The sequence below is a fragment of the Legionella cincinnatiensis genome, assembly GCF_900452415.1.
Lineage (GTDB): Bacteria > Pseudomonadota > Gammaproteobacteria > Legionellales > Legionellaceae > Legionella > Legionella cincinnatiensis.
In genome coordinates, this window is record NZ_UGNX01000001.1 from 1 (window position 1) to 57,671 (window position 57,671).

Genomic DNA, 57,671 nt, shown 5'->3' on the forward strand with positions numbered 1-57,671 from the left:
GTGTCAGCATCCGTTTGGCAAAAATGTTTAGGTCTATTGCAAGATGAGTATTCTGCTCAACAATTCAATACTTGGTTGCGCCCTTTACAAGCTCACACTGATGAGCAACGTTTGATTTTGTTTGCACCTAATCGATTTGTAGTCGATTGGGTTAAAAAACATTTCTTTTCTCGAATCGAAGAATTAATTAATCAGCTTTGTGGTGATGAAATTAAATCAGTTTCTATTGAAATTGGAAGTAAAACTTCGAATACTGATTCTGATTCGAGCTCCTCAGGATCATTTAGATCGCAAGTGAATGTCTCTGCTAATTCTGCTGAAATTAAAGCGACCCCAAAAAAGACCGTTGATTACAAGAGCAGTCATTTAAATAAGAAATTTGTTTTTGAAAGTTTTGTTGAGGGTAACTCCAACCAATTGGCTCGTGCTGCATCCATGCAAGTTGCTGAGCGACCCGGGGATGCATACAATCCTCTATTTATCTATGGTGGGGTGGGCTTAGGAAAAACACATTTGATGCACGCTATTGGTAACTCCATATTAAAAAATAATCCTGATGCTAAGATATTATATTTACATTCAGAACGTTTTGTTGCCGATATGGTTAAAGCGATTCAGACAAATTCAATCAATGAGTTTAAGCGTTTTTATCGTTCATTAAATGCTTTACTTATTGATGATATTCAGTTTTTTGCAGGTAAAGATCGATCTCAAGAAGAGTTTTTTCATACTTTTAATGCATTGTTGGAGGGGCAACAACAAATTATTTTAACAAGTGATCGATACCCTAAAGAAATTGAAGGTATGGAGGAGCGCTTGAAGTCTCGATTTGGTTGGGGGTTAACTGTTGCTGTAGAACCTCCTGAACTTGAAACTCGAGTCGCTATTTTGATCAGTAAGGCAGAGCAGTCAAATATAGAGTTGCCTTATGAAGTGGCTTTTTTTATAGCCAAGCGCATCCGTTCCAATGTTAGGGAGTTAGAGGGCGCATTACGTCGAGTGATTGCCAATGCTCATTTTACTGGAAAGCCAATTACTATTGAATTTGTACATGAAGCGTTACGTGATCTTCTCGCCTTACAAGATAAGTTAGTGACAATAGAGAATATTCAAAAAACTGTTGCTGAGTATTACAAGGTCAAGGTGGCTGATTTATTATCAAAGCGTCGTAGCCGTTCTATTGCGAGGCCTCGGCAAATGGCTATGGCTTTGAGTAAGGAATTAACAAACCATAGTTTGCCTGAAATAGGCGATCATTTTGGCGGTAGAGATCATACTACTGTGATTCATGCTTGTAGAAAAGTTAAGGAGTTAATTCAAGATGATAGTGATTTTGCTGAAGATTATAAAAATTTAATGCGTATTCTATCTTCTTAATACACAGCGTGTAGCATGTAATAAGCACTCTATATTTAGAGATTTTAATCTTTTCCTGAAGTTAATTAGGAGTTCTATCTTGTTTGAGTTCACTATCAAAAAAGAGGATTTACTTCCCCCGCTACTTGCTGTTGCTGGGGCTGTAGACAAAAAGCAATCTTTAGCTATATTGTCTAATTTTTTTCTTAAATTGTCTGATGGTTTATTAAATATCACTGCTACAGATTTAGAGATTGAAATTTCAGCTCAAGTCGCTTGTGAGTCGAAACAAAATTCAGGAAGTATCACGGTTCCAGCAAAGAAATTTATTGATATTATTCGTTCTCTTGATGATGAAACAAGTCCTGATGTGCTTGTTAATAATGCTCTTTTAACCATTAAACAAGGGCGTAGCTCTTTTAAACTTACAACCTTGTCTGCAGAAGGCTATCCTCTTAGTGAAGATGAATGTAATGAAGTCGAGTTAACACTTCCGCGTTTGGTTTTATTGAAATTACTGCAAGCAACCCATTTTGCAATGGCGCAACAAGACGTCCGTGTTTTTCTCAATGGTTTGTTTCTTGATTTTGAACCTAACCTTATTTCTGCTGTGGCTACAGATGGGCATAGAATGGCTATTTGTCGTTACCCATGTTCTAATATTAGTGATAAAAAACTGCTGTTACCCAAAAAAGGAGTTCAAGAATTATTGCGGATTCTTAATTACATTGATGATGAAGAAATTTTATTAGCAGCAGGGAAATCTCATTTTAAATTAGTAACGCGGCAGTTTGTATTTTTATCTAAACTGATCGAAGCGCGTTTTCCTCCTTACACTAAAGCAATCCCAAGGAATCAAGATAAGCATATTCTTATAGACTGTTCTGTTCTTAAGCGTTCATTAGCACGCATCGTTATTTTAGCACATGAAAAATCAAAAGCTGTTATGCTCCATTTGCAACCAGGTATGCTCACTTTAATTGCTAATAATAATGAACAGGAAGAAGCTGTAGAGTCGCTAAGTGCTGAAACACAGGGAGATGAATTAAAAATTGGGTTGAACGCCACTTATTTATTAGATGTTCTTTCGCATTTTGGCGAAGGTCAAATTCGTTTGTCTTTATCAAATACGGAAAGTAGTATTTTAATAGAGTCATTAAATGATGAGCATTATCAATATATTATCATGCCAATGAAAATATGATTCTTACTGAATTAAAAATCCATCAATTACGGAATATTATCTCAGCACATCTCGAATTAAATTCTCGATTTAATTTTATTTTTGGACCTAACGGAAGTGGAAAGACCTCTGTTCTTGAAGCATTTTACCTCTTAAGTTGTGGTCATTCTTTTCGAACTCGAGAAATTTCCCCGATTATCTCATATGATCAACCCTCTATGACTGTATTTGCCAGAGGGAACAATGAAGAAACAATTAGTATTCAAAAATCTTATTCGGGAGTTACTCAAGTTAAGTTGAACAATCAATTTTGCTCTACTACCAGCCAATTAGCTTATACGTTACCTTGTCAGATTTTTTACTCTGATCTGTTTCAAATTATCGATGCAGGTCCTGCTGTAAGAAGAAATTTATTGGACTGGGGATTGTTTCACGTGAAACATAATTACTTTGCTCTATGGAAAGAATACAGACGAGTTCTAAAGCAACGAAACGCACTTTTAAAAATACGAGCACCTTTCGCTCAATATATTCCTTGGGACAAACAGTTAAATCAACTGGCTTATCAGCTGCATCTATTAAGAGAAGAGTATTTTATTCAATGGGAACATGAGTTTGTTTCCGTACTCAATGAGCTTAGTGACCTTAAATGTACTCTAAAGTATTATAAAGGTTGGGATAAAAAAAATTCGGGCAAAAATTTAGAAGAAATATTGGCTGAGAACTTTGAGAGTGACAAGCAGAAATTATATACACAGCATGGCGCTCATCAAGCGGATTTTAGTATTGAAGTAAATAATAATAAGGCTAAGCATTTCATATCAAGAGGTCAGCAAAAAATTATTTTAATCTCATTGAAACTGGCCCAAGGAAATCTTATTACAGAAGACTGTTTGTATTTAATTGATGATCTTGCTTCGGAACTGGATGAAATCCATCAACGGAAAATAGTTTCTCATTTGTTAACCAGAAAAGGACAATATGTTATTACTTCAACTTCCAATTCAAATTCTCTATTGGAAAATCTACCTAGCAATGCCTGTTCACGATATCAAATTAATGAAGGCATACTTAATCAAGTGAAGGAAGCTATCTATTAATATAATAAATGCCCCCCTCTAAGAGCTTGCTCGCTGCGTTCTGCATGCCATCAGAAGTTATCTAAATTTTTATAGTGACTGACACTTAATGAAATGAATAATGTTTCACGTGAAACAAAAAGGACTATAATCTTTTCACCCGAGAAGAATAAAAAGAATGTTTAAGTAATCTTTAAAAAACAGAGGAGTACAGCTGTCAAAGTTCCTAAATCACATATAAACACGTTACAAATTATGCTATGATAAGGTATTTGAGAAACCATAAACAGGGTTAAGAGGACCACTTAATGAGCGTTGATGCCAGTTACGATTCAAATAATATTAAAGTTCTAAAGGGGTTAGATGCTGTAAGAAAAAGACCAGGCATGTATATTGGAGATACTGATGATGGCACAGGCCTACATCATATGGTTTTTGAAGTTGTGGACAACTCTATAGATGAAGCACTGGCGGGATATTGCAAAGAGATTTTTGTTACTATCCACTCTGATGAGTCAATTACTGTTAAAGATGATGGTCGTGGCATCCCTGTTGATATTCATAAAGAAGAAGGACGCTCTGCTGCTGAAGTAATTATGACAATCTTGCATGCAGGAGGGAAGTTTGATGATAATTCCTATAAAGTATCTGGTGGTCTCCATGGCGTAGGTGTGTCAGTAGTTAACGCTTTATCTGAAGAGTTACATTTGACTGTGCGGCGTCATGGCAAAATCTATGAACAACGTTATCGAAATGGAGTTCCAGATGCTCCAATGGCTGAAACTGGGGATGCAACAACGACAGGAACCCAAATTTGGTTTAAACCAAGTGACGAAACTTTTTCAAATATAGAGTTCCACTATGATATTCTCGCGAAACGTTTAAGAGAACTCTCTTATCTAAACTCGGGTGTTTGCATTCATTTGTTTGATGAGCGCTCGCAAAGACAGGATACCTTTCACTATGAAGGTGGTATAAAAGCTTTTGTTGAGCATCTCAATAAGAATAAAAATGTGATTATGCCCATAGTATTCTCTATGACTGCTGAAAAAGATAATATTGTCGTTGAGCTTTCAATGCAGTGGAATGATTCATATCAAGAAACGCTTTATTGTTTTACTAATAACATACCACAGCGTGATGGTGGAACACATATGGCAGGATTCAGAGCTGCATTGACTCGAACTTTAAATAACTATATTGAAAGTGAAGGATATGCTAAGAAAGCTAAAGTATCGCCAACAGGGGACGATGCACGTGAAGGATTGACCGCGATACTTTCTGTAAAAGTACCTGATCCAAAATTCTCTTCTCAAACAAAAGATAAACTCGTTTCCTCAGAAGTAAAGTCAGTAGTTGAGTCCAGTGTTTCAGAAAAATTTAATGATTTTCTTTTAGAAAATCCCTCCAGTGCAAAAGCGATTGTTGCTAAAATTATTGATGCAGCTCGAGCTAGAGAAGCGGCTCGGCGTGCTCGAGAAATGACTCGACGTAAAGGTGCATTGGATATTGCAGGATTGCCAGGGAAATTAGCTGATTGTCAGGAAAAAGATCCAGCCTTATCTGAGCTTTATTTGGTAGAGGGTGATTCAGCAGGTGGCTCAGCGAAACAGGGTCGGGATAGAAAATTTCAGGCAATTTTGCCACTTAAAGGAAAAATACTTAATGTTGAAAAGGCTCGCTTTGATAAGATGCTTTCTTCTCAAGAGGTAGCGACACTCATTACAGCTTTAGGGTGTGGGATAGGCCCTGATGAATATGATCCCGATAAAGTAAGATATCATCGAATTATTATTATGACCGATGCTGATGTTGATGGTTCACACATCAGAACATTGTTACTTACCTTTTTCTACAGACAAACACCTGAGTTAGTAGAACGTGGGTATATTTATATTGCACAGCCGCCATTATATAAAGTTAAACGTGGCAAACAAGAACAATACGTTAAAGATGATGAAGCATTGTTTGAATATTTAACACAAAGTGCATTAGATGGTGCTGCATTCTTTCCCGCAAAAGATGCTCCCCCTATTGCCTCAAAAGCTCTTGAAGAGTTGGTGCATCAGTTTAGACGTGCTGAAAAAATTATCAAACGTTACAAACGAAGATATCCTACCGATATATTGAAACGTATCGCTTATTTACCTATGCTCCATAATGAAGATCTTAATCAGCAAGAAAAAGTATCAGGTTGGTGTAAGAAATTACACCTAAGCTTACAACAATTAGGAAGTAAAACGGAACAGTATGATGTTGATGTTCATATGATACCTGATACGGATCAATTTATACCTAGAATCATTGTGACTCAGCATGGAGCAAAAAATCCTATACCGATAAATGCTGAGTTTTTCAATTCTAAAGATTATAAAGAGTTAGTTGGCCTGGGTTCTAAGTTAGCAAGTTTGATAGAAGAAGGGGCATATATCAAACGAGGAGAGAAAGAACTGGCTGTAGAAAGCTTTGAACAAGCTTTGAATTGGTTAATGGACGAGGCGAAGCGAGGCCAAACGATTCAGCGATATAAAGGTCTTGGCGAGATGAACCCAGAACAACTTTGGGAAACAACAATGGATCCAACAGTGCGGCGTATGCTACAAGTGAGTATTGAGGATGCGGTTGCTGCCGACGCAATATTTACTACACTTATGGGCGATAACGTTGAACCTAGAAGAGAGTTTATTGAGTTTAATGCACTTGAGGCTGAGAATATCGATGTATAATTATTATTTGCGTGAGCGGCGTTTAAATGATCACATACAGTCACTTAAAGGGAGTTATCTTTTTTAATTAATTGAATTAATTAAAAAGCAATGTAAAAGTGAGTATATTGTTTTAATGGATAATCATTTGTTTAGAGGCTCTGGATTCTACGTAGGATGCGATACGTAGAAGTTTCTAATAAAACATTAAAAACATTTCTGGACAAATGATATTACCTATGCCAGGATATAATTCTTTTTAGATGTAATGATAGTATTGTTTAGGTTTTTTAAGTTGATCTAATGTGGGGGCATCATAAAAAGTTGCTCCGACTGCTCTTGTAAATTCTAATACTCTAAAGTTAAGAGGATTAGTTTTAATGAGTTCAAAATACTTTTCTCCACAAAAGTAAAAACTCTTGAGTGTGATTTCTATCGCTCAAGAGTTCATTATGGTGTGCCATCCTTATTAAGTAAAAATCCACAAAAAGATTATAAAGTGTGCCAATTTAGCTTTTCAATCTATCCTCGGTAAAAGGTAGCCTATTATGGGGTTAACGTGATCTAATATAGATTAATATGATCTTATAAGAAATATCCTGCTTTTATTTGCTCCAAATGGTCATCAAATATATAATCCGCATCCCTTATTTTATTTGTTAACGTTATACGAGGCTAGATATGTTTTTTGTAATTATTGGTGGTGCATCTGGATCTGGAAAAACAGGTTTATCCCACCATCTTCTCTCTAAGCTGCGAGATAGTGGAATAAGTGCACAAATATTAAATATGGATGATTATTACCATGAGATACCTGAGGGAATGGATCTCGAATACTTCAGAAAAAATACAAATTTTGATACACCACACATGCTTCACTTGGACTTGTTGCAAAAACATATTGCTGAATTGAATAAGGGAAAATCAATTACCAAACCACTGTTTGATTTCAAGTCAAATCGCAGAAAAGGAGAAGAAACAGTTCATCCATCTGATGTAATTATCATGGAAGGTATATTTGCTCAATATTTTTATAAAAAATATGGATTATCCGATTTGCCTGTAGTGACAGTAAATATCACCACAGAAAACTATCTTGATGTTATTGAGCGACGTATTAAACGTGATATAGAACAACGTGGCCGAGTTCGACTTGAGGGTGTAAAACAAGAAAAAAAATACGTTGGGCCTGGATTCTTAAAATATACAGCAAGTAGTTCTGTTGGGGCAGATGTTTATGTCTGCAATGAACATCGAGAAGGAAGTGAAGAGCAACAATTAATGTTGGATGCTAAAGCCACTGAAATTTTAGCTGAATTAAATAGAAAACGTATAGAAATTGAATCAGGAAAACTCTACTCGAAAAAGGCTAAGCCGAACGTACAAGAAATGGTTGCTAAAAGTCATTTAATGGCAGGAACTTTATTCCACCCTCATAAATTCGAAGGGCATTTCAGTGGAGTGTTTAGTGAGTTTAAAGGAAATTTTGTGAAAGAATTTAGCGAGCAGGAAATAAAAGAAAGTCAGTTAACTCTTTAATCGGCGCTTTCAGTATCTATTATTCTTATATTTAAAAGTTAATTAGGCAACGTTCCTGAATGTTGCCTGGTTATAAACCGCATATTTATCAATCAGAAATTGAACTAATTGTCTCTATTGCTTCAAGATCGAGGTTAATGGATATGCACAGAAAAATAATTCCAGAATCGACGCTTCCGATTAAACAAAAATTTCAATTTAGCCTATTTTGAGATTGATTTTACAAAAGGACCATGATCACGTAAACAGATTATAGGTTGTTGAAAATATACTCAATTCCAGAAAGGAATAACGCACGATAGAAGCTCTTGCCTTAAGAGTTTAATAATATTTCATTGTTAAACTCATCCCGAAATTTTTTCGAAAAATATAATCACTAATAATAAAATTTTTAGAGGCTAAACATGAAGTTTAATGAAATATATATTTCTTATGAATTAAGTATGCTGGTCAAAGATTTCTATATAAAAAAATAACATTGACTCAAGTGCTTATACTCTTGATTTATGATTAGAGAATTGTATTGGAAACCCCGTTGGAATACCTCTAAGTATGATGATCTTTCTCTCACAGAAGCCTATGAGATAAGGAGATAAGATATTGCAAAAAAAAGGATGTCAACCTTCTGATATTATTCATCATAAGCCACAAGCATTTGATTTTTTTTAATATTTATATTAAACATACTAATGCTCCCAAATTTAAATTCTCTTCATTAGCCATTCTCAAGGACTAGAAATGCTAAAAAAATCCCAAATTCTCATTTTATTAATCTCAATGATATTTGTTCCTGCTGTATCAGCAGAAACTTACAGAGTTCCAGCAACAAAAGACACAGTGACTTTAGGTCTTTTTATATTGGATAAACAACCTGTAGTCAAAGTCCATTCTGGAGACTCCGTCTCTTTGGAAACTTGGAATAGTTGTTTGCATGAAATGGTTTTTAATAAGACTACTCCTGCTGATGTTGCACAGTTTTATACAAAATATGACATTCAAAAAAGGCGCGGCATGCATAGTTTAACAGGTCCTGTTTACATTGAAGAGGCTGAGCCGGGGGATGTGCTTGAGATTCGGGTATTAGATATCAAATTGAATGATTTTGGATATAACTTCTTAAGTCCTACTCAAGGGATTTTATCAGAATTTACCCAACCCAGAATTATGTACTTTAAATATAATAAAGAACAAAACACTACAGAATTCACAAAAGGCGTATGCTTACATCTAAAACCGTTCCCAGGCATTATTGCAGTAGCTCCTCCTAAGGATTGGCCTAATGAATGGCCTGTAAATTTAGAAACTCCTATGGGCCAACCTGTTCCTGGGGAATTTAATTCTGTTCCTCCAGGTCCTTTTGGCGGTAATTTAGACCAACCAAGCTTACAGGTTGGCTCTGTTCTTTATTTGCCCGTTTTTCAAAAGGGTGCTTTAGTTTGGACCGGTGATTCACATGCAATGCAAAGTAATGGAGAAATTGATGTCACAGCACTTGAAACTTCTTATGAAGGGATCACTTTGCAATTTGTGGTACGAAAAGATCTGAAAGCTGAAGGCGTATTTGATAAAACAAAACGAAATGGCAATAGCTTATTTACGTGGCCAATTGTTGAAAATTCGAAAGAGTGGATTGTGATAGGGTTGAATGAAGATTTATTTGAAGCCATGCAGCTTGCCTCTAAAAATGCCATTGAATTTTTAGTACGTACTCAAGGATTCTCACCCCAAGAAAGTTATCAATTTTTAAGTATGGTAGGTAATTTCGACATTCCTGAAGCGGTTAATGTGATTAAAAGTGTAGCCGTACATATTCCTAAAGAGGCATTCAAAAATCTTGGTAAGAAAATCACTCTTTCTTCTGAAGGTAAGTTTCCTCTAGCGACGCCAAAGATTAATGAAAATGCAAATTGCGTGCCTCAAGAAGGCAAAATTATTCAATAACTATTAGGTGAAATAATGAAAAAGATCCTAGTTTATTTATGCTTAAATCTCATGGCTTCTGGAGTTTTTGGTAGCAACATTGTACTTGAGAATAAAACGGATTACCCAGAAAAAGGTAAGTTAGGCAAAATTGCAGTGCAATGGGCAGTTTCAGCTAAGGCAATACAAAAGGCCAATAAGAGCATTCTTAATGGCTCAACATTTAATTCAAGCTCTTTGGTGATGCTTTCTCAAAAAGGAAAAATTCAGCTGATCACCCCTAATGACGCTAGATATTTTAGATTAGTGGCGTGGTCAAATGACAACAATGAGCCTGAATTTCTTACGAACTGGGTAGATATTGTCCCCAATAAAACCTATGTAGTGAATCAGAATCAACTTGTACCTAGGGTACTCATGGCTGGAGCAGGATGTTAAATCGGAATTTATCCCACGTCCTGCGACTTGTCCGTGGGATCCAGAAATTTTTGGCCATCATTGGAGCTGTGGAATGCCGATTGAGGGAGCCTCTACTCACAGCACTATTTTTTGCCAATTACTACTCATAGATGGGAAATCATGAGGGTATCAATCAATAAATGAGAGCTCAGTATCGGTGAGTCTAAAAGCATTTTGCAAGGGCTATCTTTGCGGTGATTATTGTCTTGGACACAAGGAAAAATGATAAAACGTATCTTTTTTTTTATTCTAATTGTTACAATTCATGATGTATATGCAGAGGCAATTAAAGCCGGCTCTAAAAAACCAGTGCCTACAGAAAATCCCAAAACTACGAGTATTAGCTCCAACCCCGCAGCAATTAATGTACCTACCGGGACCGGGACAATCCAGCGTTATCTTGAGAAAAAGCTTGGCATTGAAAATAATCATGGAATTATGATCCAAGGTGCTTGGATTGGAGATACTAACGATTTATTTTCTGGCGGTATACCTGATTCAGATCGCGTCACTTCAAACAGTGTACTGGTGGTTGATTTAACTATTGATATGGAACAATTTAATGGATGGAGAGGGGGGATATTTAGCGCCCAATTTTTACAACAAAATGCGCAAAATACTAATGCACAAGCAGGTCTTTTTCAGGGATATAACTCTTTACCTGACGTTGCTCCTTTCGATCGTTCGGAACTTTACGCACTTTGGTACCGACAAGCATTGTTTGACGATAAGCTATTTGTGCGTATTGGAAAAACAATTACTACACTTGATTTTAATAACGTCATCAAACCTGTTCCGCTGAGCGCCGGCGAACCTAACATTCCTGCGGTAACCAGTTTGATTTATACGCCTATTTTTATCAATCCCGCGGTAGATGGAGTTATGCCAGGATATACGAATTCTGCCTATGGAATAACCTTAAATTTTACTCCAGTGAAGCAATGGTATCTCGCTTATGGTATTTATGATGGTAATTTAGCCAGTGGCAAACAAACCGGTTTGTCGGGGCCAACGTTTAATGGCAATTATTTCCAAGTTGCTGAAACAGGCGGGGCTTGGGTTTTAGGAAAAAAACATTTGCCTGGAACCTCTGGAGTCGGCATATGGCATCAGACAGGCCTTATTCGTCAGCATAATCTTACTGAAGCAGCAGCGACAGGTGCTTATTTATTTGGGTCACAACGTTTATGGTACCGTCATCCTGGATATGATATTAGCGGGATTTCAGCTTTTTACCAATTGAGTATTAATAATTCCAGTGCATTACCTATGAACAAATCTATTGGTGCAGGGTTAACTGCATTTGGCCTGATTGCCAATCGAGAAGCTGATTCAATGGGATTTGGTTTTTCTTTAGCATGGCTTAATCAACGCAGTACGAATCGATCTACCGAACTGATGTACCAAGTTTACTATCAGGCAAAAATAATCACTAATATTTATTTAGAGCCAGCCCTTTCTTATATACCTACCCCAGGACAAAACGCGAATTTACCTTCTGCATTTGCAGGTACCATAAGAGCCATTATCTTAGCATGAGGTCAAAATGTACGCATAAGCGGGAATTCTATCTCAGTCTGAAATTAGTTAGTAAAATAAAGGATTATCTTCTCCATTAGGGTGAGTGGAGAACTGATTTATTTTTAGTTTTAGGCATTAAAGATATTCTTGCAATGATAGTTTTCTAGCAAGGTTATTGCCTTTTTAGACCTTCCGCTTTTGCGGAAGGTGAGGTTTGGTAGAGTAATTAATTCACGCTATTACGATACAGAATTTCACATGCTTAAATGGAATAAAGATGCAATATTGGTTTAATATTTGATCGTTATGATTGAAATAAGTAATTAAAATGATGAATTACTTGATAATTGAACTGATGGAGCGTGAAGGAGAATAATGTGAAGCGTAATAAATTAAGTTTTAAAAATTGGTTTGCTAGTATTGCTTGTTTGGGTGTATTGGCATTAGTCAGTCAAAGTGCGGCTGCAGGTGATATGAGCGTAGGAGGTATGGCATCACAAATTACATCGTCATTTACAAACCTAACTAAACTAATAACGGCTGGTTCTTATTTAGCTGGTTCAGCATTTTCTATCGGGGCTATTATGAAATTTAAACAGCATAAAGATAACCCCACCCAAGTTGCTATAGGAACTCCAATTGCGTTAGTTTTTATCGCTGCTGCTTTATTATTCCTGCCTTCGGTTTTAGGAGTTACTGGCACAACAATGTTCGGTTCAAGTGGTGGTATCACTGCTGGTCCTAATGGTATGATTCCTGGTTCTAGTACCTAATTAATATGTTTGACATAAAAGGCAGGAAATGTCTTTTATATTGCTTAAATGATAGCCCTTCACTTAATCTAAAGTGAAGGGCGTAGTGCTTTGTTACGGAGAATAAGATATATTAAGCGGTGCTACATCCTTGCAGCGAAGCACATCCAATGTGCTGGTCCCTTAGTTTGACATCCTGTCAGACAAGTCCGTGTCATCCCTATGAGATACAGTATAGTCTTTTCATGGCTGTTGTCATTGCGTGAATAGAGCAACAGGATGTAAGAAATATCTCAAAGAGTTCAAGGCATTGTCTTAGGTTGCTGTTGGGTTATACAATGAATTCCCCCCCCGCCAGCAAATACATCCAACGCATCTATTTGAGTAATCCCATAATTAGGGAATAACTGAGTGAATAATAGATATGCTGCTTTATCCTGTTTTTCATGCCCAAATGCAGGCATGACTATTCCTTTATTTGCCAAATAAAAATTAATATAGGATAAAGTGAGTCGTTCACCGTTAAGGTATGTAGCTGGTGGTTGTTCTACTGCATAGACCTCAAGCTTACGTCCTTTTGCATCGGTTGTGGATTTAAGAATTTCTAAGTTCTCATGTAGATTTTCATAATTAGGATCTTCTTTGTCATGGGTAATAAGACATAACACCTTTCCCGGTGCGATGAAACAGGCGATTTCATCAATATGACCATCTGTTTCATCTCCTAATAACCCTTTATTGAGCCATATGATTTTTTGTCCTCCAAGAAAATCATACAGATAATTTTCAATTTGTTGTTGGCTCAATTGCGGATTACGATTTTCATTCAGTAAACATTCACGAGAAGTCAGAATAGTTCCCTCTCCATCGACATGAAAAGACCCACCCTCCATAACTAAGGGCGCGCGAAAAGACAAAGCATGGGTTTGCTTTATAATTGCGGAAGCAATTTGATTGTCGAGCTCACAATCTTGGTAGTTCCCTCCCCATGCATTATGAATCCAATCTACTCCTGCTAAGTGCTGTGCTTGATCCAACAAAAAGGTAGGTCCAGTATCTCGAGTCCAAGAATCATTGATAGGAAGAGGCAATAATGTAATATTGTTGCTTCCACATAAATTTTTGGCTGACTCTTCATCTCCAGGATTAACAAGTATAGTAACAGGCTCATATTGTGCTATGGCTTGGGCAACACGTGCATAAGCTATTTGGGCTCTTTGTAAACCGACCTTAGACCATGTTTCTAAATGACAAGGCCATGCCATCCAGCATCGTTCATGCGGATACCATTCAGCGGGCATAAAAAATCCACTCTGCTTTGGGGTCATTTTATTTTCTCCGAATGTTTTCATCTAAATAAGTTAATTGAGAAAAAATACTTCTCAATTCATTTAAATAGAGCAACGTTTTCTCTTCAGGTAATTCTGCCTGAATGAGTTGTTTCTCATAGGATTGAGCCAATTTTTTAGTATCAAAATGAGCAAGATTAAGTACGTTAGTTACCGTGTCCCCACTGACTAAATCATTTAGTTCAAATTGGCCATCGTCAAAAAGTTTGACATCCAATGAATTGGTATCACCAAATAAATTATGAAGATTACCTAATATCTCTTGATAAGCACCTACAAGAAAGAAGCCTAAGGTATAAGGATTGTTATTGTCATAAGGAGGCAGCATTAACGTGGAATTGACGCAAGAACTTCCTAGATACTCTTTTATAGTTCCATCCGAATCACAAGTTAAATCTTGTAATATACTGTGCATAGATGGGGTCTTTGTTAGTTGCGAAATAGGTGCTATGGGGAAAATTTGACCTATAGCCCAAGCATCCGGGATGGATTGAAAAAAGGAAATATTACAAAAAACTTTGACTGCCATATCTTCGTTGATTTTTGCTAATAAGGTCTCTTCAGTAGGAATATCTGGATTCAGCCGTTCTTTAAGTTCCATACAAATATTGGTATAGAATGCCTCAACTTTGGCTTTCTCTTGTAAGCTAATTACGCCATGTTTAAACAAAGAGTGTGCTTCATTGAGCGAGTGTTCCGCATAATTGTAAATTTCTATTGGGGCGCTATTCGTAATGGATTGATAAGTATCGTAAATATCGCGAATCACATGTGAGTCCTCACTCGTAATCTCTGGAAGTGTAGGCTGCTTATGGATCATTTCTATGTCACTAATATCGGCAATTAAAATAGCATGATGTGCTGTTAGGGCCCTACCTGATTCAGAAATAATATTAGGCTCCGGAACATTGTATTCCTGACATAAATACTGAATCGCTAAAAGAATGTGGGTGGCATATTCACGTAAACTGTAGTTCATAGAGCAGCCATGATTAGAATGTGTCCCTTCATAATCCACGCTTAACCCACCACCCACATCAATAGTGTCTATTGGTGCATTTAATTGGCGTAATTCGACATAATAGCGAGAAACCTCTTGCATGCAATGGCGAATATCATGAATATTGGCAATTTGTGAGCCCAGATGACAATGCATGAGTTGAAGACAGTCAAGCATATCATGAGCTTTTAATTGCGTGATCAACTCAAGAACTTGTTTTGCATTGAGGCCAAACTTGGATTTGACTCCTCCTGTATGTTCCCATTTCCCTGCACTTTTACTGATTAAGCGAATACGAACACCAAGAGTTGGTTTAATTTTTAGACGAGCAGATTCTTTTAAAATAATAGCGAGCTCAGAGATCTTTTCGATGACGATAAAAACCTTATGCCCCATTTGTTGCGCAATTAATGCTGTGCGGATGTAGTAGCTGTCCTTATAGCCATTACAGACTATAGTGCTCTTTTGATGATTACTGAGCATACCAATAACAGCCATAAGCTCGGGTTTTGAACCCGCTTCTAGACCTATAGTGTGGCTTGGTGATTTTAATAATTCTCTAACAACACTTTGTTCTTGGTTTACTTTAATGGGGTAAACAAGCTTATAATTCCCTGTATATCCATTTTCTTCTCTGGCTTGGGCAAACGCTTCATAGATACGATGTACGCGATCATGTAAAATATCTGGGCTACGAATGAGCAAAGGTAAATGTAATCCTGCTCTGCTTGCAGCATTGACAATAGCTTGCAATTCGACTCCAGGCTTACCTGGTGCTTTGCTTATTTCCATGTTCCCTTTGGCGTTAATACTGAAGTATCCTTCTCCCCAGTTTTTAATGTTATATAAATTTTCTTCAGATGGTGCGCTGATGTTCATAGTTTCGATATTCCAAAGGGCTTAACGTGATTTTACTAATTCGTGATAGGTTTCAGGTTCGCGTTGTTGCGCAAAAGGAAATAGTCTTCCCCATAATGTACGCTGACTGAAATCTAACTCGGCAACTAATACTGCGGGTTTATCGCGGGGTGCTTGTGCCAAAATGTTACCCATAGGTGTACTAATAAAGCTGCTTCCATAAAATTCTAATTCATCTTCACAACCAATTCGATTTGTTGCGATGACAAATGTATTACTCATAATCCCTTGCGCCACTATTACTTTTTGCCACATAGGTTGAGTATCGACGTCTGGAGCGGTAGGTTCGCCACCGATCGCTGTAGGATAAACTAAAATTTCTGCACCTTTTAAACCATAAATTCGCGATAACTCTGGAAACCATTGATCATAACAAGTGGGTAGTCCCCATTGATGACCTGCGATATGGTGCAGTGGATAATCAGAATCCCCAGGTTTAAAGTAAAAATTTTCGTGGTATTTTTCTCCACTAGGGATATGCTGCTTTCGAGTTATTCCTATAAGCTCCCCCTTATTGTTATAAGCAACAGCTGTATTATAGCCTGCTTTTTCAAAGAGAGAGGCGGTGATGCATACATTGTTTGCCTTTGCCATTGTACTAACGAATTGTGCCGTAGGGCCGTTATGAATATCTTCCATAAATGGAGTAGGATCGACGTCTGATCGGGTACAAAAATAGGGACTTAACGTGAGCTCTTGTAAACAAACAACAGCAGCTCCATGTTGTGCTGCAGTGTGAATCCCAGAGGCCAGTTTGTCTTGATGCTCTTTGGGGTTTTCATGCCATTGTTCTTGCACTAATGCAACTGTGAGTTTTTGGTGTGTCATTAATTTACCTCTTATCATTAAGGATCAAAGAAAAGAGCCCTTACTTTAGTGTAAGGGCAGTGGAGCTTAACATTAGCAACTGAATGAAGATTTTTCATATCCTTCCTCAGATTTTTTATCATCTGTTTCACTACTTACTTTGGGTGTCTCATTCAGATACTTGGGACTGATTGACGCTCTTCGTGAATGGCCAAACATACGACTGGGGTTTGTGCTTTGAGATGAAACTTTCTTTTGTTCCGTTTTTGGTCCCATCGCTTCGGCAATGAGTTTGAAAGGATTTGCTTCATCAAATACTTCAGTGTGAAGTAATGTCAACTGGCGTCTGATAGCATCTTGATTGTCTAGAGTGGATAGTTTTTTGCCAATTTTTTCTTCTTGTCCCTTTAATAATGCTTGAAACATACTTGGGAACATATTGTAAGCATCTTTATTAAAATCACGACTTTCAAAAAATTGTTCTGGAGTTTCTCCTAACAATTTATCTACATTGTGACGTATGGCAAAGGCTGCTTTTGATTTTGTTGCAAAAGAACTATGGGGAAAAGTAATCTCTATATTCCGAGCTAGCTTACTTCGTGATCTTTCAGGGGTGCAAAGAGCAAGTCGTTCTGCAATTGCTTGTTCATTGTCTTTTAATAATCCTTTAGTGAGATCATTAAAATTATTAAAAAGATCAGAGCTAAACTCTTCTAAAAACAAGGTGTGAGGTGTCTTATTTCTAGGATCGAGTAAGGCAAAAATTCGCTGTCTTACTTGATAGGCTCCAGAAATTACCGCATGAAAACTCTCCTCTTCAAAACTCCGCAATGCATTAATGTGTCGACCATATTGTTTAAATTCTGACTGTGGACAAGCTGCAATTATTTTTGTAGCAAGTGTCTTTTGTTCTTCTTCGCTTAGCTGATTAAGTACTTTTGCATTTTCAGCTAATGCATCACCATTGCTAAGTTGCTCATAGGGATTTTCTAGCTCAATGATTTGTTCATAAGTAAATGGCATTTAATCCTCCTTAAATTAAAGATGGGGTACTAAACAACAATACAAAGGAATTCCCCCGTACACATCATTAGTCTCACTTCCTTTGTCCTTTTTTCGGTGCAGATAACCGAAACTCTTTTTACTGCCATGATTTCTTAAAAAACGGTTCTTCATGTATATTTTTTTAGGTTTTCAGCGTTAAATTGCAAATAGTAACGGATTAAAATTGAACTGTCATGAAATTAATCTAAAGTTTTACGAAAAAATGTCGAATTACTGATCAGATGCATGTTTTGCCTTTAAAAAATACAATAACAATAAGGAGTGGGCAATGTCTAAAAATCATTTATTACAAGACCCTTTTTTAAATGAATTACGTAAAGAAAAGGTGCCTGTATCCATTTTTTTGGTAAATGGAATTAAGTTGCATGGTATAGTGGATTCTTTTGATCAATATGTAGTGATGTTAAAGAATTCGATTACTCAAATGGTTTATAAGCATGCGATTTCTACAGTAGTTCCTTCACGTGCTATAAAAATACCTGCTGATGATGAATCTGGTGGAACTGATGGAACTGTGGCAGACTAGCAAAAAAGACGTTCCACCTATGGCTTGGATTTTTGCTTATGCTTTTAGTGATCACACTAAAGAATGCTTCATATAATAGGTTAAGGAGCTCATTTTTAAACATTAGAGTGATGCTTGTCATAAAGTTAAGGAGCAGTAGTTAGTGTTTGAACGTCCTCAAGGTGGTGAGCGCGCCGTGTTGGTGCAATTAGCATTACCAGGAATTGATGCAGGTAAGGCATTGCAAGAGTTTGAAGAGTTAGCTCTATCAGCTAAGGCGGAGGTATTAGAGTGTGTTTTAGGTACTCGTGCCACTCCTGATGCTAAGTATTATATTGGTCAAGGCAAGGCTGAGGAAATTGCGCAACTGGTTAAAACTTGTGATGCAGAATTGGTTCTTGTTAATCATGAATTATCTCCATCACAAGAAAGGAATTTAGAACGTTTGTTTGAATGTCGCGTAGTGGATAGAAGCGGATTAATTCTTGATATTTTTGCACAGCGTGCACGAACTTTTGAAGGAAAGTTGCAAGTTGAACTTGCACAACTGCAGCATTTATCTACTCGCTTGATTCGTGGATGGACCCACTTAGAACGACAAAAGGGTGGAATTGGGCTGCGCGGGCCTGGTGAAACACAATTGGAAACAGACCGTCGTTTATTGCGAGATCGTATTAAATACATTAATAAACGTTTGGAAAAAGTGCGGAGTAGTCGCGATCAAAACCGCCAAGCCCGACGAAAAGCTTCTTTGCGTACTGTCTCTTTAGTAGGGTATACCAATGCAGGTAAATCTACTTTATTTAATGCATTGACTGGAGAGAATATTTATGTGGCGAATCAATTATTTGCTACTTTAGATCCAACGATGCGCCAGCTTAATTTGCCAGGATCTTCCTCTGTGATTTTGACGGATACAGTTGGATTTATTCGCGATTTACCGCATCAATTAGTGGAAGCTTTTCGTGCTACCTTGGAGGAGACGCAACAAGCTGATTTATTACTCCATGTTATTGATATTTCTGATCCTCATTGGCGAGATACCGTTTTTTCAGTTCAGCAAGTTTTGGATGAATTAGAAGTTCATGATGTTCCAATAATACAGGTATTCAACAAAATTGATTTAAAAGAAGGATGGGAACCTAAAATTGATTATCATGAAGAGAAATGTAAAGTTTGGCTCTCTGCTGCATCAAATTTGGGATTGGATTTATTAAAAGAAGCAATTAGTACTCAATTACATGGCGCAATTTCTACTGAAGAAGTAGTACTTAAAGCAACACAGGCAAAATTGCGCGCTCAACTCTACCAATTAGGCTCCGTTCTAAGTGAATCAATTAACGATAAAGGAGATTGGCTATTAAAAATTCGTATTACCAAGGCACAAAAACAACGTTTGTTTGCCAATGAAAGCACGCAGTGAAATTTGCTATCTAGTTGATAAGATTTGCATAGATAATGGAACCACCAATCTTTTTTTGGCAAATATTATCAAGCAAGTCACTATAACCATGATACATCCCGGTAAATAGTTCTTCTCCAAATTGCTTGATAGAGCCATCTCGTTTTTCATCAAACGCTGTTATAAACTGCTCATACCATTTTTTTAATTGATCTGAGATATCCACCTGATTCTGCATACACCATCCAGAGTTTTTTAATTTCAAATCAATAGATGAGAAAAATCTCCTCCTCTTAAGTATGCTTGAGCTAATTTTGATATACTCACACAATATCTCCGTATTTTTATGGCAATCCCTTTTCTTTCATCCAAACATCGTTAAGCTGGTTAAGTTGCCCTTTTTGTAAGTCTGTTTCTATTTTTATTAATTTCAGTTGCTCCTTAAAGTCCAGTACCTTAGTGCTCATTGAGCTATCAGGAATATCAAAAACAGGTTCTTTATTTATGGTAGTGCAAATCCTATTAATCAACCCTTTAAAGCCAGTACTAATAGAGTCGATTTGTGATTTTAACGTTTCTATTGCGATGAGCGATTCTTCGTGAGAGGCAGGGTTGCTGCCAATATTATCCAGTTTGGTGATATAACTATCAATTGTGAGTGATTGTGATGGGTTATGTTCAAAGTTCCTAAATTCTTCTAAGAGACAAGAGGCATATCTCTTTTCACTTTGAAGCAGAGGGATTTTTTGGGTATTGAAAGTTCTTTGTTCATCCAGTTGATTTTTGCAGGATATAGCCGTTTGCAACAGAGTGCATAAAAATAATAGTTCATTTTTATCTTCAGTTGAATCGATCTTAATTTTTGTAAGTACAATTAGCTTTTTTAATTCCTCGATAGGGATATCATTTTCGATAACAAAACCGACTGTTTCGCTTTGAGTCTCTTCTTGTAGTTGGTTAATTCGTTGGAATTGTTGTTCTAGTTCATTGAGCGCTTTCTGTCTAAGATTTAATTCTTCTTTATTTTGTTTTAGTTCTTCTTCATAGCGAAGCTCTTTTATTCTTCCACTCTTTAAAAGTTTTTTTAAACCGATGTTTATCTCATAAGTGGTATCGGCAATGATTTGAGTATTCATTGCAGTTATTCTTTGGAGATCGTCAACTTTTTGTTTCACAACCCTAATGACATCTTCCGGAGACATAATGGCTAAATGAGGCATTTTTAACTCCTGGGTATGCTGAGTGTTTGCTAGGTAAACGAGGGCGCAATGCGGGTTAATCAATCCTATTTTTATTAGGATTTAAGATTCATTATCGCTGAATCCAGGGACGATATATCTTGTCCGCCATAAAGTGTATTAACAAGTTCGCCTTGGGGATTAATAATAAAAGTGACCGGTACGCCCATAATATCTCCTAGGCCTAAAGCAAATGCGGGATTAGATGCGAGCGATGGATAAAGGATATTGAATTTCTTGATGAGCTTTTTTTGTTTATGTAAAGGTAATTCGTCATAATTGACTGCAAATAATGCGACAGAATCTTTTTCGTGTTTTTGATAAAAGCGATTGAGTTCAGGAATTTCATCAATGCAGGTTTTACACCAACTTGCCCAGTAATTAATAAGAATCCATTTTCCTTTTAAAGATGAAAAAGAAATAGTGTTTCCTTGAATGTCTTTAAGCTGCACGTCTGCTTGGCTTATTGTTGATATGGCTACTAAAATTAAAACAGCAAAAAAGGATTTTATTTTTGAATTCATAGCTATCTCATGTGTGCAAAAGATATGTTAACGATAAAAAGATATTTTTTGCACTATACCAGAGAAATGCTATGATGGCTGCAATTTAAAAAAAAATTGAAGTCACTCATGGCAAAACTCTATTTTTATTTTGCAGCAATGAATGCAGGAAAAAGTACGGTACTTTTGCAATCCAGTTACAACTACCGTGAACGAGGCATGCAAACTTTATTATTTACGCCTGCTATAGATAATCGTTATCAACAAGGAGTGGTGCATTCGCGTATTGGATTGTCCGAAGACGCCTTGATTTTTAATACCAATGACGATCTGTATCAGAAAGTGATGAAACAAGGACAAAAATATGCGTGCATTTTGGTTGATGAAGCACAATTTTTAACGAGAGCCCAAGTGCATCAATTAACGGAAATCACCGATCAACTGGGCATTCCTGTGCTTGCTTATGGTTTACGCACCGATTTTCGTGGGGAATTATTTGAGGGCAGTCAGTATCTCTTAGCATGGGCTGATGAGCTTGTGGAGCTTAAAACAATTTGTCATTGTGGTCGAAAAGCAACAATGATCTTACGGCTAAATGCTCAAGGTGTAGTTATTACTGAGGGAGATCAGGTTGTGATCGGCGGTAATGATATGTATTCCTCAACGTGTCGCAAGCATTTCAAAATACGAGATCCGGGTATTACCATGATGAATACCGAGCTTTGTGAGAAATCGATTTTTTAAAAATGAAGACTATTATTCCCAATACGCCCTACAAAATACGGCCATTGTGAGTGAACCTGTACAATATGAATAAGCAATTGCCCTTTTTTAAATGGGGGACTAAATACCTGATTGCCAATGGTTATGCAATAGAATGCACACCGGAACTTGTGCTGTCAACGCCATGGTCTAAGGTGATTCGTTTTTCGACATCAACAGGTGTTTTTTATTTAAAACAAACACCACCCTCTGCATTTTTATCGAGTGAGCCAAAGATCATTCGCTTATTATTCGAGCAATTCCATGCTCGTGTGCCGATAGTGATAGCTGTTAATGAGGATTTACATTGCTTTCTGATGGAAGATGCTGGAACGCCTTTGCGTGAAATGCTTAAAGCTGACTTTCAACCCGAACTATTGTGTCAAGCAGTGCAGCAATATGCCGCGATTCAACGCGCGACGGAAGGTTCTATCACTATATTACTTCAATTAGGCCTACCAGATTGGCGGTTAGATAAATTACCTTTTCTTTATAATCACATGGTCAGCCAAACTGCTTTTTTAAAAGCAGAAGGTTTAACGGATGAAGAATTGCAAAGATTACACGCCTTAAGTACGCCATTTTTAGCCCAATGCAAATTATTATCCAGCTATGGGATTCCTGAAACTATAGGTTATCACGATTTTCATGATAAGAATGTTCTTATTGATCAAAATACTAAAAAGATGACCTTCGTGGATTGGGGTGAAGCTGCTCTTATCCATCCATTTTTTTCGTTACATACCTGTCTTGAACAATCAATTATTCACCACGGTATAAAAGAAGGGGAGGCGATCTACCAGAAACTTCAATATGCATGCTTGGAAAATTGGTTGGAATTAGCGTCCAAAAAACAGTTGTTAGAGGCAGTTCTTTTAGCCAAACAAATACGGCTGATTTGGAGTACATTGGCTTGTTATCAGTTTATGTTAAGTGTCGATCTACGCGCTTATAGGACCTATTATCCCAATAGGCTTAGTCCAATTGCAGATTGTTTTAAAAAATATCTTAAGAGTATGGCGACTTAATAATTGAGCTTTGTGATGTCTCATTGGGGAATGGCTGAATCAGCTATTTTAGGAGTGCATAATGAATCAAGGCATGGATTGGAACCGACATTCCGCACCTAAGTATTTTTATCAAATTTTAGCAAAAAAGACGACGGTGCGGAGCGTCGGTTCTGAAACTGCACTTAAAGTTTAAAGGAATACTTTTCTTCAAATTGATCCTTAATATAATTTCCAGAAACAACATTTTTAAAAAATGAAGAACTACTGCGTTGCTTCAGGACATCTTTTTTCAAAGGAGGCATTAGCTCTCCATCTAAAGCTATCTGTATAAAACGTTCTGAATCTTTTTTAAATTCAGCCTTTCCTTGAGGTATTGGTTGCTGAAGCCAAGCTGATTTAATATAGACTATTTGTTCCGTTAGAGTCTTTCCTATAAGCTCTCCTTGGTGCTTTAAAACAAAACGGTAATAATCCATATATTCAGACTTAGGATTGAAAAGCGCTGGATCTATAGAAAACTGGTTTTTCCATTCTTCCCGATTGAAGCAAAAATGAATCATTAATAGCCACATGGTGTCGTTTGATCCAAATGGCGTAAATAAACCTATAGCTCTGTTTTCCTCTGAAGATATACCCTGGGATAGAATTTGCAAAAGTTCATTACAAATAAATTCAGGCGACTTCTTATCACGTTCTTCTTTGCTCATATGAGGGTATCTTATAAAATCCATGTCAAGCGAATGCCAAATCTCCTTCGACCATTGCATGCCTGTTAACTTTCTTACAACATCGATAGCATGCAAAAAAGAATAAAAGGTATGATTTGGTATACTGGACATTAATACTCTATGTATCTGATCATGTAAAGTTAGGTAGTATACAGAGGCTTCGATTCCATGAAAGGATGAAGGATTGGCAATTCCGGGATAAGAAACAGCCATTGGTCTTATTCTTCTGTGCACAAAGGCATCTATTTCATTAATGGATATGGTCCCAGGAAGCGGAAATTCTTCTTTTGTATGTTCACCATAGAACGTTTTAAGCAGCGCATCACGAGCACCAGCGCTAAAACCATTTATTACTATATTATTAGCAATATCAAGTTTTTCATCTTCAAAGTGAATCAAGCGATGAAAACGAGCGAATTTAAGTAATTGCTTTAAACGTTGATTGTTTTGAGCCGATATATCAAGGGTAATAGAATAAAAATAATGTTCTGAGGATGGTTTTGATTTTAAAAGATCAACGAATACTTCTAGCTCATCCTTGGAAAGGAAATTCGCCAAAAATCTTTGTGATTTTGGAGTTAATTTTTGATTCTCGTCAAAAAAATCAATACATTCATAAAAAGTCCCTTCTTTAATAATAGTACGAAGCTCCAGAAGACTGGAAAATTGCTCCGTAGTAATGCTACTTTTTGAGAAAGCATAAGCTGCACAACGTGCTATTTTGTCTACATCATTATCGAAGAGCCTCATAAGTTGCACTAAACTAACAGATAATGCTTGATTTGAAATAATAGCCATAAATGCATCATACTGCTCTGGGCTGGTTTCTATTTTTAAGCCATGCGAAAACTGGCTAAATAAAGTTGAATTGTCTAATTTTTCATGCATATAAATCCTCGGGTACTAATATTTTAAAATTACGGCGGAATAATCAATGCAAACTGGATGGTAATAATACATTATTATCAAATTATTATCAATAAAGGATGTTATCGTAAAAAATGGTATGATTCTGTGCAAAAAAACAAGTCAGTAATTCAACTATTTCGTAATAAGGGATGGTTCATATACGTTGCAAAAATGAAGCCGTTTACAGAATTTTAAATAAGTTAACGTGAGTTATGGATAAGCGGATTATTTAAAGCTCGAGGTAATTTGGTTGTTTTGATGGAGGGTTTTCGCGGATTAGCCGCATAAGCGGCTAATCCACCGACAAGATTGACTAGAAAATTAAGTGGGCTGCGATGGAGCGAATGTTCAATATGACAAATGGATTTGAGTTGCTCAATGACCGTCTCTATTAAATTTCGTTGAGCCAAAAAGAATTGTTCAAAAGCAGTGCTCATTTTCTTTTTCATATTTTTCTTCAGCTTGGTTATTAAGGTTAATCCTTGTTTTTTAAGCTCATCTTCATGTTTTTTGCTGACATATCCTTTATCGCCAGCCATTAGTCCCGTAATTCCTTTAGTGAGTTTGGATAAAACACTTAAATCACTTGCATTGCCCCTGGTGAGACAAAAACTCACTAATTCTCCTTGATGATTAATTGCCAAATGGAGTTTAAAGCCAAAAAATAACCTACTGAAGAATAACCTCGCGCTGCAATGCCTTTAAACACTCGATGTCCCGATATACGTTTGTTATGACAAGCAACGAGTTTCGTTGAATCCACATAATATAAGTTAGTTTGTTCGCCTGCTTTAGATAAAACATAAGTCGTTAAGGGCTCAAGGACTCGTCCTGTTAGAGCAACGAAATGAGGATAGCTTAACGCTTTAGGAAAATAAGTTGATAAATCTTCTAAAACACACCTCATATAAAAATCTTTGAAGGTCCTGTAATGACTTAAGTGAAAAAGAATCAATATCGTAATTAACTCACTTTCACTCATTCCCGTCGCGCGGTTTAACGTTTTTTTATTCGGTGATGGAAGACATTTTTGGTTTTCTTTTTCTCATAAGTTATGAATTTTTTTGATATGAGATACAAATAAAACTAATTGGATTTTGTGTGGCTTAACTGATGAAATTGTTTTCATTATAAAACCTCGAGTTACATAGGAGAAAGTATGCAAGACACATTTGAGATGTGGGATAGGTTGCCACCAGAACTCAAACTCGAAACGGTTCAAAATTTATCAAACCGTGATTTAGTAAACTTAGCTCAGACATCAAAATATCATTTTGCTTTATTTCAACCGCTGCTTGATGATCGTAAGCTAGCTGCCTTTTTGCAGTGTGTTGTGCAAGGTAAGCATGATAAAGTTAAATTACTATTAAAAGATGATATAAGTTTAATTTTAAAAAAGGGCAAAGTAACGGATTATTCTGGGCGAGAATTTAAGAACGTAAGTGGTTTTGAATATGCACTTTGGGCCCTGGATAAACACATGTGGGTAAATATACTTGCATGCATACCGAGTAATGAGAATGGTAGAAAAGTATTCACATCATTGGTTGCTCAATACGAAAAAGTCAAGACAGATGGGATCACTTATAAGCTTAATGGAAAAATAATCACAGAAAAGCATTTTGATTTTAAAAATACCCTCATTAAAGAACTACAAACACAAGTAGATTTGATCAACGCGCCAGGAGATAAGGATGAGGACGTCATTGATAAGCAGTGGCGAGAAGGTGTTGGCGGTGCACAAAAACTACTACCTATACATATTGTTTATGAGTATTGCTCTTATGCACAATTTTATCCTCCTAAATTTATCTCACAGCCAAAATCATCGCAACAATTCATTAATCGTATTACCAAGAAGTACGAAGATTGGTTTGACGTTAACTCGAAGTTGGGTTTTGAATTTGCTATATATAAAGGTATACAGAATTATATTCAGGTTTTGCGAGACTCAAATGATGGCCGCCGATGGGGCCTGTGCTACGATTTGGATGCCATGACGGAATTATGTAGAATAAGAACAAAAGATTTGCTCGAACTCAAATCAAAATTTGAAGAGCAGATGAGTCCGGATAATCGTTATAGAGTGTTTCAAACAACTCATTGCTAGAGGTAATTTATAGAAATCACTATTCACTCCATTTTAGAGCTTTCTAGTTCTAAATTCATTGCTACAACTGATACTTAGATGAGTTTTTTCTTATTGTTAGTAAGGAGTATAAGAAAATGGAGTGGGATTAAATTTTGTCTCCTCTTGGGCTTTATTCTCGTTTCTTATCTCCTCAATTTTTTCAATAGGTTGATTTGAATTTGTTTCTAGCTCTTGAGATTGATTTATTTTTAGTGTTGGTTTGGGGCTAGGTGGCATTAACTGCAACATTTTTTGAATACTATCAATAGGCTTTATAATTTCTTTCTCAGATTGAGGTAGTTTTGGTGATTGTTCTTGATAATGCATTCCACGTTTGCAGCGTACGTGTTGCAAATCTTCCCAATTTTCTTCCCAGCCAGTGGCAAAGCCATATTTTTCTTTAAACCATTTAATTCCATGATCCAATTGAAAATGAGGTTTTATTAATGATTCAGCGAGAATATGTCCATTCCCATCAGGCTCTGGCCCCTTTGCAAAATAAACAGTTGCCTTTCTTTCTTTTACATCATCACTTAAATCGATTGCAACCCATCCTCTCCATGGTCCCATATCGCCTGTTTTAAACGCAGTAAGAGGTTTACCATATTCATCAACCTCAAGCTGAAATCCTAAACATTCAGCCACATATTTTAAATCGCTTTGATTCGACACCATTTCTTTTGCCCAAGGATCTTGAGTCATACTAATTTGTGGATTAAACGCATATTGTAATTTTTTATCATTCATCCATGCTTGCACAAAAAGCGCGTAATCTTGGGCAGTAGTCATTAAGCTATTAGCCGCACATGGTTTTTCGCCAAAACTGCTGTTGTCCATATGTAAGGGATCGAACACATATTTATGAGCAAGTACTTCAAGGTTTGCAATATGACCTCGTTTTGCTACTTCTTCAAGAATTTTGGCGCGATACGGATTAAGTTCCTGGATATCAGTGAGCTTTTGGAGAGGGTAACCTAGCTCTTTTAAGTTGATAGTACCGGCTTTCTCTACGCCTATAAGATCAACAATTTTATATTTTAGATTCGGTGGGTTAATGGAGACATACAGTTTATTTTTTTCAAAAACATCATTATCTGGCATGAGCGCAAGTTGTGGTTCGTGAAGTTTTTCAATAACTTTTTGCAAATAAAATAGGGGTAACCCTGAATATCTATAATATTCTTGGCCTGGTTCAAACTGATGATTCACTTGATTTGCTCGATTTAAATCAAAGCCAGTTTTATGAGAGAGAATCATAGCTGGTGTAAATGCATTAATTCGCGAAATATCCTCTTCATTAATGTCCTCATCATTTTTCCATCCAAAACCATGTTTTTCGCAAAAAGACTTAAAAGGTAAAATATTATTAAGACCATTCATATCCAAAGAAAGTTTCCCCTCTTCTACAAGTTTTAATACCAGGTAAGTAAATATGGGTTTACTCAGAGATGCAGCGCCAAACGCTGTGTCTTTATCTATGGTTTTATCTCCATAGCCATGTGTTACAGGAGGGTGATCGCCTATCACCGTGGCGACACTTATTTGTGATATCCTGGCTTTTGTTCTAATTTTTTCTACATCATATTGCGGCTTAGAGGTCAAGGAGCTTAAGTCAGCTAATTTGATAATTTTTTCTTTCATGAATTTCCCCTGAGGTGTTACTGGTCAATGCGTTGATAAATTCATTATATCGAAACACAATCCATTGATTGTATATAACTTGTATCAATTGCTCTTATTTTGACATTAAGCTTGATAAAGGAATTAGTGATAAATTCCGGTGAGAGTAATACTCTAAACCTGTTCAAATTGGTTGGAGGAACTACAATAATATTAATCTTCATAGATAATGTAAATAATGAAAGCAAACATCCTATTGGTTGAAGATAATCTCAAATTAGTCAAGTATTTAAAAAAAATGCTTACTGAGGCAGGCTATCATGTGGCTACAGAATCTCGAGGCGATGGTGCTGTTTATCGCATCATTAGAGAGCAGCCCGATTTAGTGATTCTTGATATCATGTTGCCAGGAATGAATGGCGAGCAGATTTGTGAAACAGTACGTGATGAATATCACGGTAAAATATTGATGTTAACTGCTTTGAACACAGAGCAAAATGAAGTAACAAGCCTTAAACTCGGGGCTGATGACTATGTAACTAAGCCTGTTAAAGAGGAGGTATTAAAAGCACGAATTGTTGCGCTTTTAAGAAGACCAAACGTCATTGTAGCGCCTAAAAAAATTCAATTTGACAATTTAATTATTGATTTAATAAAAAAAAGCGTAAGTTACTTAGGAAAGCTTATTGAATTAAGCCCCAGTGAATATGAGCTCCTGGTTCTATTTGCAAAGAATGCAGATATGGTTTTGAGTCGAGATAATATTGCTTACGCATTACGCGGTAGAGAATACGATGGGATAGATAGAAGTATTGATCTTAAAATATCACGATTAAGAAAGATATTGGGCGATAATATCGATCACCCCTATCGCATTAAAACAATTTATGGCAAAGGATATCTATTTTTATCGGACTCATGGAACGATAAATGATTAAATTATACTTAAAAACAATTTTCGCCTCTTTATTCATTCTTTTTTTTATTCTTTTAGGCTTTTATCTATCCTTTACTCATTCAATACGAATAATGTCTCAAAAAACCCAACACATTTTAGGTGTAGGTAATTTTTCCGCACTAGAGCAAATAGTACTAAGAGCAAACGAATCAAATAACTCTGTTGCGACATTTGCCACAGTAGCGTTTCGAAAGAGATCTAATGAGGAGTTAAAAAAGTTATTTCCATCTAACACTAATGTCGCTCAAGTTATTGATATTAATTCCCTATCTTTTACAGATACGGAAAAAGAACAATTGCTGGCAGGTAAAATTGTTTACAAAGATGCAAAAAATCTTATGTTTTTGACATATAGTATTCATGATGTTTATGCCTACAAGCGAATTAACAAGAGTTCTTCTGTTTTAAAAGTACAGATGGGAGCATCGATGAATGATATGGTTAAAGGTGCAACCTATTTGATGCGAACTCTTATTTTAAACACATTCAAGGCTCTCCCCATAAGCAAATGGGAGGAAGCGATAAATAAGCTTCAGTTTCAGTATCAAATTCCTTTAAAGCTCACATCAATTCATAATAAAAATATTTCTCATAGAGCAAGAAACAAGTTAATAGATAATGAGGTAGTTTATGATATTCCATCTGATGAGAGTCCTATAACAACTGTTTATTTTAAAATTCCTGATAGTGACAAAATAATAACGGTGGGGCCATTAAACTATCCTTATTTTTCACTTCGATTGTCTGAGATTCAACTATATTTTGTTATTACGATAACCTTTTTGACTATTTTTGCCGTGGCGATTCTTACCTGGTTATTCAATAGAAATAGCGCAAAAATTCATAAATTAACGCAGGAATATAGCCAAGGTCACTTTAACTATGATGTGAACCTAAATCGCCTTTCAACCTTAAGAGGTGTTTATGAAAATATTGTTGCTATGGGTAACAAAATAAATTTACTGATACAGTCACAACAAAACATGGCTCGATTTGTTGCTCATGAAATTCGTACTCCTTTATATACCATGCAATTAGCGATGGAATCTTTAAAAAAACTTAAAAATCAGTTTAGCGAAGAACACGAACATATTGAAAGTATTGAAGAAGACATCCAAGAATTGAATCGATTAATTCATACTTTTTTATTGTATTCACAAAGTGTTACCAGCGAACTTAAATTAAATACGGAACTGCTTAATTTACGTCAGTGGCTTGATAACTTGTTGAAAAATCATCAATCTTATGAGGTTAAAGTATTATTTAATTATCAAAAAAGTGATAATGAGTTTATATTATTTGATCCTAAATTGTTATACCATGCTGTAAATAATCTCATTAGTAATGCGCTTAAATACGCTCATAAAGAAATATTAATAAGTTTGGAATATCAAAATAAATCAGTGATTATTCGTGTAGATGATGATGGTCCAGGAGTTCCAAAACACGAGCGAGAAAAAATTTTTGAGCCCTTTACAACATTAAATTCAAGTGACACCACAGGCAAACATATCGGGCTTGGTTTATCGATTACGAAATCCATAGTGAGTTTGCATGGTGGATCACTTTTAATCAATGGCTCGAAACTATTAAATGGGGCAAGTTTTAGTCTTATTTTGCCAAGAAAAACTTGATGCTTACAAGACATTTCCTCGCTGATTCAATGCAAAATAGAGTTTGGTGACATTTATACTCATCATTACAAGTTAATTTTTATCGTTTTTCAAAAAAACATCTTTCCTTTAAATAGGCTAAGTTAATCAGGGAGTTAAAGATGTAAAGTAGTTGTGATCAAGCAATAAATCAATTGTAATTTTGGTAGGTAAATTCAAATTTTTAGTTATTTTGGGCTATGCTATAGGAGAGATTTGGAATTTAGAGTCTGTTGCAACATGGAGTGTATTCATGCGCGAAATTAAAGTAGAGCGATTAATTAAAGGCATTTTAGTGCGAGAGGGCGCTGGCGTGAAATTGCAGCGCTATATTGGTATAGAGCGAACCAATGATTTTGAGCCTCTGCTCTTGCTTGATTATTTCAATAGTGCTGATCCATTGGACTACATGGCAGGATTTCCCGATCACCCTCATCGTGGTTTTGAAACGATTACTTATTTGCTTGATGGCAGTATTACTCATAAAGACAATAAAGGTCATAAGGGAGTTATTGGTGCAGGAGATGTTCAGTGGATGACCGCTGGAAAGGGCATTATTCATTCTGAAATGCCTTCAGCTAATGGTCGATTACACGGTTTGCAGCTGTGGTTAAACTTACCCGCAGCAGAAAAAATGAAGCCAGCACGTTATCAAGAAATGTTAAGTACTCAATTACCCGTAGAAACAAATGATTCTGGGGCGCAAATTAAGGTTATTGCCGGTCAAACGGATATAGGTACACGTTCACCCATTAACGGTATTGCCACAAACCCATTATTTTTTGATATTATTTTGCCTCCAGACGCAAGTGTACAACAACAAATTCCCAATGATTATCAGGCTATTCTTCTTGTTATTTCGGGGACAGTTCATATTGATGATCAATTGGTTCAACACGATACTTTGGCAAAGCTGGGTTCCGGTGATGTTTTATTTTTAAGAGGTGAGACTGCCTGCCAATGCATTATGATTGCAGCTTCTCGAATTCATGAGCCTATAATGAGGCATGGGCCTTTTGTGATGAATAATCAGGAGGAAATAATACAAGCCATGGATGATTTTCGTAGTGGTAGATTCTGAAACCTAATTCAATAGGGATGATCTTCTTGAAGTAGGTTTTTAGAAATTTGGTCTAAAATTGGATTATTGGGGATTATTTAGATAGATATATGCAAGTGAATAGGAGGTAACGCCTATGCACCCAAGAAAAGAGCAATCAGCCAAAGAGATTTATAATATTGTCGATCAATATTGCGAAGCAAATATACGTGCTAAATATCATACAGCTTCTGCCATATCTTTTGTTCTAGGTATTTCAGATGTTGATGCTCAGAAATTAATTAATAAAATTGTGATCGCATTACCCGATTGTTTTTTTTATTTGGCAAAACCCGAACGGATTAATGAAATGGTCAATTTTATTGCCCAACAGTATTTACTTTTTCAAGCCCAAGAAAACATCAATGATGAGCTATTTCCTAGCATGCTTATTAATTTCGTTAACAATTTAGTAGAAGAAATTATGCTTCGTTATTACTCAATTGTTGAATCAGGTGATTTATGAAAAGAGAAGAAATAATTCAAGCAATAGGATTTAGCAGGGATGATTTAGATAACCTAGGTTTATTGGATAGAGTAATCACCATGACCTCTGGCCAACATTATGATTTAGGCACTGAGGAAAAAAATCGAGTTATTGCTTTTTTAGAAAAATCGATAGGGAATATGGAATTAAACAAAAAATTACTGGAGTTGGGGAAGTTAAAGCAGCAAGATACAGGAATCAGCTTTAACGTGAACCGCTTGTTGATACATTTAACGTTTAAGTCGAGACACTGGCATGAAATTCGTTTTAGTCAATATGAAAATATAACTTTGGCTCAACGCGGAACTTTATTTGATCTTGCATCTCTTGTCTCTGATTTGGCGATATTTGAACGTATAGGTTTATTAATTGACTCTTCTTTTTTGTCCCAAATGTATAAGGATGCTAAAAAGGCATCAGAAGAGGGCTTTTCTAAAGAGCTTACTGCTTATCCTGATATGGTTTTTGAAATTAAAGCAATGAAAGGCGCACCTAGGGTACCACATATGAATTATCGTAAAGACGAATTTGTTTTAACAGAGTTTCTCTATAGTGAAGAATATAGAATTAAGTTGGATAAGCTAATTGAAAGTGATAAAACAAAAGAGTACTTAAAAAAATATTTTGGGGATGATTGGTTGCAACAACTAGAAAAAAAATTTGATATGCTTCAACGCGAAATTCATGATAGTGAATTAATTGGGCCTCTTCATCATGGTGGCATTCGCTCAGGAACCTCCACACGGAAGCATTTCTATGTTGAAGAGAGAAGTCCTGCCATGCTCATTTGTTCTCCATTTGTAGGTGTTTGTACGGTTAGAGCGATTAATGAGTTAAATACTCAGATTGTACAGGAGCTAAAAAATAAAGGGGCACAAGAATTACCCCTACACATATTTCAATTACCTATTAGCGAAAAACTAAAAGCATTGTCTCCCGCCGATTTTCTTGATGCCTTAGATAAATGCCACGCTTTAGAACGATTGCCTGGAGCTACTTAATGTGCGTTCGATCTAAAAAAATAAAGTTATTTTTTTTGTCGAACTGTTTTATTTGGAACTGGATCTCGTATAAATGCTACGCATATTATGGGATAACGTTCGTTTAATGCCATAAAAAGCATTGCTATGCCTTTTATGGCGACTCACGTTACTTAAGCCACTCAGTTAACAATGATTCCATTTTTTTTCGGGCATCCTTTAGCGAATCAGAGTCAACTGATGAAGGGCTGCGTAAATCATTGCAATGAGCTTCCCCTTGAATTAATTGATAAGTTAATCTTGGATTAATCGCATTACCATTTTTTTCGGCCAGGGATAAAGTAGACCAAGGATCATTTTCTCCATTTGTAAAATAAATATTGGAAGTCAGTATACTCATTAAGGGAAAATAAAAGGCGTGGTTAAGCTCCATCGTATGGGCAGGCTCCGTTAATCCGAACAGTCGTTGGCATACATTGTAGTGATAATCCAGGTTAATCAATGATGAGCGCGTAGAAAGAGCTGGATTGGGATTAGCATTTTGCCAATATCCATATTCTTTACATGATTGATAGTACCATTGACGCATCCCTAAACCATTTTGATAATCATGTGGATTTTCACTCATAGCACCTTGTGCGGTCATTTCTACCGCCGTAGTGTGCATATCTTTATAAAGTTTTTTAGCAAAGTATGCATAACCTTCAAGTGATGTTGGATGTTCAGAAAGACTCGAGCAGAACGCATCGCGCATTCCATATTGCACTGCTGCAGCTCCGGTATCTGCAATTAAATATAAAAAGTCAACGGGATCCTCAACTGCTGTGGCATCAAAAAGCGACTTTATTTGGGCGAATTTAACCGTATCTTCTAAGCTTGATTCTACTTGATTGACTACTTCGCGCATTTGATTGGCACATTGTAAACCAGCAACTTGCGTCACATGAGCGTCATATTCGATGAAATTTTCCTTAGCCATGACAGGAGCTGAAGAAGCTAATGCGCCTACAACTAAATAAGGGAATTTCAACCGATAATATGCTGATAAAGAACCAGGATAAGAGCCTCCAAAAGCAACCCATTTTCCATGCCAATTTTTTTCATTTTTTAAATGGCGTTGGAAATAAGCCAAATCATCCAGGGCTGCTTCTGTAGTTAAATAGTGTAAGTCATTGGTTGATAGTGAGTTAAAGGGTAGGCTTTCACCATAATAACGATGTTCTAGCGCCACCAATTTGGCATGAAATTTTTGGGCATAATTTCTAATCGCTCCATTCAGCGCTCGTTTGCTGCACGCAGATTCGCCACAAATATAAAAAAAGACTGGTGAATCATCTTTAGGCCCATATGTTTCATCAATATAGTAACGTTGAGAAAATGTACCCGTAGTAGGATTATTATGATCGATTAATTGCTTAAAATAAGCAAGATGAATGTTTTTTTCCGCGACTAACGGTGCTTTCTCTGCTTGCATTTGTTGCACATAACGCTCCACTATTCCTGCATGCGTCAGGGAAAGAGTAGAGCAAAGACCGAGGAAGAGGAGGGTATTTTTTTTAGAAAACATCATATGCATCGTCCTTAATAGTTATTTATTCTCAATCATTGGAAACTGTCGACGCCAAAAAGATTGGAAAATTAGAGATCGAATAAGATCGTGCGATATCATAAATTATTTTTAAGATTCATTGTATAACTACCTGGTTTTTGGGCGTTTTTTATTAATGATTTGTTGTATTTTAATAACATCACGAATATATTAGTTAACTTTGTGTTTTGAAATGTCTATGGATGGATTATGATTAAAAAATTTTTTTTAACCGCCTCTCTTGTAGCAGCACTTAATTTTGGAGGTGGTCTAACCTATGCTGGAACAAGTATATGGGGTTTGAGTAATGTTCCTAAAATAAATAGCAAATCCTCAGCACCCTATACAGTTTATCTTGGATCTTATGCAAGTCAGAAGAATGCACGAAAAATGCAGTCCAAGTTTCAAGCAAAAGGATATAATGCTAAGCTCAAAAGGAAAAAAAATTTATATATGGTGTATGTTGGACCATTCAAAACACTGCAAGCAGTACATCAGTTAGCTTCGAGTACACCTAATCACCCGCAAGTTACAAGTATGAAACATCCAAAATTTAGTTCCAAAGATACTGCCTCAGTTAAATCCACACACCATAATAAGAAACAGATTGAGCAAATACCGCAGTCAACTCAATATCGCTTTAAAGATGAGGCTAAAAATAAGATTAAATGTAAAGATTGCCCGCTAGAATATAATCATTGGTTTGTTCAATTACAGGGAGGGGTAGTTTTTCCTTTAAGTCAAAGCAACATCTTGGTCGATAATGGGTCTAATTTTCCACCTCCAGCAAATGTAGATGCTTATTCTGTAAAACAGTCTAACCAAGGTACGATTGCGTTAACAGTTGGGGATCGAATTGCGATGCAGTCTCCGTTGATCAACCATTACACTTTAAGTGGGCGTTTGCAGTATGTGTTTTCAGCTAATGTAGGGGATACCATTATGCAATATAGCTTGCCAGAGTTTCTTAATTACAATTATGACTGGAAACTTTCTACGCTCGCATTGACCGCGGATACTAAATTGAATTTATTTCATTTTTCAAAATTTTCTCCTTATGTAAATGGTGGATTAGGGGTATCTTTTAATGAAGCTCGCTCTTTTAACGAGACTGCTTTTTCAGACGTAACCCCTCGAATCAGCCCCGCATTTTCAAATCATACCTCAACTCAATTTACCTATCATGCAGGAGCTGGTCTAGATTTTTTATTGATACCGAATTGGCTCTTTTCAGCAGGATATGAGTTTGAATCATTTGGTGACTTCTCATCAGGAAAAGGGCAGTCGACATGGTCTGGAGAAGCGTTACGGTTAGGTAATTATCAAACAAATACTCTTTTATTTGGTGTAACTTATCTTATTAATTAATATGTTTCTCTACTTATATGTATTATGGAACGTACACGCTTGATAGTTAGGAGGCCCAATGGTAGGGATGTTCAAAACAGGAGCTTAAAAAATAATCAGATAGGTGTGCTAATGTGACGTATTTATTGGGGAAGCAAGGCAATACTGCCCCAATGCAAAAATCTTTAATTTATATTAATGTATTACAGGGACAAAAAATGAAAAGAAATTGTGTTTTATTAGGACTAATTTTATTTAGTGCCACAGCACTTGCGTCTGATCCCGTTTCTTGGAGTCTGTCACCCAGCGGTTTTGCTGAAACCCCTGTTGGACATTCATCCCATGTTACTTATACCTTGACGAGTCATTTACCTGGTGCTGCCACCATCGTGACCAAGAGCAGCTATACGGGTAGTGGAATCACTGTTCAAGATAATTGTAACAATGTTAGACTAAATCCCTCAGGCACATGCACGATTATTTATACGTATACTCCAGTCAGTAGCCCCCAAACAGCAACAGTACAGCTCACCTATGGTTACAATAATAACCGTATTTCTTTACCCAAGCTTGTTGCTGCATCAAGCAGCACTTCAGGCAGTATTAACGGAGCTATCACCGCAAATCCCGCTACGGTCACGCTTACACCAGCACTGACCTCGGCGATCGTTGCGACTTATACCAACACCAGTTCACAGCCCATTACGGGTTATGCAGGGAATAGTGGTGGGACAGGGCTTTTTAATGTATCGCCTTTTGACTCAGCCAATATAACGCTCACTTCCAATGGATGTGGTACGTCAGCAACGCCCATCATCTTACAGCCGGCGCAAAGCTGCCAGGTAAAAGGTACCTTAACGCCGCAACAGGTTAATACGGCGAGTGTTTCTGGCTTATTTACGTTTGTTATAAATGGTCAATCAAGTAGTAGTACGCCTTCAACCACAGTGCAAATTACCCAAGGAGGGGCGGCGAATGTCACGGGAGTTATCACCGGATTGCCTGCAAGCCTCACTTTAACCCCATTGACAAGTGCAACAATCACGGCCACTTATACAAATACGGGCAGTGGTCCTGTTACAGGAAATGCTGGTGATAACACTGGCGCAAATCTTTTTAGCCTGTCTTCTACGGGTAGCGGGGCAGGCACGGTTAGCATGGTGACAAATTTTTGCGGAACACCAAATAGCCCCGTTACCTTACAGCCAACCCAAAGCTGTACGGTACAAGCGCAAATTACCCCTACTCAAGTTGGTCCTTTAGCAGTAACAGGATTATTTACTTATAATTCCGGCTTAACTGCCCAACCCACTGCATCGACCACTGTGAACCAAGGCACCCCAGGTTCGTGTACAGTAAGTGGCGTAGCGCAACTTCCTTTGCCAGCAACATCCTATCAGTTTGAAAACAATATGATTAAGTTCGTATTTACCAATAATTGCACGCCATCCGAAGGCAGTGCAACACTGGGGACGGTTGACATTTCTGTGACGGGGGCTGCCGCAACAATGACGAAATCCGCAGAATACGATACCTGTTCAGGAGCAACGGTGCCAGCACAACAATCCTGCTCCGTATTAGTATCTGTGATTCCCACTGCCACTACGACTACCACAGGGGGCATGACGGTCACTGCATCGGTAACGGCCGGAGGAGTGACGTCGACGGCAACAACTTCTGCTCCTGTAAATACTAATACAAACGGACATACGGTACATTTTGTCAATCAATGCCCGTTTAATGTCTGGTATGGGATTTCCAATGCAGCAGGAGGAGTGGGTAGTCCTGATCCAACACCGGGAGCGACCAGTTCTACTGGGGCGCCATCAAGTTCTTATTATCTTGCTGCGCAAATCGATGGTATGGCACCAAGCACCATTGATTTAGCAATACCAAATGGGTATGTTAATGGAGCGATATGGCCTAGAACCAATTGTGCGTCTGGAAATAACAGTTTTATTTGTGGCACTGGATCTTGCGGTACTGTTTCGTCAAGCTCTGGAACCTGTGTTTCCACAGGCTCTTTTCCTCAACCACAAGCACCTTATACTAAGTTGGAATTTACTATAGAAAATTCTGCTAATGCTGATGGGGTGTATGATGTGTCTATTATCGGTGGCTTGAATGTCCCTGTTGAAGTGAAGGGTTTGCTTGCAAGTAACCCATCCTCACCTTTTTCTTGTACCAGTGTTGGGGCGGTCATTCAACCGGAGGGGTATGGACTTGGTAATTGTTCCTGGGATTTTGATCCAAGCTCTTCTCCTGGCTTGAATAACAATGATTTTTACTTTGTGACTACTGGCCCCAATAATAACTGTAATTCTCCTGCTGGCGGCGCGCTTTGTGGGATGGCTTTTGGTACCTATCCTAACGGTGCCCCTATCAACAGAACCAATGGTTCGTTTTTAGGTTATTGGTCATTAAATGTGTATCAAGGATTTCCTGCTACGGCTCAGTGGGGCAGTTCGACTTACAATCTATACAACTACTATGCGATGGGTACTGCAATGAGTACGATTTCCCCGCAAAAAAATTACGGAACGGTTAGTGGCTCGGCAACTAACTTTGGCGACATGTTGATTTGTAAGCCCACCAGCAACAACTCACTCGATACCTGTTATACTAATAATCCAGCAAGTACCTGTTGTGGCTGTGTGACTTGGAATGACACGGCTAATAGCGGAGAGTGTACTGTTCCAAATTCCGATTGGACGAGTACACAGAACACCCCCGTTACGGCACTCCATGCCATAAGCTGGTTACACGCAGGTTGTCCGACTGCTTATGCTTATACGTTTGATGATAAATCTGCTGGAGCAACTACCTGTAATGCAGCAAATACATACACCAGCTATCAAATCACTTTTTGCCCTGGTGGCCAGACGGCATTGCCATCTGGTGCAACGGAGGGTCGGTCGTCTTGAGGAGTCCATTTAATCTACTCATCATGCATGAAGATGCAAAATCTTTTGCGGGTCACCTAATGGCGTCTTTAAGTACGTGTCACTTGGATTAGACGACGTCTAATCCAAGCTACAGAAAAATAGGAATCAGTTTCCCTTAAACTGACGTCATTAAATGTTCACCCTATCCTTTAAGAGCGGTTTTCAACAATGACAACTGCTCTTAAAAAGAGCCCCCCATCAATCAGTTTCGACTTGTTAGTTGTTTATTAATGTGACATTATGTTGTCATTGTAATTTTATTGGGCTATTTTTATGTTGAAAAAAATCCTCGGAATTGCTTTTGTTCTGATCGCATATGATGCATTTGCGGTTGAAGAGTTGGATTTGTATCAGGCGCCCTTAAGTAGTTTAAATCAGTTTTTTCTGAAACATCCTATAAAAAAAGCGGCTTATACATCAGGAACATCAAATGCAGAAAAAAATACATTACAGCAAGTAAGTCGAGCTCAAGACCATGCGAAGATTATTACGCGCTATCAACAAATGTATCAGGGAATTCCAGTGATTGGCGCCCAAGTGATGATCGAAAATGCCCAGGTAAATGGACATTTACTCGATGACATCCATTTGAATACCCAACCAGCGCTTAATCCGCAGCAAGCAATTGATAGCGCAAAAAAATCTTGGTTTAGTTTTAATCTCCAGATGCCTACTTACGAAGAACTCAGTGAATTACAGATTAGGGCGACACAAAATAATGAACTTAAGTTAGTTTATCAAGTTTCATTTAAAACAACCCAAAATGATAATAAACCTGCCTGGCCATTTTTTATCGTAGATGCTCAAAGTGGTGAAATCACGAAGCAATGGAATAATATAAAAAATTATATGGATTCCGGACCAGGTGGGAACGAAAAAGTACATGAATATTGGTACGGAAAAGAAGGACTCCCTTTTTTGGAAGTGATGCAAGAAGGCAGCCAATGTATTATGGATACGGCTAAGGTCAAGTTAGTGAATCTTGCTTCCGCTTGGGATTGGGGTGATCTTCTAGCGACTCCTTTTCAATATCGTTGCGACCATAATGTAGAAGAAAATATAAACGGTGCTTATTCACCATCTAATGATGCCTATTATTTTGGACATATCATTGTGGATATGTATAAAGATTGGTATGGTGTTAATGCATTGCAACATGGTGATGGATCGCCAATGCAACTCGTTATGCGTGTTCATTTTGGTCAGAATTATGATAATGCCTTTTGGGATGGCCAATTTATGTCTTTTGGGGATGGGCGGGATTTTTATCCTTTAGTTTCTCTTGATGTTGCTGGGCATGAAGTAACACATGGTTTTACTGAGCAGCATTCAGGTTTAGAATATCATGATCAATCTGGTGCTCTTAATGAATCTTTATCCGATATGGCGGGTCAAGCGGCACGCGCCTATCTATTGGAACGATTTCCTCAGCTTTATAATAAACTTTATTTACAAGCAGATACGGTAACCTGGGGTATAGGAGAGACCATCGTTAGAGACTCATTTGGTAAAGCTTTGCGGTTTATGGATTATCCCTCTTCAGATGGGAGCTCTGCTGATTGCTTGGATAAAAAAATAGCACAAAGTCATGGTGCTTATTGTGCCATCAGTTATTCAGAATTGGTCGCTTATGCGAAGTCAAATATTGCCAATCCTCAAGAACAACAAAATTTTATTGTTCATACAGCGAGTGGAGTATTTAATAAAGCATTTTATTTATTATCTAAGGATATTGGTATTAAAAAAGCTTATGAAATGATGATATTAGCTAATAGCAAGTATTGGACACCTACTTCAGATTTTGTGAATGGTGCTTGTGGTGTACTTTATGCTGCAAAAGATTTGGGTGTAGATCAGAAAATGACCCAAACTATTTTTGGTCAGGTAGGTGTGAGTACTACCCGTTGTAAGATCTAAGTTATTTCATGTAAATGCCACTTATGTTACAAATTCAGTTCTAAAAATTAAAAAGAGGCTCGATATAAAAATGTGCTCGTGCATCTAAAGGACAATAGGTTTTTCCTCCAGATGAGGTTTGATAAACGTAACGCTCCAAATGAACAGCACCATAAGGTGTCTATAACATTTTCGGACTCTCCCCTTGCTTTTATGGTTTTTGGACTCATGCGGGGAGGAGCTTCTGGCGGCTTACGCCGCCAAGCTACTTCATTGACATGATGTTAATTCGGTCAAATCTGAGACAGATGGTGATGATTATCTAGCGTCATCTACATAATGCCGTCATGGCAGCCAAATCGTGTTCGGCCCAGCCACGTGGACGACCGTAAGCCCGACACCGGATGCTTTTACATATTGCAAAATCAACGGACAACTTAGAGTCAACGCTAAACCAATTTTCATTCTTGTCAGTCGCCCAATTGTAGAATTGTTTCGATGATTTCGGCTGCGAGGTAAACTTAGGTACAGGGCAAAATGGCTCATTAGAACAGTATTCATCAACAACATGCATCGGTAGCAGCTTTTGTGCACCACCAACACCTTCTAGCCAATGCTTATCAATGGCTTGCCAATCACTAAATCTAGCGTTTGCAGCTCTTTAATAATGGTATTTTCGAAATCAAAATGCTTTTCAGTGATTGTTTTCCCATTAAGCCTATAAGTGACCCCGTCGGTGTTGACTTTGTTGTATTGAGCAACCAATTTTGCAAATACTTTTCTGCCTTCTTCATTTTGGGGTATGCACAAACAATTCAAATTTATCTTGCATACTTTTCCCCTATAATTTGAATTTTTATAATGAAAAATATTTAATCAATTTAGCCTTAATTAATCCAATGAGTTTTATTCGTAAGTTATATTAAAAAAACTAATAACTTAGGAATGGACCAATTTAAGAGTTTGATAAGGAGCAGTCTTCGGGATTTTGGCATTGCAGTCCTATTGCTATCACCCATATTCCTGTTGGAAATAAATTTTGATTGATATTAGGTAACGTCAATTATGGATAAGAGATCGAGTGATTACTTCGCTCCGTTCGAGCTGAGACGGCGTAAACGCCTCCTCAGCTCGAACGGGTCGTGATAGAGACTTGTTATAATTATATCTTTATCCATAACTGACGTTAGGTAATACATTAATGCGAGGTCACACTCTTTTGTTTTTGCCCTTGCCCGATTCATAAAGTTTTTTTTTTAATCTATATGTTGTTTGCTGAACAACATAATTGGTATATAATTGCTGGATTTAATTTGCATTTGATCTTATCTAAGTTGGGAGTCAAGTGATTATTTTTTTTATTACGCTTAGCATTCTTTTATTAAGCTTGCTTTGCGCAACGGTGATGATTTTTAAGCTTATTCGACAACCTTCAGAGCCTTTATCGATAACTCAATATTTAAAATTAGGTATAAGTGGTATTGTCGCATTTATTGCAGATACTGTGGGTATTGGTAGTTTTGCTATGAATGTTGCATTAGCCAAAATAATGGGCACCTTCCGTGATGATGAAATGCCCGCAGTAAATAATGGAGCTCAAGTTATTCCCGGAGCGATTGAGTCTTTATTTTTTATGAGTCTAATTGATGTAGATTTAACCACTCTTTTAACGTTGATTATTGGTACTTGTGTTGGTGGTTTAGTGGGTGGCTTTATAGTAAGTCATTTAAGCAAACAGGCAATTCGTTTGTCAATGGTTTGCTGTTTTGCGTTAATTATCATACTCTTAATTTCTCATAAGTTTCGTTTATTGCCTGTAGGTGGCGAACTAACGGAACTGCATTCATGGAAATTAATCGTGGGTTTTGGAGCAATGGTTGTTTGTGGTGCTCTTACATCGGTTGGAATTGGATTATTTGTTATGGTGCAATGTGTTCTATTTTTAATGAATATTTCACCGGTGGTTGCTTTTCCAATTATGACTACAGCTGGGGCTATGCAACAACCGTTAACGACCTTAGTATTTTTGAAGCATAATAAAATTCCCTTAAAGAAAACGATGATTTTAAGTGTTTCAGGGTGCATTGGTGTTCTTATTACTATTCCTATTTTTATGCAATTGACTATTTCCTGGTTGCACGATCTTTTAATATTCATCTTGATTTATAATTTTTTTGCAGTGGGTCATACTTATTTGCGGTCTCGATCAAGCAAAGAACTGAAGCCGGCGACGGTTCCTGTTTCGCTTGTGGCGGCTGAATAAGGTTTATACTTAAAGCACACCCATTGGTGTCATGCGAAGTATATAGTATCATTATGCAAATTTTAGATAAAAAATAAATCCTATGGATGAGCCAGTTAGTAAATCACAGAAAAAACGAGAAGCCGATTTTTTACAAAAAATGGGTGTAAAATTTATTGATTTGAATATCACTAAACTGAATTTACTTCCTCTTCCTGAAAATCTCTATAAAGCAATCATTGATGCAAAGTCTATTAAGAGTCATGGGGCTAAAAGAAGACAGGCTCAATTGATTGGTAAATTGATGCGTGCCGCTGATTACGAAGAAATCTTATCTGTTTATGAGCAGATGCTTGAGGAAGATAGTGCTGTAACGGCATCATTTCATGAAGTCGAACATTGGCGTGATCGCTTAATCAACGAAGGTAAAGAAGCACTCACTGAGTTTATAGAAGCTTATCATCCGGAGGATGTTCAGCATTTAAGACAACTTATTAAAAAAGCAGTGGATGAGCAACAAAAAGAAAAGAATTTAGGCGCCAGTAAGGCTCTTTTTCGCTATTTGAGGTCATCCATAGCATGAAATATTCTTTATTCATTAGCTGTCCAAAGGGACTTGAGTATTTGTTAGAGGAAGAATTAAAAGCTTTAGGTTTATCGGTGACTCGTGTAAGTCCGCAAGGAGTTTATGGTGAAGCCAGTTTACTGACTGTATATAAATTATGCCTTTGGTCAAGAATAGCAAATAGAGTGCAATTGATTCTTTTTAGTGGCTATGCGGGAAATGAACAATCCCTGCACCAGCTTTGTACTCAATTTCATTGGCAGACGGTATTTTCACAAGATAAGACTATAGCCATTGAATTTCATGGTACGTCAGAGCATATACGCAATACGATGTTTGGGGCACAAGTAGTCAAGGATGGGATAGTTGATCATTTTCGCCGATTAAATCGCTCACGTCCATCTGTAGATAAAGAAACTCCCCAAATTCTTATTCATGCCTACTTAAAAAATGATGTGATTACTGTAAGTTTTGATTTGACGGGATACAGTTTGCACCAAAGAGGTTATCGCAGTAAGGCTGGTACTGCTCCTTTGAAAGAGAATGTCGCTGCAGCCTTGCTGATGCGAGTCAAATGGCCAGAGTTAGCTGCAAAAGGATATGCATTGCATGATCCTTTTTGCGGTTCAGGTACCTTAGTGATTGAAGCAGCAATGATGGCAGCACATATTGCTCCTGGTTTATTGCGTCAGGATCAATCATTACAATATTGGGCGCAACATCAAGCTTCATTATGGGAAAAATTACGCGTAGAGGCTTTGCAACAAGTTAAAATTTTGTCCTCACCTTTATTAGGGACGGATGTCGATCATAAAATAATTGCTGTAGCACGTACGAATGCCGAGCGTGCTGGAGTTGCTCCCTTGGTACATTTTAAAGCCCAAACATTGAATGAGATTAATCCCACAACGAAAACGGGTATTGTCGTATGCAATCCACCTTATGGAGAGCGATTAAGTGATGCATCTCATCTTGTACCTTTATATCAGCAATTTGGTAAAATTTTACATGAGCGTTATCAAGGATGGCAAGCTGGGGTTTTGACGTCTAATCCGCTTTTGGCCAAGGCTTTAGGATTACGTGCTCATAAGCAATATACGCTATATAATGGTGCATTGGAGTGTAAACTTTATTATTTGAATATAAATGTTGCTAATGAGCTTAAAGGCGCTATGGGTAATGTGGTCTCTGAACATGCACAAATGCTTTTAAATCGCCTCGAAAAGAATTATCGCCATTTGCAAAAATGGGCAAGAAAAAATAATATTTCTTGCTATCGAGTCTACGATGCTGATTTACCAGAGTATGCATATGCGATTGATCTTTATAATGACTATGCAGTATTGCAGGAATATGCAGCTCCGGCGAGCGTGTCCGTTTCTAAAGCAGAAAAGCGCAGTTTGGAAGTCATGCAAGTTGTTCCCAAAGCTTTAGGATTAACTCCTGAAAAATTGGTAATCAAACAACGTAAACAACAAAAAGGAAATGCACAATACCAAAAACTAAACCATAGCCGAAAAAATATGGTTGTCACTGAGGGACAAGCGAAGCTATTGGTTAATTTGTATGATTACTTGGACACGGGTTTATTTTTAGACCATCGACTGCTCCGCTTAAGTTTTGCCAAATTGTCGCCTGGAACTCGTTTTCTTAATTGCTTTTGTTATACAGCAAGTGCTAGCATTCATGCGGCTTTAGCCGGGGCTTTAACAACTAATGTTGATCTGTCTCATACTTATTTACGTTGGGCAGAGGAGAACTTTAAGTTAAATCATCTTGATTTATCGAAACACCAGTTTGTGCAATTTGATTGTCGTGAGTGGATGAAAGTTACTCGAGAGCGATTCGATGTAATCTTTTTAGATCCACCTAGCTTTTCTAATTCAAAGCGAATGAGCGATGTCTTGGACATTCAAAGAGATCATGTGTCGTTGATAAATGCAGCAATGCGTTTATTAAATCCTGATGGCGTTTTGTATTTTTCAACTAATTTACGTCAGTTTAAATTAGATCATACGCTGGTGGAAAAATATTCCATACAGGATATTAGCGCTCAAACTATTGATCAGGATTTTAAACGCAATCAAAAGATTCATTATTGTTTTAAAATCAGAATGGCTCAATTTGCGTAAGCAGGTACATCCTTCTACGGCGTCATCCACTAAGTTCTAGACAAGGCGCAAGTAAAGTATAAGATGAGGGGAGTACAAAAGTACTGCCTGAGTCGAACGAGCTTGCAACGATGCATGGGACTTAATGGGCGGTGTTGTAGAAAATATTGTTTTGAAAACGTCACCAAAGGACTAAAATAGATATGGAAGTTAAACTGAGTAAGCTCGTTGTCCCTTTATGTGTTTTTATATTCCCCTCTTTAGGATATGCCAATCAAATTAGTTTTTTTGTTTCCGGAGGTCCTAATTTTTCGATCCTTAAAAATAAATCCCGGGTGGAAATCAATGAAGTCATTACCAACGCCTACCAAACCAATACCAAAACAAACTGGCAAGGTTTTTGGGCTGTAGGAGCAAATCATACTTTTGAAAAATCATGGTTTTCATTTTATCAGTTGTCCTTGGGGATTGCGGGGTATTTTTTCGAGCTGGGCCAAGTAAAAGGAACAGAGTTTCCATTTATCAACGAAGGCTTTTTTGACACCTTGAACTATAATTTTCATGCAAAAAGCTCCTCGTTGATGGTTGAAGGCAAAGCAATTTACTCAAAATATGTTTTGAAACCTTATGTTTTAGTCGGTATTGGCCCAAGTTGGAATCGTTTTTATACATATCATGAAAAGCCGACTGAGCCTTCTTTAAGTGCTGCTCCTGCAGTTCATTTTAATAATCATACAAAAGAGACTTTTTCTTATGAGTTGGGTGCTGGACTTGATTATCTGCTATGGAATGATACGCAGCATCAGTTGCAATATCATGCGTCTGTAGGTTATCAATATTTTAATTTGGACAAAGGTGCTTTAGGCTATTCCTTAGTACAAACGTCCAAGGATAGGTTAACGGTTAAAAATCTTTATACACAAGGAATCGTATTTACGCTGGCGGTTTCTTTTGGTTAACAAGGATGAAGCAGATGAAAAAAACTGGTATGTTCAAGAAGTACTGTTTATGGTGGCTGTTGTCTTTGACTGGAGCACAAGCAGCCTCTATCATTGAAATTACACCAAGCAGCTCGAGCCCAATTGTTATTTCTCAAACTGGCTCTACTTATGTTACTTATACCGCTAAAAATAATACGTCAAAAATATTGAATGGACTCAGCATCGACCCTCATTATGGTACAAAAGCAAATACTCTGAAAGTTACATTAAACAATAATACTTGTACGGCTTTAGCTGCGGGAGCTACCTGCTCCTTTATCGTCTTGTTACAAGGAATCAGTCAAAGTACTGAACTCACATTAATGCCGCGTATTTGTGCCTATAACGGGGCGACATGCTCGGTGCCCGTATTAAGTAATCGCATTAAGGTGACAGCAACAAAAACACTTCCAAGTAGCCAATTCCCTCTTCCTTACGCAGGAACCTATTACCCAATTTATAATTCTGGTGCGGGGCAGTGGCTACCACCAAATCAAGACCCCATTCCTCCTTTTAATCGAGTTAGCGCTATTTTTGTAGCTTTTGCTCATACATATGCCCAACAAAACGGTGCAATTCTTACCTACGAGCAGGGCCAGCCTGATGAACCAGCGCGTTTGGCTTTATTAGTGCAATCAGCGCGTGCTGGCAATCCCAATATAAAAATTTTAATTTCATTGGGATGGGGAAAAAATGATTGGACCTACATTAATAATGACTATGTGAATCGAGCCAATATCTTTGTACCTAGTGTGATTCAATTTATACGCAGCAATCATCTGGATGGGCTTGATATTGATGATGAAAGTATAGGTGACTCCAGCGGTTCCATCCCCCAGGCCAATTTCGATGGTGTGATTGCCAATTTAAGAAACGCATTAAATCATGCATCCCTGCAAGATGGCAAACCTTATTATCTCACCATTACTCCTGCGGGAAATAATGATGAGCCAGGCGGCATTGCAGCAACACAGGTAGATGAGTTAAATGCCAAAATCTTTGATTTAGTTAATATTCAAAGTTATTTTGGTGACGGTGATTGGGGGGATTACTTTTTTGATGCGCTTGTTGCTATAGGCTATCCTAAACAGCAAATTGCTAATGGAATTGATACTCAGGAAACAAACTGTGATCCTGATTATCCACCCTACATTGGTTTAGCAGGAATATTTAACTGGAATATGACTAAAGACAGCACGTGCAGTAATTATGCTAATACCATAACTATCGCGAATATGGTGGGGTATTATGGAACGTTTCTGCACTAACACAAAGTATTTTAATGCAACTTAAATACGATATTGATTTATTCTCTATTAAAAATGATGTAAGTAACACCGCTTACTGTAATTGTTGGGTAGGAAATGAATTATTTTGGGAAAAATATATGGCATTTACTTTGCCGATTTATTATTACATTTTATATGAAAGTCCACTTGATTTAAGAAATACATTCTTAAAGAAACGAGCTGACAAGAAGATAAACGCAGCCGGAAATCTCTATTTTTCCCAGGTAGACAAATTCTTCCGAGACGTCGCTCACCCCAAATAAAGTTATATTGAAGTGATAAAGACCGTTGTGGTTAATTTTATTCCATTTCAATTGTACAACTTTCTAAAGGTTCGTGTCGGCCAATTATTCGCTATATTTTGCGGCATGTCGTTGGCAGTTACTAGCAATGAGTTGAATATCAATATTAAATCGAGTTGAAACCTAGCTTTAAACTTAAAATTATTTAAAATAATACTAGGAGAAAAAAATAACAGTGTCCGGAAGCAGGCGGGTCTCCCGTTTTCTTTCGCGCTCCGGTATTAATGTCACTCAGGGCATAAGGAAAGATAATGAGAAGGAAAAATTATAAAGGAAAGCCTATTGGTTTCTGGCTTTCGGGTGTTGCAGGAGTGGTGATAAATAGTCTTGCCCATGCATCAACCCCGCTATGGACATATTCAGCACCCAGCCCTGCCAGCGTGACGGTATCTGATGGAGGAATAGCAACGGTTTCGTATACGGTTACAAATATGTCTCGAAGAGGAAAGTATCTGATATTGAAACCGACTCCAGGGGTCAGTGCTTCAGCCTGTTATTTGGCAGGGATGAGAAGTATCTGTAATTTAACGCTGACAATTAATGGCAGTGCAATTCCTCAGCAAGGGCTCCATGCAGGACCTGTTTTATGCGAGCAGGGTAATCCGAATCAATGTTACCAGCCTGCGTTAGACAAACAATTAAATGTGAACCGCTCTTCAGACGGCCCGGGTCATTTGCTGTTAAGTCAGTACGGTAGGCCAATCAGCGCATTGGCATTACGCCCTGGCGATACCGGAACATTGCTGCTCACAAATACCGGGCAACGCAGTATTTCTTCCTTGAGTATTCAACTTCCTTTTGGATGGAGTGACTACTTCACCAATAATTGCTTAGCGGTATTAGCACCCAGCCAAAACTGCACGATTACTTATACCGTTCCCTCACTCTCGATGACAGGAATTTTAAATCCTTTGACTATTCTGGGGACAGGTGCTGACAACAGCATTACTCTTCCTGTTAGTATCCAGGCGATAGGCAGCGTCAGCTGCTGGGGATATAACGGCTTTGGGCAGCTGGGCAATGGCACCACAAGCAGTAGCAGCATCCCGGTTTCGGTGAATGGTATAGGTAATGCTCTGTCCATCACTGGAGGGTTATTCCACACCTGCGCCCTGCTCAATAGCGGCGCGGTCAGTTGTTGGGGATATAACGGCGTGGGCCAGCTGGGCAATGGCACCCTAACCAATAGCAGCATCCCGGTTTCAGTGAATGGTATAGGTAATGCCCTGGCCATTACCGCAGGAGACTATCACACCTGCGCCCTGCTCAATAGCGGCGCGGTCAGTTGCTGGGGATCTAACGGCGTGGGCCAGCTGGGTAATGGTACCACAACCAGTAGCAGCACCCCTGTTTCGGTGAGTGGGATAAGTAATGCCGTTGCCATTAGCGCAGGGAGCAATTCCACCTGCGCCCTGCTCGATAGTGGCGTGATTAACTGCTGGGGATATAACGGCTTTGGGCAGCTGGGCAATGGCACCACAACCAATAGCAGCATCCCGGTTTCAGTGAATGGTATAAGTAATGCCCTGGCCATTACCGAAGGGGGGAATCATATCTGTGCCCTGCTCAATAGCGGCGCGGTCAGTTGCTGGGGATATAACGTTTCTGGCCAGCTAGGTAATGGCAGCACCACCACCAGCAGCACCCCTGTTTCGGTGAGTGGGATAAGTAATGCCGTTGCCATTAGCGCAGGGAGCAATTCCACCTGTGCCCTGCTCGATAGTGGCGTGATTAACTGCTGGGGATATAACGGCTTTGGGCAGCTGGGCAATGGCACCACAACCAGTAGCAGCATCCCGGTTTCAGTGAATGGTATAAGTAATGCTCTGGCCATTACCGAAGGGGTGAATCATACCTGCGCCCTGCTCAATAGCGGCGCGGTCAACTGCTGGGGGTATAACGTTTCTGGCCAGCTGGGTAATGGCATCAGTGGTGTCGGTGCTTACAGCAGCACCCCTGTACAAACCTGCTCTGAATCAGGATGCCCTAATCCTTTAAACGCTTTAGGGATTTTTAACCATAACCTGGGAAATCAGTCATGTGCTATTATCCCTGTCCCTTAGAACCAGAGGGGTTAGTTTGATTAATGCAAGCAGGCTGGCGGACTTTTCCGCCGAAACCTTTAAGGACAGCATAACCAAGTGACCAATCAAACTATTTTTGAACAGTTCTATGGGCACCGTCAATTTAACTTTTAAAGAAGCAAGAAAGGTACTAATGCAAATATTAAGCACAAAGAATCTCTGAAGCCGCTGTTTGCCAAAATTCTTTTACTTTGAGGAATTGGCTTTGCTGAAGTGGTGCCGCTTTGGTATATGGAGAGCATAAAAAAGTGTGGGGGCAATTAGCTAATATCTTGTAATTACAAGATTTAGATCGAGGATCAAATTAAGCTGGCTGGTTTGTAATGTTGATCGCTATGAAAATTTGCACGTTAAGAATTGTACTTCGAGGATTAGTCCTCTCATATGGAGGCGAATGAGAGTTCCTGGATCATTGGCTGATTTACATTATGTTATTCAAACCATTTATGAATGGGATAACGAACAGCTTCATCAGTTTCACATTTATGGAAGATTATGGTATCAATTACGATGATGGTCTAGGTTATTCAGATAACGCTTATAAGGTGTGCCTTGATGACTTTGTCTTTGATGTAGGTGATAAATTTACTTATGAATACAATTTTTTTGAACATTTAATGCATGATATTCGTGTGGAGAACGTTAAAGCCCATTGAAAACGTTAAAACTATTTCTTGTATCAAAGGATCTGGCATGCCAGGCTTTGATAACCAGGATGAGAACAAATTAATGCTCCGATTGCTCCGATTGCTCCGATTGATTCTTAATGAGAAAAAGCCCTTGTAAGAGCTTGTAGATTTAATTGACCAATTAAATGTCAATAAATTTAACCGCAAACGGCTTTAACCAACAACTGAACGAGATTAAAGAGGACTACCTATAATTAAACTTAAGGATAATCATTAGGTGGGTTTGGTATCGTGAATTTTAAAATTCAATTAGTTGTTGACGATGACCAAGGTCAAATAACGAGCGAGGATATTATTGAATTGGAACGCACTGACCATCATTTTGTTGGATTCTCTCTGATAGAGTCTAAAGCACTTTTAGGCATTACAGAGAAGCATTGTTCTATGCCAAGCATAGAAATTTTTCAAATTCACAACGTTATTGTTTGTGTGCAAAAAAGTGACGAATTAAGGGACATACTACGACTCAGTATAGAACCTTGTTTGGCATTATTGCTATACCCTGCATACGGTTATATCATTGTGGTTGGGATGACACGTCCGCAAAAATATTTAGTCCTTTGGAACTTTTTATCGGAAGATTATGTAGTAACCCATCGGAAACATAGGCTGCCTCTCGCTCAGAGCTACTGATGGACGTTGTATAAAACAGACGATTCAACTCATTAATAAAACTGTAAAGTGAAATGTAATTCACGGTGAGAAATTTCGTATCTTCCTGCAAAGAACCCTCATAAACGCACCGTATTTTCCATTTATCTTTGAACGCCTATTTTCAACACTATTAGTTGTTGATCCGTCCATCAAGTATATAAAGATATAACCCTAAAGGACTTTTTCTTCAGAACCATATATTTGTTCTTTTAAAGATTGCATGTATCCTGCCATAAAAAAGAGTTCTGCAACCAGGCATAAAGGTGCGATTAGTACTTGGCTGAAATTATCCATAAAAGCAGGTTTTTTACCTTCTAAATAATGGCCATACAATTGTAATCCTAACCCTATGATAAAAAAGAGAATAAAAAACCAAACACCAAAAGCTGTTGGCCCGTCTTGGCTAAACCAGTTTGCAATCAATAACAAAATAAGCAGAATTGGTGTCAGTGCTAAAGCCAATTGCCAATTTAAACGAAAATAATAAACTAAGGCACCTATAGTAGCGAGAAAGGCAAGATTTGTCGCAAAAATACCTGGCATAATTATTTTGATAAATCCCAAGAAAATCATTATTGATAAAATAAGAATCGGCACACCTGCCAAATGAGTGTAACGTGTTTTTATATTATGGTGATAAGCGGCATAAAATTGAGCTTGTTCAATAAATGGTTTCATTTTAAGAATAGAACGAGTAATTATACTTAAAACATAGCACATTCTGTTAAAAAAATCAGGAAGATAATTAAAGCTCCGTTTTTGAGAGCAAGAAACTAATTTGATTATTTGTCAAAAGCATATGTTCCCACTAGGTACAGTACATTCCCATTGGTTGATGAGCCAGGAATATAAGCGGCTTTTAGTGAAAGTTTTTTATAAAATATTCCAGCCCAAGGCACTGCCCCCGGAAAAGGAATATTATGGAAGATATCAGGGCGCGCTGTCACTAGGACAGAAAATCCTATGCCAGCTTTAAATTCTTTAGTGATATTTGCTACTTTCAAATATGCATATCCCGCAGTGGGTTCTACATTACGATGAGAGTCTAGGAAGGCAAAGGCATAAAGACCATGCCAGTTTCCTTTTTCATCAAAAAAACCTTTCCCTAGTCCGCCACCCCAGGCGAGCTCATTATATTTTTTTTCTCGTATTCGCTCAGCGGAGTAAGTGAATCTGTTATGCCATGCATAGCCTGAAAAATAAAGATCGGTATGCCCTTCTGTCCATACCTGATGAAGCCGATGACAAAGAGGTCTGAATAAGGGAAGCCAATACTTACATCCTTTTGGTTCCTCAGTGACTAACCCAGTTTCTTTTGACGTTTTGTCATGCGGAGACATTTTGATTGTATTAATAGGTGAGTTCTTGTCTATACTATTAGACGAAGAATTAGAAATTGTTGGCGGGCTACTAAAAGTATTTAAAGAAAATACAATTAAGAGTCCTATAATGAAATTACGTACAGTCAATTGATTCATTCACTTATAACCTAGAGGGGATAATACCAGTTTAAATTTGATCGAATTTACCTCATATTGATTTGCAGAGTTCTTGCTTATTAAGTTTAACTATAAAAAATAAGAGCATACTAACATGGACTTGTTTCGTAAAAAAGAGATTGGTGAATCATTTGAACAGGGATCTTCTCTTGTTAAATGTCTTACTGCATTCGATCTTACCCTTTTAGGTATTGGCGCTATAATTGGTGCTGGGATTTTTGTTTTAACCGGAATAGTTGCCGCAACAGATGCTGGGCCTGCGGTGATCTTTTCATATGTCTTAGCCGGACTGGCATGTATTTTTTCCGCATTGTCCTATGCTGAATTGGCTTCTTCTCTGGGTGGTTGTGGTAGTGCGTATGGATATGCTTACGCAGGTTTTGGAGAGATTGTTGCCTGGATTGTTGGTTGGGACTTATTGTTTGAATATACCATTTCGGTTTCTGCCGTGTCTGTTGGATGGAGTAGTTATGCTAATGATTTCTTTTTAGCTCTAAAAATACACATTCCCGCTGCATTCTTACATGGACCAGAAAACGGAGGTTTTTTCAACCTACTTGCATGTGCCATAATTGTTATCTTGATGTTTTTGTTAACTTGGGGTGTTAAATCCAGTATTCGGGTTAATAACATCATGGTAATTACTAAGCTTTTAGTCATTTTGATTTTTATTGTGATTGCCTTTGGAGAGATTGATCCTTCAAATTGGTCGCCTTTTTTTCCTTATGGTTGGGAAGGAGTTGTGAAGGGTGCATCCCTGATATTTTTTGCTTATATTGGATTTGATGCAGTATCAACTGCAGCCGAAGAGGCAATTAACCCTCAACGTGATTTACCTATTGGAATAATAGGGTCGTTATCTATTTGCACTGTTTTATATATGATTGTTGCAGGTTTGTTGACGGGTATCGCGCATTACAGCACGCTAAATGTTGCATCGCCAATCAGTCATGCTTTATTAGTTTTGGGGTATAAATCTATTGCTAGTCTTATTAGTGTGGGAGCGATAGCCGGTTTAACTACCGTAATGCTGGTTTTGTTTTATGGTTTAACGCGAATTATGTTGGCCATGTCTCGGGATGGATTATTGCCTAAGATTTTCTCTCAAACAAATTCATACACCCATACCCCTATCCGCGTCATTTTATTAAGCGGTATTTTAATGAGTTTATTTGCTGCATTTATTTCGATGCATGATCTCACCGAGTTGGTAAATATAGGTACCTTATTTGCATTTTTTATGGTATGCGCTGGTGTTTTATATTTACATTATAAACGACCGGAACTACATCGACCATTCAAGACACCAGGTATGCCCTATGTGCCTATTTTAGGAATGATGAGTTGTTTTTATCTGATGATAAATTTACCTTTTATTACCTTAATGCGTTTTGTTATTTGGATGACAATTGGTTTGGTGGTTTATTTTTCTTTCGCCTATAAAAACAGTCGATTATCAAAAATTCAAATTAAGAAGTAACTACTAGAGTCTCTCCAAAGAGTCTTAAAAAATTTTCGACATCTCTTCTCTTTGTTTGTCTATAATTTAATCATATGGGTCAATGTCAATTCTTCCCAGTTTGTTATGTTACAAAAGGGTGTAGGCTGTGGAGGCTTCCATGAAAATCAAATTTTCTCCCATGGATCAAGATTTTTTTGGTGAAGATAACAAAGAGCAACGAAAAATTATCGCCGAATTTTTGGAGCAACAACTTGAGGCTAATGTTTTAAATTGGGAAAAAAATAAACAATATCAAACTAAAGAAGGACATATTATTGAGTTTGATCACGAAGTTATAGCAAGAGATAGAAAAGAAGGCAAAGATCCCGGGATACGTTTTGAAGTGGTTAGTGATAAACTGCTTGGTAAAGGAGGGCAAGGTGCTGTTTATGAGGGGATGGGGGTTTTTTCCATAAAAGACAATCATCTCGCCTATAAGCAATATGGCGAAGTATATAATGAACAAGTAAAAGACTTTCGAGTGGTGAAAAAAGGAAGTCATTCCTCATTAGCAATTCCCAGAACAGTCGAAGAAATTGAAGATATTGGTTATAAACCTGCTGTAAAATTCCAACGCTCTTACGCATTAATCATGAAAAAAATTGGTGATCATGACTTATCGATGCTATCACAGAACTTTTGTCGTTATCGCAATGGTGAAAATGCGTATTCTGGACTTAGACTTTCACTCGATTTATCATCAGAAGAAAAATTAAACCTCACCCATTCTCTAATAAAAAATCTGGCGCATCAAATTAATCAAAGAGGAACCGTACATCAGGATATTAAACCGGACAATATCCGTTTTTCTTATTATAATAATCAATTTAAAACCTATTTTATTGATACAGATAATGCCTGTAAAATTGGACAAAAGGTGGGCCTAAATAATCCTTATAGCTCTGGTTTTTCTCCGCCGGAGACACGTGTTCAAGATTATGTGGCTCATCCAGCGCGTGATGTTTATGCGATGGGAGAAGTACTTAAGGAGTTGTGGCAAGATGAGCTCAAAAACTTATCAAATAAAGAGACCCCCGAAGACTTTAAAAAGCTGGAGGACCTCATAAAGAGCATGACAAACAACTCTCCAGATCAAAGACCCACTATTGATGAGGTAGAGAAACGACTGCAACAAATCCAATTCCATGAACCTCATAATGAACAAAAGGAATTGGAAGCTAAATTTTTAAACGCTATTAAACTGAATAATAATTCTCTTGTTATCGAAATGTTGAAAAATAAGCAAATAAATCTTAATACTGTGAACGATTCAAAGGGTAGAAACCCATTATCGCTTGCTCTTGAACGACATAATAGACCGATGATTGAACTCTTTTTAAAAGAAGGTCTAAAACCGGATCGCAGTAATGAATCAGAATATGGGAGTTCTCTTTATGAGCTCCTTTTTGATGCGCAATGTGCTCCTCACGAGAAGCGTTCTATCGAGGACCGTATAGAAATAGCCAAACTCCTCATCAAGAATAATATAATCGATATTTCACCTCCGAATTGGGTTAAAGAATATCCAAATGCGTTTTTTGAGGGATCTGCTAATACTAAAATGTTGCAAGCCTGTCTTAATGATCCAGAGATAAAACCTTTAATCGTTAACAGTAAACCAATGCAAAATCTCTTTATAGCCCAGGAACAATCTGTTCTTAAAAGCATGAAACACTATGCAGATTCTGTAAACAGTGAATTTAAAAAGGAAGGGTTTTTTCAAAGATTCAGCCAAACAGAAAATAAAAAATTCATCCAACAAATCCTTGCTGCATTTTCTAAGTATGATGTTGAAAATGAAACGGATCCTGCCAAAATTCATCAAAAATTCATTGAGTTATGTCAGCTTATTTCAAAGCATCCATCTCATGATGAAGAAGTCGAATGTGCAAAAGAAAACATGTTCTCAAATGATGCACAATTTGTTTTCGAGAATCTTGCTTCTGTACAGTATGAGTTACCTAAACCCAAAGAACAAGAATCACAACAAGTAGCAGATCTTAGCAATATTATACCGCCCTCTGATTTACAATGGTAATAGGCATCAGGGGTTATGCTTTAAGATTTTTGCTCTAAATGGATGGCTTAAATGTTGCTTAATACCAATGCCGCAGCAATGATTGCTGCGGCAGGGATTGTAATGAGCCAAGAAAAGAAAATTCTTCTGATGACGCGCCAATGTGGGCCAGCAAGTCCATTAGTTAATCCGACCCCAGCAATTGCTCCAGTTACAGTATGGGTAGTAGAAACAGGAATACCTGATTGGGTTGCAATAAAAAGAGAAATCGCTGCCCCAGTTTCGGCTGCACAACCCTTTATGGTATCAAGTTTTGTTATTTGAG

Annotated in this window: 44 protein-coding genes and 4 pseudogenes (1 of these 48 running past the window's edge); 32 read left to right on the forward strand and 16 right to left on the reverse strand. The window is 37.6% G+C overall.

What is annotated here, in order from left to right; all coding sequences use genetic code 11:
• From dnaA to DYH34_RS00050, 9 genes are all read left to right on the forward strand, one after another.
• Positions 1-1,377 carry a chromosomal replication initiator protein DnaA gene (dnaA, locus tag DYH34_RS00005; protein WP_058464230.1) on the forward strand — a complete coding sequence of 459 codons (1,377 nt, stop codon included), beginning with the start codon at positions 1-3 and terminating at the stop codon, positions 1,375-1,377.
• Between the two features lie 79 nt (positions 1,378-1,456).
• Entirely contained in the window at positions 1,457-2,560 is a 1,104-nt protein-coding gene (gene dnaN, locus DYH34_RS00010; protein WP_058464229.1) for a DNA polymerase III subunit beta, read from the forward strand.
• A complete protein-coding gene (gene recF, locus DYH34_RS00015; RefSeq protein WP_058464228.1) occupies positions 2,557-3,639 on the forward strand; it encodes a DNA replication/repair protein RecF in 1,083 nt (360 codons plus the stop codon). The genes dnaN and recF overlap by 4 nt, the downstream gene beginning before the upstream one ends.
• A 287-nt stretch (positions 3,640-3,926) precedes the next feature.
• Positions 3,927-6,344, forward strand: coding sequence for a DNA topoisomerase (ATP-hydrolyzing) subunit B (gyrB, locus tag DYH34_RS00020; protein WP_058464227.1), 2,418 nt, complete (start codon positions 3,927-3,929; stop codon positions 6,342-6,344).
• Positions 6,345-7,004: 660 nt separating this feature from the next.
• Positions 7,005-7,862, forward strand: coding sequence for a uridine kinase family protein (locus tag DYH34_RS00025; protein WP_058464226.1), 858 nt, complete (start codon positions 7,005-7,007; stop codon positions 7,860-7,862).
• 738 nt (positions 7,863-8,600) lie between these two features.
• Positions 8,601-9,803 carry an acetamidase/formamidase family protein gene (locus DYH34_RS00035; RefSeq protein ID WP_058464225.1) on the forward strand — a complete coding sequence of 401 codons (1,203 nt, stop codon included), beginning with the start codon at positions 8,601-8,603 and terminating at the stop codon, positions 9,801-9,803.
• 15 nt (positions 9,804-9,818) lie between these two features.
• Positions 9,819-10,220: a hypothetical protein gene (locus DYH34_RS00040; RefSeq protein ID WP_058464224.1), complete on the forward strand. Its 402-nt coding sequence runs from the start codon at positions 9,819-9,821 to the stop codon at positions 10,218-10,220.
• 243 nt (positions 10,221-10,463) lie between these two features.
• The gene (locus DYH34_RS00045; RefSeq protein ID WP_058464223.1) at positions 10,464-11,780 is read left to right on the forward strand and encodes a carbohydrate porin; all 1,317 of its coding nucleotides are present in this window, start codon (positions 10,464-10,466) and stop codon (positions 11,778-11,780) included.
• A 359-nt stretch (positions 11,781-12,139) separates the two neighbouring features.
• Positions 12,140-12,535 carry a hypothetical protein gene (locus DYH34_RS00050; protein ID WP_058464222.1) on the forward strand — a complete coding sequence of 132 codons (396 nt, stop codon included), beginning with the start codon at positions 12,140-12,142 and terminating at the stop codon, positions 12,533-12,535.
• Positions 12,536-12,816: 281 nt separating this feature from the next.
• Here DYH34_RS00050 and DYH34_RS00055 read toward each other — a convergent pair whose 3' ends face one another.
• The 4 genes from DYH34_RS00055 to DYH34_RS00070 all read right to left on the reverse strand — a co-directional run bounded on the left by DYH34_RS00055 (position 12,817) and on the right by DYH34_RS00070 (position 17,611).
• Positions 12,817-13,842, reverse strand: coding sequence for an agmatine deiminase family protein (locus tag DYH34_RS00055; protein WP_058464221.1), 1,026 nt, complete (start codon positions 13,840-13,842; stop codon positions 12,817-12,819).
• 1 nt (position 13,843) lies between these two features.
• Positions 13,844-15,742, reverse strand: a complete 1,899-nt coding sequence (speA, locus tag DYH34_RS00060) for a biosynthetic arginine decarboxylase (protein ID WP_058464220.1) — start codon at positions 15,740-15,742, stop codon at positions 13,844-13,846.
• A gap of 21 nt (positions 15,743-15,763) precedes the next feature.
• The gene (locus DYH34_RS00065; RefSeq protein ID WP_058464219.1) at positions 15,764-16,609 is read right to left on the reverse strand and encodes a carbon-nitrogen hydrolase; all 846 of its coding nucleotides are present in this window, start codon (positions 16,607-16,609) and stop codon (positions 15,764-15,766) included.
• A gap of 72 nt (positions 16,610-16,681) precedes the next feature.
• On the reverse strand, positions 16,682-17,611 hold the full coding sequence (locus tag DYH34_RS00070; RefSeq protein ID WP_058464218.1) for a lpg0008 family Dot/Icm T4SS effector: 930 nt from the start codon (positions 17,609-17,611) through the stop codon (positions 16,682-16,684).
• Between the two features lie 310 nt (positions 17,612-17,921).
• On the opposite strand from DYH34_RS00070, the gene hfq reads away from it, so the two are divergent.
• Entirely contained in the window at positions 17,922-18,179 is a 258-nt protein-coding gene (hfq, locus tag DYH34_RS00075; RefSeq protein WP_058464217.1) for an RNA chaperone Hfq, read from the forward strand.
• Between the two features lie 142 nt (positions 18,180-18,321).
• Positions 18,322-19,581, forward strand: coding sequence for a ribosome rescue GTPase HflX (hflX, locus tag DYH34_RS00080; protein ID WP_058464216.1), 1,260 nt, complete (start codon positions 18,322-18,324; stop codon positions 19,579-19,581).
• Between the two features lie 10 nt (positions 19,582-19,591).
• Here hflX and DYH34_RS00085 read toward each other — a convergent pair whose 3' ends face one another.
• The 3 genes from DYH34_RS00085 to DYH34_RS00095 form a co-directional block, all read right to left on the reverse strand.
• Positions 19,592-19,798 (reverse strand): hypothetical protein, encoded by a 207-nt coding sequence (locus tag DYH34_RS00085; protein ID WP_058464215.1) that lies wholly within the window; start codon positions 19,796-19,798, stop codon positions 19,592-19,594.
• Positions 19,799-19,904: 106 nt separating this feature from the next.
• The gene (locus DYH34_RS00090) at positions 19,905-20,780 is read right to left on the reverse strand and encodes a hypothetical protein (protein ID WP_058464214.1); all 876 of its coding nucleotides are present in this window, start codon (positions 20,778-20,780) and stop codon (positions 19,905-19,907) included.
• A 74-nt stretch (positions 20,781-20,854) separates the two neighbouring features.
• Positions 20,855-21,322, reverse strand: a complete 468-nt coding sequence (locus DYH34_RS00095; RefSeq protein WP_058464213.1) for a TlpA disulfide reductase family protein — start codon at positions 21,320-21,322, stop codon at positions 20,855-20,857.
• A 108-nt stretch (positions 21,323-21,430) separates the two neighbouring features.
• Between DYH34_RS00095 and DYH34_RS00100 the strand changes: the two genes are divergently transcribed.
• Positions 21,431-22,045: a thymidine kinase gene (locus DYH34_RS00100; protein ID WP_058464212.1), complete on the forward strand. Its 615-nt coding sequence runs from the start codon at positions 21,431-21,433 to the stop codon at positions 22,043-22,045.
• 65 nt (positions 22,046-22,110) lie between these two features.
• On the forward strand, positions 22,111-23,091 hold the full coding sequence (locus DYH34_RS00105) for an aminoglycoside phosphotransferase family protein (protein WP_058464211.1): 981 nt from the start codon (positions 22,111-22,113) through the stop codon (positions 23,089-23,091).
• Positions 23,092-23,255: 164 nt separating this feature from the next.
• Here the strand turns inward: DYH34_RS00105 and DYH34_RS00110 are convergent, their stop codons facing one another.
• Positions 23,256-24,689 (reverse strand): hypothetical protein, encoded by a 1,434-nt coding sequence (locus tag DYH34_RS00110; protein WP_058464210.1) that lies wholly within the window; start codon positions 24,687-24,689, stop codon positions 23,256-23,258.
• A gap of 221 nt (positions 24,690-24,910) precedes the next feature.
• Positions 24,911-25,692: pseudogene (locus DYH34_RS18625) on the reverse strand (IS982 family transposase).
• A 177-nt stretch (positions 25,693-25,869) separates the two neighbouring features.
• Here DYH34_RS18625 and DYH34_RS00125 point away from each other — a divergent pair.
• Entirely contained in the window at positions 25,870-26,820 is a 951-nt protein-coding gene (locus DYH34_RS00125) for an F-box protein (RefSeq protein WP_058464207.1), read from the forward strand.
• Between the two features lie 96 nt (positions 26,821-26,916).
• Here the strand turns inward: DYH34_RS00125 and DYH34_RS00130 are convergent, their stop codons facing one another.
• Positions 26,917-28,482, reverse strand: a complete 1,566-nt coding sequence (locus DYH34_RS00130; RefSeq protein ID WP_058464206.1) for a serine hydrolase domain-containing protein — start codon at positions 28,480-28,482, stop codon at positions 26,917-26,919.
• A 217-nt stretch (positions 28,483-28,699) separates the two neighbouring features.
• On the opposite strand from DYH34_RS00130, the gene DYH34_RS00135 reads away from it, so the two are divergent.
• The 5 genes from DYH34_RS00135 to DYH34_RS00155 all read left to right on the forward strand — a co-directional run bounded on the left by DYH34_RS00135 (position 28,700) and on the right by DYH34_RS00155 (position 33,658).
• Entirely contained in the window at positions 28,700-29,395 is a 696-nt protein-coding gene (locus DYH34_RS00135) for a response regulator (RefSeq protein WP_058464205.1), read from the forward strand.
• Positions 29,392-31,053 (forward strand): ATP-binding protein, encoded by a 1,662-nt coding sequence (locus DYH34_RS00140; RefSeq protein ID WP_058464204.1) that lies wholly within the window; start codon positions 29,392-29,394, stop codon positions 31,051-31,053. Before DYH34_RS00135 ends, DYH34_RS00140 begins: the two co-directional genes overlap by 4 nt.
• A gap of 271 nt (positions 31,054-31,324) precedes the next feature.
• Positions 31,325-32,152: a pirin family protein gene (locus DYH34_RS00145; protein WP_058464203.1), complete on the forward strand. Its 828-nt coding sequence runs from the start codon at positions 31,325-31,327 to the stop codon at positions 32,150-32,152.
• A gap of 115 nt (positions 32,153-32,267) precedes the next feature.
• Complete coding sequence (locus DYH34_RS00150; protein ID WP_058464202.1) at positions 32,268-32,636, forward strand: hypothetical protein; 369 nt, start codon at positions 32,268-32,270, stop codon at positions 32,634-32,636.
• On the forward strand, positions 32,633-33,658 hold the full coding sequence (locus tag DYH34_RS00155) for a hypothetical protein (RefSeq protein ID WP_058464201.1): 1,026 nt from the start codon (positions 32,633-32,635) through the stop codon (positions 33,656-33,658). Before DYH34_RS00150 ends, DYH34_RS00155 begins: the two co-directional genes overlap by 4 nt.
• A 148-nt stretch (positions 33,659-33,806) precedes the next feature.
• On the opposite strand, the gene DYH34_RS00160 is transcribed toward DYH34_RS00155, so the two are convergent.
• On the reverse strand, positions 33,807-35,207 hold the full coding sequence (locus tag DYH34_RS00160; RefSeq protein ID WP_172465394.1) for a S28 family serine protease: 1,401 nt from the start codon (positions 35,205-35,207) through the stop codon (positions 33,807-33,809).
• 228 nt (positions 35,208-35,435) lie between these two features.
• Between DYH34_RS00160 and DYH34_RS00165 the strand changes: the two genes are divergently transcribed.
• The 3 genes from DYH34_RS00165 (at position 35,436) to DYH34_RS00175 (ending at position 41,434) form a co-directional block, all read left to right on the forward strand.
• Positions 35,436-36,593, forward strand: coding sequence for an SPOR domain-containing protein (locus DYH34_RS00165; RefSeq protein WP_083502722.1), 1,158 nt, complete (start codon positions 35,436-35,438; stop codon positions 36,591-36,593).
• A gap of 113 nt (positions 36,594-36,706) precedes the next feature.
• Complete coding sequence (locus DYH34_RS00170; protein WP_058464200.1) at positions 36,707-39,496, forward strand: thaumatin family protein; 2,790 nt, start codon at positions 36,707-36,709, stop codon at positions 39,494-39,496.
• A gap of 294 nt (positions 39,497-39,790) precedes the next feature.
• Positions 39,791-41,434 (forward strand): M4 family metallopeptidase, encoded by a 1,644-nt coding sequence (locus DYH34_RS00175; RefSeq protein ID WP_058464199.1) that lies wholly within the window; start codon positions 39,791-39,793, stop codon positions 41,432-41,434.
• A 61-nt stretch (positions 41,435-41,495) separates the two neighbouring features.
• Here DYH34_RS00175 and DYH34_RS18630 read toward each other — a convergent pair.
• Together DYH34_RS18630 and DYH34_RS00180 are read right to left on the reverse strand one after the other, a co-directional pair.
• Positions 41,496-41,623 (reverse strand): annotated as a pseudogene (locus tag DYH34_RS18630) (ISKra4 family transposase); the annotation flags it as partial.
• 127 nt (positions 41,624-41,750) lie between these two features.
• Positions 41,751-42,220, reverse strand: a pseudogene (locus tag DYH34_RS00180) (F-box protein); the annotation flags it as partial.
• 538 nt (positions 42,221-42,758) lie between these two features.
• On the opposite strand from DYH34_RS00180, the gene DYH34_RS00185 reads away from it, so the two are divergent.
• The 8 genes and pseudogenes from DYH34_RS00185 to DYH34_RS00225 all read left to right on the forward strand — a co-directional run bounded on the left by DYH34_RS00185 (position 42,759) and on the right by DYH34_RS00225 (position 52,308).
• A complete protein-coding gene (locus DYH34_RS00185; protein ID WP_058464198.1) occupies positions 42,759-43,676 on the forward strand; it encodes a sulfite exporter TauE/SafE family protein in 918 nt (305 codons plus the stop codon).
• An 82-nt stretch (positions 43,677-43,758) separates the two neighbouring features.
• Positions 43,759-44,238 (forward strand): ribosome biogenesis factor YjgA, encoded by a 480-nt coding sequence (gene yjgA, locus DYH34_RS00190; RefSeq protein WP_058464197.1) that lies wholly within the window; start codon positions 43,759-43,761, stop codon positions 44,236-44,238.
• On the forward strand, positions 44,235-46,352 hold the full coding sequence (gene rlmKL / locus DYH34_RS00195) for a bifunctional 23S rRNA (guanine(2069)-N(7))-methyltransferase RlmK/23S rRNA (guanine(2445)-N(2))-methyltransferase RlmL (protein WP_058464196.1): 2,118 nt from the start codon (positions 44,235-44,237) through the stop codon (positions 46,350-46,352). The genes yjgA and rlmKL overlap by 4 nt, the downstream gene beginning before the upstream one ends.
• Before the next feature lie 182 nt (positions 46,353-46,534).
• Entirely contained in the window at positions 46,535-47,290 is a 756-nt protein-coding gene (locus DYH34_RS00200) for a hypothetical protein (protein WP_058464195.1), read from the forward strand.
• Between the two features lie 14 nt (positions 47,291-47,304).
• Positions 47,305-48,579 (forward strand): glycoside hydrolase family 18 protein, encoded by a 1,275-nt coding sequence (locus DYH34_RS00205; RefSeq protein WP_238589450.1) that lies wholly within the window; start codon positions 47,305-47,307, stop codon positions 48,577-48,579.
• 574 nt (positions 48,580-49,153) lie between these two features.
• The gene (locus tag DYH34_RS00215; RefSeq protein ID WP_058464193.1) at positions 49,154-50,965 is read left to right on the forward strand and encodes an RCC1 domain-containing protein; all 1,812 of its coding nucleotides are present in this window, start codon (positions 49,154-49,156) and stop codon (positions 50,963-50,965) included.
• A 415-nt stretch (positions 50,966-51,380) separates the two neighbouring features.
• Positions 51,381-51,642, forward strand: a pseudogene (locus tag DYH34_RS18250) (IS1096 element passenger TnpR family protein).
• 264 nt (positions 51,643-51,906) lie between these two features.
• Positions 51,907-52,308, forward strand: a complete 402-nt coding sequence (locus DYH34_RS00225; RefSeq protein ID WP_058464191.1) for a hypothetical protein — start codon at positions 51,907-51,909, stop codon at positions 52,306-52,308.
• 192 nt (positions 52,309-52,500) lie between these two features.
• Here DYH34_RS00225 and DYH34_RS00230 read toward each other — a convergent pair whose 3' ends face one another.
• Both DYH34_RS00230 and pagP read right to left on the reverse strand, forming a co-directional pair.
• A complete protein-coding gene (locus DYH34_RS00230; RefSeq protein ID WP_058464342.1) occupies positions 52,501-53,007 on the reverse strand; it encodes an Mpo1 family 2-hydroxy fatty acid dioxygenase in 507 nt (168 codons plus the stop codon).
• A gap of 104 nt (positions 53,008-53,111) precedes the next feature.
• Positions 53,112-53,807 (reverse strand): lipid IV(A) palmitoyltransferase PagP, encoded by a 696-nt coding sequence (gene pagP, locus DYH34_RS00235; protein ID WP_058464190.1) that lies wholly within the window; start codon positions 53,805-53,807, stop codon positions 53,112-53,114.
• 115 nt (positions 53,808-53,922) lie between these two features.
• On the opposite strand from pagP, the gene DYH34_RS00240 reads away from it, so the two are divergent.
• Together DYH34_RS00240 and DYH34_RS18255 are read left to right on the forward strand one after the other, a co-directional pair.
• A complete protein-coding gene (locus DYH34_RS00240) occupies positions 53,923-55,308 on the forward strand; it encodes an amino acid permease (RefSeq protein ID WP_058464189.1) in 1,386 nt (461 codons plus the stop codon).
• Positions 55,309-55,447: 139 nt separating this feature from the next.
• On the forward strand, positions 55,448-57,367 hold the full coding sequence (locus tag DYH34_RS18255; protein WP_238589449.1) for a protein kinase family protein: 1,920 nt from the start codon (positions 55,448-55,450) through the stop codon (positions 57,365-57,367).
• Between the two features lie 47 nt (positions 57,368-57,414).
• Here DYH34_RS18255 and DYH34_RS00255 read toward each other — a convergent pair whose 3' ends face one another.
• Positions 57,415-57,671 carry the final stretch of an inorganic phosphate transporter gene (locus tag DYH34_RS00255; RefSeq protein WP_058464187.1) on the reverse strand. It continues 730 nt past the right edge of the window, so 257 of the gene's 987 nt are visible here — the last part of the coding sequence; its start codon lies beyond the right edge, outside the window; the stop codon is at positions 57,415-57,417.

Bases quoted from the DNA above. Each gene is read 5' to 3' on its own strand.
- recF (WP_058464228.1), top strand. From the start codon at position 2,557: ATGATTCTTACTGAATTAAAAATCCATCAATTACGGAATATTATCTCA.
- gyrB (WP_058464227.1), top strand. From the start codon at position 3,927: ATGAGCGTTGATGCCAGTTACGATTCAAATAATATTAAAGTTCTAAAG.
- DYH34_RS00025 (WP_058464226.1), top strand. From the start codon at position 7,005: ATGTTTTTTGTAATTATTGGTGGTGCATCTGGATCTGGAAAAACAGGT.
- DYH34_RS00035 (WP_058464225.1), top strand. From the start codon at position 8,601: ATGCTAAAAAAATCCCAAATTCTCATTTTATTAATCTCAATGATATTT.
- DYH34_RS00040 (WP_058464224.1), top strand. From the start codon at position 9,819: ATGAAAAAGATCCTAGTTTATTTATGCTTAAATCTCATGGCTTCTGGA.
- DYH34_RS00045 (WP_058464223.1), top strand. From the start codon at position 10,464: ATGATAAAACGTATCTTTTTTTTTATTCTAATTGTTACAATTCATGAT.
- DYH34_RS00055 (WP_058464221.1), bottom strand. From the start codon at position 13,842: ATGACCCCAAAGCAGAGTGGATTTTTTATGCCCGCTGAATGGTATCCG.
- speA (WP_058464220.1), bottom strand. From the start codon at position 15,742: ATGAACATCAGCGCACCATCTGAAGAAAATTTATATAACATTAAAAAC.
- DYH34_RS00065 (WP_058464219.1), bottom strand. From the start codon at position 16,609: ATGACACACCAAAAACTCACAGTTGCATTAGTGCAAGAACAATGGCAT.
- DYH34_RS00070 (WP_058464218.1), bottom strand. From the start codon at position 17,611: ATGCCATTTACTTATGAACAAATCATTGAGCTAGAAAATCCCTATGAG.
- hfq (WP_058464217.1), top strand. From the start codon at position 17,922: ATGTCTAAAAATCATTTATTACAAGACCCTTTTTTAAATGAATTACGT.
- DYH34_RS00085 (WP_058464215.1), bottom strand. From the start codon at position 19,798: ATGCAGAATCAGGTGGATATCTCAGATCAATTAAAAAAATGGTATGAG.
- DYH34_RS00090 (WP_058464214.1), bottom strand. From the start codon at position 20,780: ATGCCTCATTTAGCCATTATGTCTCCGGAAGATGTCATTAGGGTTGTG.
- DYH34_RS00095 (WP_058464213.1), bottom strand. From the start codon at position 21,322: ATGAATTCAAAAATAAAATCCTTTTTTGCTGTTTTAATTTTAGTAGCC.
- DYH34_RS00100 (WP_058464212.1), top strand. From the start codon at position 21,431: ATGGCAAAACTCTATTTTTATTTTGCAGCAATGAATGCAGGAAAAAGT.
- DYH34_RS00105 (WP_058464211.1), top strand. From the start codon at position 22,111: ATGAATAAGCAATTGCCCTTTTTTAAATGGGGGACTAAATACCTGATT.
- DYH34_RS00110 (WP_058464210.1), bottom strand. From the start codon at position 24,689: ATGCATGAAAAATTAGACAATTCAACTTTATTTAGCCAGTTTTCGCAT.
- DYH34_RS00125 (WP_058464207.1), top strand. From the start codon at position 25,870: ATGCAAGACACATTTGAGATGTGGGATAGGTTGCCACCAGAACTCAAA.
- DYH34_RS00130 (WP_058464206.1), bottom strand. From the start codon at position 28,482: ATGAAAGAAAAAATTATCAAATTAGCTGACTTAAGCTCCTTGACCTCT.
- DYH34_RS00135 (WP_058464205.1), top strand. From the start codon at position 28,700: ATGAAAGCAAACATCCTATTGGTTGAAGATAATCTCAAATTAGTCAAG.
- DYH34_RS00140 (WP_058464204.1), top strand. From the start codon at position 29,392: ATGATTAAATTATACTTAAAAACAATTTTCGCCTCTTTATTCATTCTT.
- DYH34_RS00145 (WP_058464203.1), top strand. From the start codon at position 31,325: ATGCGCGAAATTAAAGTAGAGCGATTAATTAAAGGCATTTTAGTGCGA.
- DYH34_RS00150 (WP_058464202.1), top strand. From the start codon at position 32,268: ATGCACCCAAGAAAAGAGCAATCAGCCAAAGAGATTTATAATATTGTC.
- DYH34_RS00155 (WP_058464201.1), top strand. From the start codon at position 32,633: ATGAAAAGAGAAGAAATAATTCAAGCAATAGGATTTAGCAGGGATGAT.
- DYH34_RS00160 (WP_172465394.1), bottom strand. From the start codon at position 35,207: ATGATGTTTTCTAAAAAAAATACCCTCCTCTTCCTCGGTCTTTGCTCT.
- DYH34_RS00165 (WP_083502722.1), top strand. From the start codon at position 35,436: ATGATTAAAAAATTTTTTTTAACCGCCTCTCTTGTAGCAGCACTTAAT.
- DYH34_RS00175 (WP_058464199.1), top strand. From the start codon at position 39,791: ATGTTGAAAAAAATCCTCGGAATTGCTTTTGTTCTGATCGCATATGAT.
- yjgA (WP_058464197.1), top strand. From the start codon at position 43,759: ATGGATGAGCCAGTTAGTAAATCACAGAAAAAACGAGAAGCCGATTTT.
- rlmKL (WP_058464196.1), top strand. From the start codon at position 44,235: ATGAAATATTCTTTATTCATTAGCTGTCCAAAGGGACTTGAGTATTTG.
- DYH34_RS00200 (WP_058464195.1), top strand. From the start codon at position 46,535: ATGGAAGTTAAACTGAGTAAGCTCGTTGTCCCTTTATGTGTTTTTATA.
- DYH34_RS00205 (WP_238589450.1), top strand. From the start codon at position 47,305: ATGAAAAAAACTGGTATGTTCAAGAAGTACTGTTTATGGTGGCTGTTG.
- DYH34_RS00215 (WP_058464193.1), top strand. From the start codon at position 49,154: ATGAGAAGGAAAAATTATAAAGGAAAGCCTATTGGTTTCTGGCTTTCG.
- DYH34_RS00230 (WP_058464342.1), bottom strand. From the start codon at position 53,007: ATGAAACCATTTATTGAACAAGCTCAATTTTATGCCGCTTATCACCAT.
- pagP (WP_058464190.1), bottom strand. From the start codon at position 53,807: ATGAATCAATTGACTGTACGTAATTTCATTATAGGACTCTTAATTGTA.
- DYH34_RS00240 (WP_058464189.1), top strand. From the start codon at position 53,923: ATGGACTTGTTTCGTAAAAAAGAGATTGGTGAATCATTTGAACAGGGA.
- DYH34_RS18255 (WP_238589449.1), top strand. From the start codon at position 55,448: ATGAAAATCAAATTTTCTCCCATGGATCAAGATTTTTTTGGTGAAGAT.